The sequence below is a fragment of the Yoonia ponticola genome (assembly GCF_014199395.1).
Taxonomy (GTDB): domain Bacteria; phylum Pseudomonadota; class Alphaproteobacteria; order Rhodobacterales; family Rhodobacteraceae; genus Yoonia; species Yoonia ponticola.
Genome location: NZ_JACIJM010000008.1, coordinates 1 through 57,671, shown reverse-complemented (window position 1 = coordinate 57,671; position 57,671 = coordinate 1). Strand labels below are relative to the sequence as shown.

52 protein-coding genes and 2 tRNA genes (1 of these 54 running past the window's edge) are annotated in these 57,671 nt (G+C 54.0%); 35 read left to right on the top strand and 19 right to left on the bottom strand.

The genetic code is table 11. The features are described 5' to 3' along the window. The 8 genes from FHS72_RS13595 to FHS72_RS13560 form a co-directional block, all read left to right on the top strand. Positions 1-1,620 carry the 3' portion of a PEP/pyruvate-binding domain-containing protein gene (locus FHS72_RS13595; RefSeq protein ID WP_183530052.1) on the top strand. 801 nt of this gene lie to the left of the window's left edge, so 1,620 of the gene's 2,421 nt are visible here — the last part of the coding sequence; its start codon lies off the left edge, out of view; it ends in the stop codon at positions 1,618-1,620. Beyond that, on the top strand, positions 1,610-2,713 hold the full coding sequence (locus FHS72_RS13590) for a BtaA family protein (RefSeq protein WP_183530050.1): 1,104 nt from the start codon (positions 1,610-1,612) through the stop codon (positions 2,711-2,713). The genes FHS72_RS13595 and FHS72_RS13590 overlap by 11 nt, the downstream gene beginning before the upstream one ends. Next, entirely contained in the window at positions 2,710-4,035 is a 1,326-nt protein-coding gene (locus FHS72_RS13585) for a hypothetical protein (protein WP_183530048.1), read from the top strand. Before FHS72_RS13590 ends, FHS72_RS13585 begins: the two co-directional genes overlap by 4 nt. After that, positions 4,035-4,880 carry a hypothetical protein gene (locus tag FHS72_RS13580; protein ID WP_183530046.1) on the top strand — a complete coding sequence of 282 codons (846 nt, stop codon included), beginning with the start codon at positions 4,035-4,037 and terminating at the stop codon, positions 4,878-4,880. The genes FHS72_RS13585 and FHS72_RS13580 overlap by 1 nt, the downstream gene beginning before the upstream one ends. Then, a complete protein-coding gene (locus FHS72_RS13575) occupies positions 4,873-6,297 on the top strand; it encodes an AMP-binding protein (protein ID WP_183530044.1) in 1,425 nt (474 codons plus the stop codon). The genes FHS72_RS13580 and FHS72_RS13575 overlap by 8 nt, the downstream gene beginning before the upstream one ends. 91 nt (positions 6,298-6,388) lie before the next feature. After that, positions 6,389-7,042: a methyltransferase domain-containing protein gene (locus FHS72_RS13570; protein ID WP_183530042.1), complete on the top strand. Its 654-nt coding sequence runs from the start codon at positions 6,389-6,391 to the stop codon at positions 7,040-7,042. Between the two features lie 60 nt (positions 7,043-7,102). Then, entirely contained in the window at positions 7,103-8,464 is a 1,362-nt protein-coding gene (locus FHS72_RS13565; RefSeq protein WP_183530040.1) for a TolC family outer membrane protein, read from the top strand. A gap of 77 nt (positions 8,465-8,541) precedes the next feature. Beyond that, complete coding sequence (locus FHS72_RS13560) at positions 8,542-9,417, top strand: hypothetical protein (RefSeq protein WP_183530038.1); 876 nt, start codon at positions 8,542-8,544, stop codon at positions 9,415-9,417. On the opposite strand, the gene FHS72_RS13555 is transcribed toward FHS72_RS13560, so the two are convergent. Together FHS72_RS13555 and FHS72_RS13550 are read right to left on the bottom strand one after the other, a co-directional pair. Beyond that, positions 9,418-10,869, bottom strand: a complete 1,452-nt coding sequence (locus FHS72_RS13555) for a cobyric acid synthase (RefSeq protein ID WP_183530036.1) — start codon at positions 10,867-10,869, stop codon at positions 9,418-9,420. 201 nt (positions 10,870-11,070) lie between these two features. Further along, positions 11,071-11,394 carry a DUF6280 family protein gene (locus FHS72_RS13550; RefSeq protein ID WP_008230719.1) on the bottom strand — a complete coding sequence of 108 codons (324 nt, stop codon included), beginning with the start codon at positions 11,392-11,394 and terminating at the stop codon, positions 11,071-11,073. Between the two features lie 226 nt (positions 11,395-11,620). Between FHS72_RS13550 and efp the strand changes: the two genes are divergently transcribed. Beyond that, positions 11,621-12,184, top strand: a complete 564-nt coding sequence (efp, locus tag FHS72_RS13545; RefSeq protein WP_183530034.1) for an elongation factor P — start codon at positions 11,621-11,623, stop codon at positions 12,182-12,184. Between the two features lie 61 nt (positions 12,185-12,245). Here efp and ygfZ read toward each other — a convergent pair whose 3' ends face one another. Further along, positions 12,246-13,013 (bottom strand): CAF17-like 4Fe-4S cluster assembly/insertion protein YgfZ, encoded by a 768-nt coding sequence (gene ygfZ, locus FHS72_RS13540; RefSeq protein ID WP_183530032.1) that lies wholly within the window; start codon positions 13,011-13,013, stop codon positions 12,246-12,248. Beyond that, entirely contained in the window at positions 13,010-14,764 is a 1,755-nt protein-coding gene (locus tag FHS72_RS13535; protein WP_343042694.1) for an ABC transporter ATP-binding protein, read from the bottom strand. Before FHS72_RS13535 ends, ygfZ begins: the two co-directional genes overlap by 4 nt. 125 nt (positions 14,765-14,889) lie before the next feature. Here FHS72_RS13535 and FHS72_RS13530 point away from each other — a divergent pair, with 125 nt between their 5' ends. Beyond that, a complete protein-coding gene (locus tag FHS72_RS13530; RefSeq protein ID WP_183530030.1) occupies positions 14,890-16,080 on the top strand; it encodes a pyridoxal-phosphate-dependent aminotransferase family protein in 1,191 nt (396 codons plus the stop codon). On the opposite strand, the gene FHS72_RS13525 is transcribed toward FHS72_RS13530, so the two are convergent. After that, positions 16,061-16,243, bottom strand: coding sequence for a hypothetical protein (locus tag FHS72_RS13525; RefSeq protein ID WP_183530028.1), 183 nt, complete (start codon positions 16,241-16,243; stop codon positions 16,061-16,063). The genes FHS72_RS13530 and FHS72_RS13525 overlap by 20 nt on opposite strands. Next, positions 16,236-17,360: a pyridoxal phosphate-dependent aminotransferase gene (locus FHS72_RS13520; protein ID WP_183530026.1), complete on the bottom strand. Its 1,125-nt coding sequence runs from the start codon at positions 17,358-17,360 to the stop codon at positions 16,236-16,238. The genes FHS72_RS13525 and FHS72_RS13520 overlap by 8 nt, the downstream gene beginning before the upstream one ends. A 94-nt stretch (positions 17,361-17,454) precedes the next feature. Here FHS72_RS13520 and FHS72_RS13515 point away from each other — a divergent pair, with 94 nt between their 5' ends. Beyond that, positions 17,455-17,610, top strand: coding sequence for a Tat pathway signal protein (locus FHS72_RS13515; RefSeq protein WP_246414692.1), 156 nt, complete (start codon positions 17,455-17,457; stop codon positions 17,608-17,610). 67 nt (positions 17,611-17,677) lie between these two features. Here FHS72_RS13515 and FHS72_RS13510 read toward each other — a convergent pair whose 3' ends face one another. Then, positions 17,678-20,812, bottom strand: a complete 3,135-nt coding sequence (locus FHS72_RS13510; protein WP_183530023.1) for a valine--tRNA ligase — start codon at positions 20,810-20,812, stop codon at positions 17,678-17,680. Positions 20,813-20,952: 140 nt separating this feature from the next. Between FHS72_RS13510 and FHS72_RS13505 the strand changes: the two genes are divergently transcribed. Both FHS72_RS13505 and FHS72_RS13500 read left to right on the top strand, forming a co-directional pair. Next, positions 20,953-23,253: a xanthine dehydrogenase family protein molybdopterin-binding subunit gene (locus FHS72_RS13505; RefSeq protein ID WP_183530021.1), complete on the top strand. Its 2,301-nt coding sequence runs from the start codon at positions 20,953-20,955 to the stop codon at positions 23,251-23,253. Next, the gene (locus FHS72_RS13500) at positions 23,240-24,334 is read left to right on the top strand and encodes a DUF2235 domain-containing protein (protein ID WP_343042693.1); all 1,095 of its coding nucleotides are present in this window, start codon (positions 23,240-23,242) and stop codon (positions 24,332-24,334) included. The genes FHS72_RS13505 and FHS72_RS13500 overlap by 14 nt, the downstream gene beginning before the upstream one ends. Here the strand turns inward: FHS72_RS13500 and FHS72_RS13495 are convergent. After that, positions 24,315-24,797 (bottom strand): PaaI family thioesterase, encoded by a 483-nt coding sequence (locus FHS72_RS13495; RefSeq protein ID WP_183530017.1) that lies wholly within the window; start codon positions 24,795-24,797, stop codon positions 24,315-24,317. The two genes, FHS72_RS13500 and FHS72_RS13495, sit on opposite strands and share 20 nt — an antisense overlap. A gap of 33 nt (positions 24,798-24,830) precedes the next feature. After that, positions 24,831-25,697 (bottom strand): methylenetetrahydrofolate reductase [NAD(P)H], encoded by an 867-nt coding sequence (gene metF / locus FHS72_RS13490; RefSeq protein ID WP_183530015.1) that lies wholly within the window; start codon positions 25,695-25,697, stop codon positions 24,831-24,833. Between the two features lie 93 nt (positions 25,698-25,790). On the opposite strand from metF, the gene FHS72_RS13485 reads away from it, so the two are divergent. Beyond that, a complete protein-coding gene (locus FHS72_RS13485) occupies positions 25,791-26,696 on the top strand; it encodes a LysR family transcriptional regulator (protein WP_183530013.1) in 906 nt (301 codons plus the stop codon). On the opposite strand, the gene FHS72_RS13480 is transcribed toward FHS72_RS13485, so the two are convergent. Beyond that, entirely contained in the window at positions 26,693-28,675 is a 1,983-nt protein-coding gene (locus FHS72_RS13480) for a putative bifunctional diguanylate cyclase/phosphodiesterase (protein WP_183530011.1), read from the bottom strand. The two genes, FHS72_RS13485 and FHS72_RS13480, sit on opposite strands and share 4 nt — an antisense overlap. 143 nt (positions 28,676-28,818) lie before the next feature. Here FHS72_RS13480 and FHS72_RS13475 point away from each other — a divergent pair, with 143 nt between their 5' ends. Further along, positions 28,819-29,607, top strand: coding sequence for an inositol monophosphatase family protein (locus tag FHS72_RS13475; RefSeq protein ID WP_183530009.1), 789 nt, complete (start codon positions 28,819-28,821; stop codon positions 29,605-29,607). On the opposite strand, the gene FHS72_RS13470 is transcribed toward FHS72_RS13475, so the two are convergent. Further along, on the bottom strand, positions 29,608-30,351 hold the full coding sequence (locus FHS72_RS13470) for a rhomboid family intramembrane serine protease (protein ID WP_183530007.1): 744 nt from the start codon (positions 30,349-30,351) through the stop codon (positions 29,608-29,610). Positions 30,352-30,500: 149 nt separating this feature from the next. On the opposite strand from FHS72_RS13470, the gene FHS72_RS13465 reads away from it, so the two are divergent. Then, positions 30,501-30,586: transfer RNA gene (locus tag FHS72_RS13465), tRNA-Leu, on the top strand. A gap of 122 nt (positions 30,587-30,708) precedes the next feature. Here the strand turns inward: FHS72_RS13465 and FHS72_RS13460 are convergent. Both FHS72_RS13460 and metG read right to left on the bottom strand, forming a co-directional pair. Then, on the bottom strand, positions 30,709-31,509 hold the full coding sequence (locus FHS72_RS13460) for a lytic murein transglycosylase (protein WP_183530005.1): 801 nt from the start codon (positions 31,507-31,509) through the stop codon (positions 30,709-30,711). 85 nt (positions 31,510-31,594) lie between these two features. Beyond that, positions 31,595-33,307, bottom strand: a complete 1,713-nt coding sequence (gene metG, locus FHS72_RS13455) for a methionine--tRNA ligase (RefSeq protein ID WP_183530003.1) — start codon at positions 33,305-33,307, stop codon at positions 31,595-31,597. A gap of 141 nt (positions 33,308-33,448) precedes the next feature. On the opposite strand from metG, the gene FHS72_RS13450 reads away from it, so the two are divergent. The 6 genes from FHS72_RS13450 to FHS72_RS13425 all read left to right on the top strand — a co-directional run bounded on the left by FHS72_RS13450 (position 33,449) and on the right by FHS72_RS13425 (position 38,996). Beyond that, a complete protein-coding gene (locus FHS72_RS13450; RefSeq protein WP_183530001.1) occupies positions 33,449-33,916 on the top strand; it encodes a hypothetical protein in 468 nt (155 codons plus the stop codon). A 34-nt stretch (positions 33,917-33,950) separates the two neighbouring features. Next, positions 33,951-34,994: an aldo/keto reductase gene (locus tag FHS72_RS13445; RefSeq protein WP_183529999.1), complete on the top strand. Its 1,044-nt coding sequence runs from the start codon at positions 33,951-33,953 to the stop codon at positions 34,992-34,994. Between the two features lie 132 nt (positions 34,995-35,126). Continuing rightward, the gene (bcoG, locus tag FHS72_RS13440; protein ID WP_183529997.1) at positions 35,127-36,038 is read left to right on the top strand and encodes a 3-dehydrocarnitine:acetyl-CoA trimethylamine transferase BcoG; all 912 of its coding nucleotides are present in this window, start codon (positions 35,127-35,129) and stop codon (positions 36,036-36,038) included. After that, positions 36,035-36,592 carry a lipocalin family protein gene (locus FHS72_RS13435; RefSeq protein WP_183529995.1) on the top strand — a complete coding sequence of 186 codons (558 nt, stop codon included), beginning with the start codon at positions 36,035-36,037 and terminating at the stop codon, positions 36,590-36,592. The genes bcoG and FHS72_RS13435 overlap by 4 nt, the downstream gene beginning before the upstream one ends. Further along, complete coding sequence (locus FHS72_RS13430; RefSeq protein ID WP_183529993.1) at positions 36,589-38,052, top strand: carnitine 3-dehydrogenase; 1,464 nt, start codon at positions 36,589-36,591, stop codon at positions 38,050-38,052. The genes FHS72_RS13435 and FHS72_RS13430 overlap by 4 nt, the downstream gene beginning before the upstream one ends. A 38-nt stretch (positions 38,053-38,090) precedes the next feature. Then, positions 38,091-38,996 carry an EamA family transporter gene (locus tag FHS72_RS13425; protein ID WP_246414690.1) on the top strand — a complete coding sequence of 302 codons (906 nt, stop codon included), beginning with the start codon at positions 38,091-38,093 and terminating at the stop codon, positions 38,994-38,996. On the opposite strand, the gene FHS72_RS13420 is transcribed toward FHS72_RS13425, so the two are convergent. After that, on the bottom strand, positions 38,993-39,664 hold the full coding sequence (locus FHS72_RS13420) for an NUDIX hydrolase (protein ID WP_183529991.1): 672 nt from the start codon (positions 39,662-39,664) through the stop codon (positions 38,993-38,995). The two genes, FHS72_RS13425 and FHS72_RS13420, sit on opposite strands and share 4 nt — an antisense overlap. Beyond that, a complete protein-coding gene (locus FHS72_RS13415; RefSeq protein ID WP_183529989.1) occupies positions 39,665-40,060 on the bottom strand; it encodes a DUF983 domain-containing protein in 396 nt (131 codons plus the stop codon). Positions 40,061-40,245: 185 nt separating this feature from the next. Between FHS72_RS13415 and FHS72_RS13410 the strand changes: the two genes are divergently transcribed. The 4 genes from FHS72_RS13410 to FHS72_RS13395 are packed head-to-tail and all read left to right on the top strand — an operon-like array spanning position 40,246 to position 42,227. Beyond that, positions 40,246-40,737 (top strand): EF-hand domain-containing protein, encoded by a 492-nt coding sequence (locus FHS72_RS13410; protein WP_183529987.1) that lies wholly within the window; start codon positions 40,246-40,248, stop codon positions 40,735-40,737. Positions 40,738-40,791: 54 nt separating this feature from the next. Continuing rightward, positions 40,792-41,379, top strand: a complete 588-nt coding sequence (locus FHS72_RS13405; RefSeq protein WP_183530221.1) for an RNA polymerase sigma factor — start codon at positions 40,792-40,794, stop codon at positions 41,377-41,379. Continuing rightward, positions 41,372-41,722, top strand: coding sequence for a hypothetical protein (locus FHS72_RS13400; protein ID WP_183529985.1), 351 nt, complete (start codon positions 41,372-41,374; stop codon positions 41,720-41,722). Before FHS72_RS13405 ends, FHS72_RS13400 begins: the two co-directional genes overlap by 8 nt. Before the next feature lie 4 nt (positions 41,723-41,726). Further along, positions 41,727-42,227, top strand: a complete 501-nt coding sequence (locus tag FHS72_RS13395; protein ID WP_183529983.1) for a periplasmic heavy metal sensor — start codon at positions 41,727-41,729, stop codon at positions 42,225-42,227. On the opposite strand, the gene FHS72_RS13390 is transcribed toward FHS72_RS13395, so the two are convergent. Then, positions 42,216-43,796 (bottom strand): diguanylate cyclase, encoded by a 1,581-nt coding sequence (locus FHS72_RS13390; RefSeq protein WP_343042691.1) that lies wholly within the window; start codon positions 43,794-43,796, stop codon positions 42,216-42,218. The two genes, FHS72_RS13395 and FHS72_RS13390, sit on opposite strands and share 12 nt — an antisense overlap. Between FHS72_RS13390 and FHS72_RS13385 the strand changes: the two genes are divergently transcribed. Then, positions 43,705-43,983 (top strand): DUF3572 domain-containing protein, encoded by a 279-nt coding sequence (locus FHS72_RS13385; protein ID WP_183529979.1) that lies wholly within the window; start codon positions 43,705-43,707, stop codon positions 43,981-43,983. The genes FHS72_RS13390 and FHS72_RS13385 overlap by 92 nt on opposite strands. After that, positions 43,980-44,672, top strand: a complete 693-nt coding sequence (locus FHS72_RS13380) for an HAD-IA family hydrolase (RefSeq protein ID WP_183530219.1) — start codon at positions 43,980-43,982, stop codon at positions 44,670-44,672. The genes FHS72_RS13385 and FHS72_RS13380 overlap by 4 nt, the downstream gene beginning before the upstream one ends. A 16-nt stretch (positions 44,673-44,688) precedes the next feature. On the opposite strand, the gene FHS72_RS13375 is transcribed toward FHS72_RS13380, so the two are convergent. Together FHS72_RS13375 and FHS72_RS13370 are read right to left on the bottom strand one after the other, a co-directional pair. Further along, on the bottom strand, positions 44,689-45,738 hold the full coding sequence (locus FHS72_RS13375; RefSeq protein ID WP_183529977.1) for a quinone-dependent dihydroorotate dehydrogenase: 1,050 nt from the start codon (positions 45,736-45,738) through the stop codon (positions 44,689-44,691). After that, on the bottom strand, positions 45,735-46,067 hold the full coding sequence (locus FHS72_RS13370) for a DUF952 domain-containing protein (protein ID WP_183529975.1): 333 nt from the start codon (positions 46,065-46,067) through the stop codon (positions 45,735-45,737). Before FHS72_RS13370 ends, FHS72_RS13375 begins: the two co-directional genes overlap by 4 nt. Positions 46,068-46,217: 150 nt before the next feature. Between FHS72_RS13370 and FHS72_RS13365 the strand changes: the two genes are divergently transcribed. After that, positions 46,218-47,777 carry a bifunctional metallophosphatase/5'-nucleotidase gene (locus FHS72_RS13365; protein ID WP_183529973.1) on the top strand — a complete coding sequence of 520 codons (1,560 nt, stop codon included), beginning with the start codon at positions 46,218-46,220 and terminating at the stop codon, positions 47,775-47,777. A 111-nt stretch (positions 47,778-47,888) separates the two neighbouring features. Next, positions 47,889-48,551: an SOS response-associated peptidase gene (locus FHS72_RS13360; RefSeq protein ID WP_183529971.1), complete on the top strand. Its 663-nt coding sequence runs from the start codon at positions 47,889-47,891 to the stop codon at positions 48,549-48,551. Here the strand turns inward: FHS72_RS13360 and FHS72_RS13355 are convergent. Next, complete coding sequence (locus FHS72_RS13355; RefSeq protein ID WP_183529969.1) at positions 48,548-49,018, bottom strand: hypothetical protein; 471 nt, start codon at positions 49,016-49,018, stop codon at positions 48,548-48,550. The genes FHS72_RS13360 and FHS72_RS13355 overlap by 4 nt on opposite strands. A 23-nt stretch (positions 49,019-49,041) precedes the next feature. Here FHS72_RS13355 and FHS72_RS13350 point away from each other — a divergent pair. The 5 genes from FHS72_RS13350 to FHS72_RS13330 all read left to right on the top strand — a co-directional run bounded on the left by FHS72_RS13350 (position 49,042) and on the right by FHS72_RS13330 (position 57,292). Beyond that, positions 49,042-49,116: transfer RNA gene (locus tag FHS72_RS13350), tRNA-Gly, on the top strand. A gap of 85 nt (positions 49,117-49,201) precedes the next feature. Further along, positions 49,202-50,995 (top strand): ABC transporter transmembrane domain-containing protein, encoded by a 1,794-nt coding sequence (locus tag FHS72_RS13345; RefSeq protein WP_183529967.1) that lies wholly within the window; start codon positions 49,202-49,204, stop codon positions 50,993-50,995. A 113-nt stretch (positions 50,996-51,108) separates the two neighbouring features. Next, positions 51,109-53,043: an acyl-CoA synthetase gene (locus FHS72_RS13340; protein WP_183529965.1), complete on the top strand. Its 1,935-nt coding sequence runs from the start codon at positions 51,109-51,111 to the stop codon at positions 53,041-53,043. Between the two features lie 148 nt (positions 53,044-53,191). Then, positions 53,192-53,623, top strand: a complete 432-nt coding sequence (locus tag FHS72_RS13335) for a hypothetical protein (protein WP_183529963.1) — start codon at positions 53,192-53,194, stop codon at positions 53,621-53,623. Between the two features lie 252 nt (positions 53,624-53,875). Further along, complete coding sequence (locus FHS72_RS13330; RefSeq protein WP_183529961.1) at positions 53,876-57,292, top strand: ExeM/NucH family extracellular endonuclease; 3,417 nt, start codon at positions 53,876-53,878, stop codon at positions 57,290-57,292. Positions 57,293-57,671: the final 379 nt, after the last annotated feature.

The following is a 57,671-nucleotide window of genomic DNA, read 5'->3' as shown; positions in this document are numbered from 1 at the left end:
CCGGGCATGGTCAGTCCGTTAACCTATTCGTTCGCGGTCCATGTTTACGACCGCGTTTACCGCGCATTCGTGGACCTTTTGGGCGTACCCGAAACCACAATCCACGCCAACACAGCCGTGTTCGCCAACATGCTGGGGCGCGTCGATGGGCGCGTCTACTATAACCTTGCGAATTGGTATCGCGCGTTGGCGTTGTTACCAGGTTTTTCGTTAAATCGGGCCTACATGGAAACCATGATGGGCGTGTCAGAGCCATTGCCGACAGAGATCACAGACGCGATCGGACCGCCGCCTGCAACAGGCGTGGCGCGCGTTACCGAATATTTGAAACTCGCACGGGTCGCTGGTGGTCTTTTGTGGCAGGCAGCGCGTTTGCCCTCGACACGGCGTCGCTTTTACGACCGGTTAAATGCAACCTTGGATACTGATCTTGACGTCAACACTGCCACACCGACGGCGCTTGCTAAACAATATAGGCAGATTGAAAGTACACTTTTAGATCAATGGGATGCGCCATTAGTTAACGACTTTTTCTGCATGATCGCGTTTGGCGCGTCTCGGAATTTGATGCAGAATTGGTTGGGTGATCCGGGGTTGCTGCTGCACAACGATGTGATGATTGGGCAGGGTGACATCGTTTCGGCAGAGCCCGCGCAACGCATTGCAAAAATGGGCGCGATGGCGCGAAAACTTGGGGTGACCGATCTTGATCAACTGATGCGTCACCCTGAGATAGCTCTAGAAATCGACGCCTATCTGGCGAAATTTGGTGATAGATGCACCGAAGAGTTGAAGCTGGAAAGCATCCCGTTAACCGATGATCCGACATCGCTTTTGATCGCGATTGTGGCACAGGCAGCGCAGCCTGAAAGGCCATATGGATCTGCGAAGACACCCGACTGGGACACGTTATTTGCAGGTAGGCCGGTGAAACGTGCGGTTGCTAAATGGGTAATTGGTTGGACAAAGGCGCGGGTCCGCGATCGCGAGAACTTGCGTTTTGAGCGAACACGAATTTTCGGTTACGCGCGGCGGGTTTTTCTGGCTTTGGGGCGCGAATTTTCCACGCGCGGATTGATCGCAAACCAGCGCGATATATTCCTGCTGACAAAAGATGAAATTCTCGGCGCGGTCGAGGGTTCGGGCGTTTCTCATGATCTGAAAGCCATTATCGCCATGCGCAAAACTGAAGACGATGCCGCGGTGCTTCGTCCTGATCCGCCTGAACGTATTGCGCTGCGCGGCCCCGCGATTGCGCCTCATTGGCACATCGGAGAAGTCACTGAAACCAATGCGGAAATGTCACAAAGTGGAACGGGTTGTGCGGCTGGCACCGTCACCGCCACAGCGCGGGTGATCCGTGATCCGCGCAGCCAAAGTCTGGCGCCCGGCGAAATTCTAATTGCGCGCCACACTGATCCTGGTTGGATCGCGGTGTTCTCGCAGGCGTCTGCTATCGTCGTCGAGCGGGGATCGTTGCTATCTCATTCTGCGATTGTTGCGCGTGAGCTTGGAATTCCGTGCGTCGTTGGTCTAAAGGATGCGACCGACTGGATTGCTGATGGTCAACTGATCACGGTTAATGGCGCGACGGGTAAGGTTGAAAAGCATGACGAATAGCTCTGAAATTGCTGGCAAAGCGGCATTCGACCACATCCGATACGCGCAATTATGGGAAGATGCTGACGTGTTAACCACGGCGCTTGGCCCCTGTGCAGGCGGTACTTTGGTGTCGATCTGTTCGGCTGGAGACAACGCGTTAGCCATGTTGACGCTCGATCCTGCCAAAGTTGTCGTCGTTGATTTATCACCAGCACAAATTGCCTGTTTGCATTTGCGAATTGGGGCGTTTCGTCACCTCACGCATCCTGAGTTTCTGGAATTGATGGGCGCACGACCAAGCACACAGCGATCCGAATTGTTAACCAAAGCCATTGTCGACCTAACGCCTGAATTACAGCAGTTTTGGCGCGATTTGGACGAAGAGGTTAACCTTTATGGCGCGGGCGGCGTCGGTAAATTTGAACGCTACTTTCGCATTTTTCGCACAAAGCTGCTGCCCTTTGTTCACTCCCGCCGCACTCTAGACGATACGTTTATCTCGCGTTCCCAGCCAGAACGACAGGTGTTTCTCGACACGCGGTTCAATACTTGGCGTTGGAAAATTCTGCTTAATGTGTTTTTTTCACGTTTCGTGATGGGACGAATGGGACGGGACAAGGCGTTTTTCGACCATGTTGACGGAAGCCCGGCGCAGCATGTCGCACGTCGTATTCATCATGCCGCGGTGGCCTGTGATCCTGCTGATAACCCTTATTTACATTGGATTCTTAAAGGGACACATGGTGATGCCTTGCCTATGACATGGCGCGCCGAATACTTTGAAACGATCAAATCGCGGCTTGATCGGCTGGATATTCGGCCCGGTTCGCTAGAGGCGTTTGTCTCGACTGGCGAAAAGGCGGATGGTTTTAATCTTTCGGACATTTTTGAATACATGTCACCGGACGTGTTCGCGCAGGTCTATGAAAGCATTCTTGAAGCCTCGGCGCCAAATGCCCGTTTGGTTTATTGGAATATGATGGCGCCGCGCCGCGTGCCGCAACACCTGCAGCATCGTGTCCAAACATTAACAGATGTCGAGAACGCTCAAAAATCGAAAGATAAAGCGTTTTTCTATTCTGATTTTGTCGTGGAAGAAGTTATTTCGTGACGATTGCGCTGCAAATTTTCTTGGCCTTTGGGTCGGTAGTTGTCCTGTTAGGGTTAATGACAGTCGTGCAACGCGTTGCCCGCAAACACAGTATCAGCGCAGAACTGCAGCGCAAACTCGTCCACATAGGCACCGGATTATACGCACTGACGTTACCATGGCTTTTCCCAGATCGCTGGCCAGTCTACATGCTCGTCGGGTTAACCTTGTTGGTCATGCTGGTCTTACGCTTGCCCAAGGTGTCATCAACGGGAATTGGATCGACATTACATGGAGTCGACCGACAATCTTACGGCGACATGTTCTTGGCGATTGCAGTTGGACTTTGTCTGTTTTTGGCGGACGATCAGCTATATCTTTACGTTCTTCCGATTGCGGTTTTGACCTTGGCAGATGCGGCGGCGGCACTGGCTGGCACAACTTATGGCAGCAGGTTTTTCAAGGTTGAAGACGGGCAGAAAAGCCTCGAAGGGTGCGTCGTTTTCTTCGCGGTGACACTCGTACTGTCGATGCTTTGCTTAATGGTGATGACGACTTTCGATCCAGTAAACATAATTCTGTTGTCGTTGATGGTCGCGGGGTTTGGCACTTTGGTCGAGGCCGTCAGTTGGCGCGGCTTTGATAACTTGTTCTTACCATTGGGAATTTTGGTATTTCTTGCCAGTCACGGTGGTCGCGAGGTTCAAGACTTGGTCGCACTTGCAGCATTGTTTGCGGCTACGTTGATCGGGTTCCGGACAATTTCACCGATTATCGGGTTAACAAATCACGCGGGTCGGGTTTATGTCACCACCGTCTTTTTGCTTTTAGCGGTAACATCATTCCATAACGCGATGTTGCCCATATCCGTATTTCTCGCGCACGCTTGGAGCCGGACAATCAACCCCGGCGATAGCGCATTTCCTGACCTAGATATCGTCGCGGGCGTCGTTTTGTTAAGCTTGTTCTGGCTCACACTTGGTAATGCGACGGGTTGGAATGCAGTCTCGTTTTACGGGATAACGGCGATGGGTCTGTCGATGGGGTTTTGCGGAATTGCGCTCGGGGTCAAACCGCTGCCCGCGCGTATTTTGGGGGCTATCGGCGTCATTCTCGGCTTATGTTTACTACGATATATCAGTTTGAACTTGAATGATGGTGTGCGAAATTGGAGCGGCCCGATGTGGAGTGTCGCTTTCATTAACTTGTCCCTAATTTCGATGACGACCCTGACAGCCCCACATCTATTCAGGCGTTTTCGCGTAACAAAATTGATCGCGATGTCACTCCTTACCCCGCTAGCAAGCTATTGTATTTCAACAAACTTTGAAGGGTTGTTGTGATGACCCAGACGCATTTCAAATTGGATGACGCAAAAGTCACGGTCTATCTCGATGCGCCAAATTGGTCCCAAGACACGGCAGCAGCTCTTGGTCAGTTTTCGTGCAAAAGCTTTGACGCTGGAACCGCTGTTATAGGGCAAGCCATTGATTTTGTGAAAACTAAAGGCATCAAAGGGATCATCGGCCCAATGGATGGCGACACATGGCATGGCTACCGCTTTGTGACCGAGACCGACGGCAGCCCCGCATTCATGCTTGAGCCGAGCAACACAAACGTTGCAACCGACGTTTTTAGACATGCAGGGTTTACGCCGATCAGCCGATACTTTTCGGCGCGGGTTCCGTTGACCGAAACCGGACAATTTGTGCCGCCAGACAGCCCGAATTTAAGAATTGAGACGTGGGATGGCGCTAACCCGGAGGGGTTGTTCAAGCAGGTCTATGACCTGTCGGTCGCCGCTTTTCAAAAGAATGCGTTCTTCAAACCCATTTCTTTTAATGACTTTTTAAAGATGTATATGCCCATCGTGCCGCTATTGAAAAAGGAACTCGTCTTCTTTGCGCGAACGACTGACGGCAAATTGGCGGGTTTCTTGTTTGCGATCCCGAACTACAACGATGGCCCTACGTCCAAGACCGCGATCCTCAAGACCTACGCGAGCTTGCAAAAAGGCGCGGGCCAATTGTTAGCCTACGCATTTCACACGACCGCGCGCGAATTGGGTTACGAGACCGCGATTCACGCCTTGATCCATGATGACAACCTTTCTGCACTTCGAAGCGCGGCTGAGGGTGCCGAGATTTTCCGCAGATATGCGTTGTTTGGATTGAAATTGGATGGCTGATCTTCTCAGTCAGTTTGCGCAGACTGTTGCTCGGTTTCCTGATCAAGCAGCGATTGTGAATCCGAACGGGGAAACGATCAGCTTTGCCACACTGCAGGCGCGGGCGAATGGTCTTGCGGCGACATGGTCGCGAGCGGGGGTGGCGCGCGGTGACCGTGTGTTGCTGGCGATGGGGATCAGCAGCGATCTTTACGCCAGTCTGGCGGCGCTTTGGTCGCTTGGCGCAACCGTCGTTTTGCCGGAGCCTGCATTGGGTTTGGCTGGATTACGTCATGCGGTGAAAACCACCAACGTAAGTTCGTTTTGTGCAACTGGTGCGTTTCGGGCATTGAAGCTGGTCGTTCCCGAGTTGTGGCTAAAACCGCGTTTAAAGATGGTTGAGAGTAAGCAAATCGGTGACCTTCGCCGAACTGATCTGGATGATATCGCATTGATTTCATTCACCTCTGGCACGACAGGTGCGCCCAAAGCGATCCCGCGTAGTCACGCGTTTCTCATGGCGCAGCACAACGCGGTCGCGCCATTGCTGGACAGTGCGCAACCTGAACGTGACCTTGTCGCATTCCCCGTGTTCGCTTTGATCAATTTGGCGAGCGGGCGCACGTCAGTGCTTCCGAACTGGAAAATGTCGCGCATCGCGAAATTGCCCGCAGCACAACTTGCCAAATGGATCACCGATCAGGGTGTTACTCGCGCGTTGCTGCCGCCTGCGTTGTGTCAAACGCTCGCTCAGACAGAAGCGTTAACCAGCCTCAAACAGGTTTTCACCGGCGGCGGGCCGATTTTCCCCGATATGTTGGTCGCAATGCAAGACACGCATCCGACCTTAAATGTGACCTGTGTTTATGGATCGACCGAGGCAGAGCCTATCGCGCATCTAGACGCCGACGACATTTCACAATCGGATTTTGATGCGATGCGGGACGGGCAGGGGCTATTGGTGGGGCGGGCGACGCCAACAACCCGTGTGTGTATTGTGGACCACGAAATCCAAGTCACGGGCGATCATGTCAATCGCGGCTATCTCGACCCGACACATGATGCCGACAATAAGGTTAACCATGATGGCATTATCTGGCACCGGACCGGCGACGCTGGACGATTAGACGAGGAAAACCGCCTCTGGTTGCTGGGGCGCGTCGGGACTGAGGTAAACCTTAACGGGCAGCGTACTTATCCGTTCTCAATCGAGGTCGCCGTGCGTCAGTGGTCCGGCGTGACGTCTTGCGCATTTGTGAGCTTGAAAAATGATCCGTTACTCGTGATTGCGGGGGATATCGCGATGCAAAATCAATGGAAAACCAACGCCGCAGCGCTGGGAATCACACAGGTACGCCACGTCCCTGCTATCCCGATGGACAAACGACATGCTTCAAAGGTGGATAGAATTGCGCTCTTGCGGCAACTGGGTGGATGATTGACGCCTATGTTTGCTTGATCAGACATTGCCGCCAGTGCTGCGGTGTGGCATCACCAAAAGTGACATATTTCAAAAGAAGAGTGTTCCCGTGGTAGACTATAGCACCCGCCGCACGATGATGGTCGACACCCAAGTCCGCCCGTCAGACGTAACGAAATTCCCCATTATTGAGGCCATGCTGTCTGTGCCGCGCGAGATGTACGTGCCGGATAACATGCGCGAGGCGGCTTATATGGGCGAACATGTGACGCTTGGGGCTGACCGTGTTGTTCTTGATCCGCGCACTTTCGCCAAGATGATCGATGTTCTGGATATCCAACCGAGCCACAGTGTTTTGGATCTGGGTTGTGGTCTGGGCTATTCGACCGCCGTTCTGGCACGCTTGGCTGATTTTGTTGCTGGCGTCGAAGACGACGAAGATCTGGCGAACGAAGCCCAGACAAACCTGTCCGAAAACGGTGTTGATAACGCAGCTGTTTTGGCTGGCGCGTTGACTGAGGGCGCTGGCAAATCCGGCCCTTACGACATTATCATCACCGAAGGTGCCGTTGAAGAACTGCCTGCCGCGATCTTAGATCAGCTGCGTGAAGGCGGCCGTATCGGTTGCATTTTCGTCGACGGAACTTCGGGCGTCGTGCGTATAGGTCATAAGCTGAATGGCGAAATGAGCTGGCGTTTTGCGTTTAATGCGACCGCGCCGACGCTGGCTGGGTTTAAAAAAGAAGCTGCATTCACTCTTTGAATGTAGATGAAGTCCGCTGCAAAAGTGGACAGCGCGAACTGCGCAGAGGAGCGATCAGAGATGAAGAAATTTGCAGTGCAGCTTAAGACGATTGCCGCCGTCTGCTTTGTGACGTTTGCGCCTGCGGCGTCTGCGGAAACCCTAGCAGATGCGTTGACGTATGCTTACGATCACTCTGGTTTGATTGATCAAAACCGCGCGCTTTTGCGGGCTGCTGATGAAGATGTGGCACAATCTGTCGCGTCAACGTTGCCTGTGATCAACTGGGCTGCGACCGCTACATCGTCTGCACCGCGCACGACGGGCGCCGACTTGATATCCGCGAACGCTAGCATCTCTGCCAGCCTGACGATCTACGATTCCGGTGCAAACCAACTGGCGATTGATGCTCAAAAAGAGCTGGTTCTTGGGACGCGTCAATCACTGATCAATATCGAGCAGCAAGTGCTTTTGCGGGCGATTGAAGCCTACATGAACGTGCGCCGGAACTCGGAATTTGTGGCGCTGCGTCAAAGCAACGTGAACGTCATTAACCAAGAACTTCGGGCCGCGAATGATCGATTTGAAGTTGGTGAAGTGACGCGGACAGATGTATCGCTTGCCGAGGCTCGTTTGGCTGAAGCGCGTAGTTTGTTGGCATCTGCGCAGGGTAACTTGACGCAATCTGCCGAAGAATTCCGTGCCGCTGTTGGTCGTGCGCCGGGTCGTCTTGATCCTGTGTCGCCTGCGCCAGTCGCCCGCACAATCGACGATGCCAAGGCGTTCGCCGTGCGCAACCACCCGAGCATGCGCGAAGCTCAGCATAGCGTTTCAGCCGCAGAGCTGAACATCCGCCGTGCCGAAGCTGCAAACAATCCTTCCGTGAGCTTGGACGCAAGTCTGGGCTTTAACGACGAGTTTGATTTTGGCCGCCAAGTTGGTGTGACCGTTTCCGGCCCGATTTACCAAGGTGGACGCCTGTCGAGCGCTGTGCGTCAGTTCATGGCGCGTCGTGATGCGGCGCGAGCAGGCTTGCACATTACAAGTCACGGCATCGAGCAACAGGTTGGCAATGCTTACTCTTTCCTCGAAGTAGCGCGTGCATCGCGTCAGGCGTCCGAAGAACAAATTCGCGCATCGACCGTCGCATTCCGCGGTGTGCGTGAAGAGGCGACATTGGGCGCACGTACAACATTGGACGTTTTGAACGCCGAGCAGGAATTGCTAAGCGCGCGGGCGAACCAGATTTCGGCGCAAGCCGATGAGGTCGTCGCGTCCTACACGATGTTGTCTGCAACGGGTCTTTTGACCGCTGAACATCTGCGTTTGCCGGTGCAGCAATATGATCCGTCCGCCTACTATAATCTTGTGAAAGACGCGCCAACATCGACGTCTGATCAGGGCGCCGCATTGGATCGCGTATTGCGTGCAATCGGCGATTAAGCACAAATAGGCACAAGATGTTGTTTGATGGGACGTGAACGGCTACACTGTCCCAGAGGCGATCACAGGAATTATCAATGTCGGATCCGGTTAGTAATCATGATATTGAGGACGTTTTGTCCTCGATCCGCAGACTTGTGGCGCAGGGAAACCATGTCACAAAGCCCGAAACGCCTGAAAAAGCGCTTCGTTCGGTGCCGACATCGCCTGATCGTCTTGTCCTGACGCCAGCATTTCGGGTGCTCGATGCGCCGGCCCCAACCGAATCGCCAAAGCCAGACTTGTTAAAAATGCCACCTGATTTCGCAGGGACGACGGAAACGCCCAAGGCGTCGACAAAGGAATCGGTAGAGCAGGGGGCATTGGAAACGACCATTGCCGAACTCGAAGCCGCCGTCACACATACCTCTGATGACTGGGAGCCAGACGGCAGCGAAGGTCCGTTGGAAAGCAGTGTTACGTCTGCGTTCCTGCACAAACTTGATGCACGTCAGGCAAAAAGCCCCGAAGCCGCCGTCACCGAAGCTGTGACAGATCACATCGCCGAGACGATTGCTGATGAAATCGCACGCGGTATGCCCGCCAAAGAGGCTGATCCTGAAGTCGACGAAAGCGAGGCGGAAATCGTCGAAGACGACGCGGATAAGGTCACGTTCAGCCACACCCGGTTTGACGAAGTCTATGATCCGGTCGCTGAAGCGACTGCTGATGCCGCAGAAAAAGAGCCGGGCGATGTGTTTGGTGACGATCTTGCGCCTGACGTCGATCCACCACTTGGTGCGGTTGCGACTTACGGAAATACGCATTTGGTCGATCAAGACGCACTACGCCTGATGGTCAGCGAGATGATCCGCACAGAACTGCAAGGCGAAATGGGCGAACGCATTACGCGCAACGTCCGCAATCTTGTCCGTCGCGAAATCAACCGCGTGATCACCGAACAAGACGTCTGATCAGACCTCTGCGGCCAACGCCAAAATCGTATCAACGTCCATGTGTGTCTCTAGATGATCGGCCAGCGCGTCCAGCGTTGTGTCGACGCTATCGTCGTAGTTGTAGGTCGTCGGTGCGGCACCCAATGCAGTCAAATAGACGGACCGAAACGCATCCGCGCTAAAAAGCCCGTGCATATAACACCCTTGAATGCGACCATCCGCAGACGCGGCACCTTCGCCACGGCCATCAAGTTCAAGCCATGCGCGATGTGTATCGGGGCCAGTCGTGACGCCAATGTGGATTTCGTAGCCTCGAACCACAGCGCCAGTTTCGCGGTGGGTGGCGGTGATTTCTGTAAGGCGTTTTTCCTCAGTCATGACAGTCACAACATCCAACAGACCTAGGCCCGCAACACGGCACGGCGGCCCTTCGATCCCGGCATCATCTATAATTTGCGTGCCAAGCATCTGATACCCACCGCAAATTCCCAAAACGCGGCCGCCGCGCCGAACATGGGCTTGCAGGTCGATATCCCATCCTTGGGCGCGAAAGTGGGCAAGATCAGCGATGGTCGATTTCGAACCGGGGATCAGGATAAGGTCCGCATCTCCTGGCAGAGGCTGTCCGGGTTGGATAATCTCGACACTGACGTCTGGCGTGGCCGACAGCGGATCAAGGTCGTCGAAATTCGCAATCCGGTTCAGTTTCGGCACCGCGATCTTGATCGGACCACCTTTGCGCGACGCGATGTCCATGACGTCCTCGGCGGGCAGGCGCCACGCATCGGCGAACCAAGGAATGATGCCGCAGGGGGTCCAGTCGGTTTTTGCTGCGATGATGTCCATGCCCTCTGCGAAAAGCGTCGTGTCGCCTCGGAACTTGTTGATTGCAAAGGCTTTGATCAGAGCACAGTCCGCGTCGGGTAAGACGGCGTGGGTGCCCACCAGTTGGGCAATGACGCCGCCACGATCAATGTCACCAATCAGCGCAACAGGGACGCCAGCCGCCGAAGCAAAGCCCATGTTGGCGATGTCGCCGGCGCGAAGGTTTACTTCGGCAGGACTACCTGCTCCTTCGACGATGATCAAATCGGCTTGAGATTTCAGCCTGTTAAAACTTTCCAATACGGCAGGCATTAGCGTCGATTTCATCTTGCCGTAGTCGCGGGCTTTCATGGTCGTCATTCGTTTGCCGTGAACCACGACCTGTGCGCCGACCTCGGATTCCGGTTTCAACAAGACGGGGTTCATATCTGTATGCGGAGCCAATCCGCAGGCACGTGCTTGTAACGCTTGCGCGCGACCGATTTCGCCGCCGTCGCTGGTTACAGCGGCGTTGTTCGACATATTTTGAGGTTTAAACGGCGCGACGGACATCCCCCGACGGGTTGCCGCGCGGGCGAGCCCCGCGACCAACATCGATTTGCCGACGTTCGAGCCGGCCCCTTGGATCATGATCGCTTTGGTCATCGCGTCCCCCTGCGCCACGTGTGTAAAAGCAGTTGGCGGACTGCGAAAGGGTTTGAATGCAATTGCCTCATGAAAGGTCGTCGATGACGTCGGCAGCTTCAGTCCGAAGTGAAGATCACCCAATAAAAACGCCGCCCCGAGCAGAGGGCGGCGTTTTGAAAAGTCGGCCTGGCAGGGCCAACATAACTTTTGAGCGGTCGTTTACGCGGCGCGAGCTTCTTGCTCTGCTGCGTTACGGCGTTCGCTTTCTTCGCGGGAAAGAGCAACTGATGTACGTACACCTTTGCCAACAAATTCCATCAAGCCACCGACCACACGTTCGTTCGGGTCGATGCCTGCGCAAGATAATACTTCGCGGCCATCGCGGGACCGTGCCCAACGTGCGATTTGCTCGGGGCCGTTGCCGTATTTCTTATCATCCGCGATCGCATCATCCAAAGCGGCTAGGACGACTGCAGCGAATAACTTGCGGGCGCGGTTGCCCTGTTCATTGTTAAAAGCTGTTCCGTCGACAAAATCACGCATCGTGCATCCTTTTGGTTTTTGGTCTTGTAGTTCTCGCGTCTGACCGCTTATGCCCGAATGTATCCGATTCGGGTGGTCTCTTTTGGAATGGCAGTTATGCACTTACTGCATAGCGGAAACAGTCCAAATGGCTTATTTAGTCTTCTTGCAAGGGTCTGTTCACCAATATATAGAGTTGAGCAGGGGTTCCTCAACCTTTTGCCGCAATTCTGACACAAAGTGACTCATGCCAAAAATTAACGGAAATGAAATTCGTCCAAGCAACGTTTTGGAACATGACGGTGGGCTTTGGGCCGCCGTTAAGGTTGATCACGTTAAACCGGGCAAAGGCGGCGCGTTTGCGCAGGTTGAACTCAAGAACCTACGCGACGGGCGCAAACTGAACGAACGCTTTCGGTCTGCCGACAAAGTAGAACGGGTGCGGCTGGAACAAAAAGACCAGCAATTCCTGTTCGAAGCAGACGATATGCTGACGTTCATGGATAGCGAAACCTACGACCAAATTGCATTACCTGCGGATATTCTGGGCGATCTGCGCCCGTTTTTGCAGGACGGCATGGTTGTGAAGATTGAATACCACGAGGAAGAAGCGTTGAATGTAACGCTGCCTAATCGCGTGATTTGCAAGGTTGCTGAAACCGAACCTGTGGTAAAAGGCCAGACTGCGGCGAACAGCTTTAAGCCCGCGACGCTGGATAATGGTGTGCGTGTTATGATCCCACCATTCGTGGGGCAGGACGAAGATATCGTCGTGAGCACCGAAACGCTGGAATACGTCGAGCGCGCTTAATTAATTGAGAATAGGTGAAAAGCCGGTCCATTTGGGGCCGGCTTTTTTGTGTCTGCTCGGGTTATGAGTTGTTTTGGCGAAATGAAGCTGGAGCGGTGGTGATCAAAGTTAACGCGGCATTTGCGGTTTGCATGTCTGTCGCGCGGTCAAAACGCAGATAAGCCAGACCAGTTTCACCCGCAACGCTGTGTAAGGTTCCCGCCGGTTTTCCGTTAGTCGTGATCTCGTCGCCAGACTGCGCAGTGCCAACGATCTTGACCTGCGCGAGACCTTTTTTGAGTTCGGTTTTATGTTTCATCCGCGCGGCGATTTCCTGACCGACGTAGCAGCCTTTGCGAAAATCAATGCCGTTTAAGCGCTCGAAACCAAGCTCAAGGATGTAACTGTCAGGTGTTAATTCTACACCAGTTTCCGGGACCATCAAATCAACATGCATCGCCACCCAATCGGTGTTATCGTTGATATCGGTGTCGCCATATGCCCGCCAGCCAAGGTCGTGGTGACGTGAATCGGGCAGGGCATCTTTTGGTGCTGCGCCGGTTCCTTTTGACGCGATCAAATCCGTCTCGGTTATCTGCACGTCTGCACGTAAACGATACATATTCAGACGTTGTGCAAGCTGCGCGGCATGGCTGGTGGCGACATCAATAAGCAAGTCATCGGCGCGGCCAATAATAAAGAAGTCCGCGATGAATTTACCTTGTGGGGTCAGCAGTGCCGCGTAGACGATACCGTCTTTTGCTTTTTCAACGTCGTTGGTCACGAGCCCTTGTAGGAACGAGACACGGTCGTTGCCTGTGATTGATAATACGGTGCGTGTCTTAGTCATATTTTGGCCTGCGATTGTGCGAACTGAAGGTTATAAAGATCGGCATAGATCCCGCCGCGTTCAAGGAGTGCGTCGTGTGTTCCGTGATCGACGACCTTGCCGTGGTCCATCACAATAATGCTGTCTGCGTTCCGGACGGTCGAGAGCCGGTGTGCGATCACAAGTGTTGTCCGGCCAACAGACAGCCGTTCCAAAGCCGCTTGGACCACGGCTTCAGATTTTGTGTCGAGCGCACTGGTTGCTTCGTCAAGCAACAAGATCGGCGTATCGCGCAGCAATGCACGCGCAATTGCAACACGTTGGCGTTGTCCGCCAGATAGGTTCGAGCCACGCGGGCCAGCGGGGCTATCAAGACCATCGGGCATTTTTGCTAAGAAATCGCTAACGTGTGCTGCATCCAGTACCTCTTGCAATGTGTCGTCCGCGATATCGTGTCGGCCGAGCAGGATATTATCCCGCACGCTTTCGTCGAAGAGTGCCGCGTCCTGCGCGACTACCGAAAATAGCCCGCGCAGATCGCCGAGCGCAAGTTCTGACGTTGCCGTGCCGCCGATCGTGACGATGCCTTCTCTGGGGTCGATCAGGCGCGTTAGCACGTTGAATATCGTGCTTTTTCCCGCGCCAGAAGCGCCCACAAGTGCAGTTGTCTTGCCTGCTTCGGCCGTGAACGTCGTGCCGCGCAAGACAGGTAAGTCACCGTAATCCAAGGAAACATCTGTGAATGTGATCGCAGGGGCGCCAGTTGGGCGCGGTTTGGGCGTCGCAGGGGAAGTTAAAGTCGGACGTGCGTTCAAAATCTCTTTGATCCGGTCGATTGAGGCGGCAGCGGTCTGCCATTGGCCGCTCATCGCACCGAGGCGCCGCAAGGGTTCGAACGTCAGCGACATCGCCGTGAAGAACGACATGAACTGACCAACCGACTTTTCGCCAGCGATAATTTCGGACCCGCCAAAGACCAATACGCCCAAGAAACCAATGCCCGTCATCACGTCAATCAGGCCCGGAACAGCGGCTTTGCCCGTTGCGGATTTGACCTCTGCCTTGACCCGCTGGGTCTGGAGGGCAGCGTATTGGTTGGACTGATAGCTTTCGAGTGCGTTGAGCTTGATCGGATTGATACCGTGGAAAACCTCGTCGAGGCGAGTGGACATGCGACCAGCCAATTCGCGGGCGACACCTGACCTTTTGCGTACGTAGGCTTGTGCCGCAAAGGTGGGGAGAACAAGAAACGGTAGGCCGACCAATGCGATCAACGTCCATTTCCAATCGACGGAAATAGCAACTGAAAACAAGGTGATAAGCGCAATTAGGTCGCGCCCGAACGCCGTCGCAAGTGAGGACCAGATTTGGTTCACAGCTGTGACATCACCTTGCACACGTTCGATCAATTGACCCGGTGGATTTGCTTGATGATAGCTGCTGTCCAGTTCCATAATGTGCCGCAAAAGATGGTTGCGCATGGCGGCCGCGGACAATTGTGTCAGCTTGGCCATCAAGATCTTCTGGCCAGTACCACTGACCGCACGCACGCAAAAGATCGTCATGATCCCGATGCCGACCCACCATAACGCACTGACTTCGCCTTGTACGAAAACGTCATCGAACATTGGCTGAATCATCCAACTGAGGAACCCCAGCATCGATCCTTCGATCGCCATCAAAAATAACGCACCAAAGAACAAAGCTTTGTAAGGGCGCAGATAATCGCGCCAAAGCCATGCAAAAAGTCGGGTAGCTGAGGTCTCTGACACGTCTAAATTCCTGTAGTTACTTATCTGATCTAAGCTGGATCAGGACATGGGGCAAGGCAACTGCTTGACCTCATTGGTTGGGGGCGTAGGGTTCTATGCAACACCAAACTTTTGAAAGATTTTCAATGTCACTAGCAAATGGTCGTGCCTATTTGGCGATCCCTGGTCCTTCTGTCATGCCTGACGCCGTTTTGCAGGCGATGAACCGCGCATCTCCGAACATTTACGAAGGCGAATTGCACGACCTGACCCGTTCGTTAATCCCTGATTTGAAGACGATCGCACGGACAGAACATAATGTGGCGATCTATATCGGCAATGGCCATGCCGCATGGGAAGCCGCGTTATCCAACGTTTTGTCGCGTGATGATACGGTTCTGGTGCTTGCAACGGGCCTGTTTTGCGTCGGCTGGGGCGAGGTCGCTAAGGGGCTCGGCGTGAATGTCCAGACCATCGACTATGGCAATACAGAGCCTGTTGATCTGGACCAATTGGCCGCTGTTCTAAAGGCCGACACCGACCACAAAATCAAAGCGATCTTGGCTGTGCATGTGGATACATCGACTAGCGTTAAGAACGACGTGCCAGGGATGCGCCGCGTTTTGGACGAGGTGAAACACCCTGCTTTGTTGATGGTTGATTGCATTGCGTCTTTCGGCTGCGACCGCTTCGAGATGGACGCGTGGGGCGTGGATGTCATGGTGACAGCCTGTCAAAAGGGGCTCATGACGCCCGCAGGGATTAGTTTTGTCTACTTCAACGACAAAGCAAATGCAGCCCAAGGTGACTGCGTGACAGCGTATTGGGATTGGCGCAAGCGGATCAATCCTGAAGTCTATTTCATGTATTTTTATGGGACCGCTCCGACGCATCATCTGTATGGATTGCGCGTTGCGTTGGATTTGATCCTCGCGGAAGGGGTGGAATCCGTTTGGGATCGCCATGCGATTTTGGCAAATGCCGTTTGGGCGGCGTTTGATAAATGGTCGGTTCCGGGGGGGATTGCGCTGAATATTGCGAAGCCGGAAAATCGGTCACACGCGGTGACGTCTTGTGTCGCTACATCGCCAGATGGGGACAGATTGCGCCAGTGGTGCGAGCATCAAGCGGGGCTGACGCTGGGCATCGGGTTAGGGCGGTCGCCGTCCGATGCGTATTTCCGGATCGGGCACATGGGACACGTGAACGCGCATATGATTATGGGCGTGCTTGGGACGATGGAAGCGGGCTTGAAGGCGCTCGATATTCCCCACGGTGACGGCGGACTTGCTGCTGCGGTGATGGTGATCGCGAACGCTACTCGCGGCGCGGCGTAAAACGGGAAAGGCCTATGTTACAGGCATAGGCCGACCCAATCGCCCACAAGAACCCGAACACGATGTTGATTGTCCAAAGCAAGATAAAAACCAACACACCAAAGCTCACGAGAAACGCGTTCGTGAAGTTTTCGACACGTCCGGTGGGGCGTTGGCTATTCATGCGTGAACGCGGCTTCCGCCTCTAGCAACGCGTCGGGTAGGGCGGCTGCAAAGGCACGCATATCGGCGATGGGGCCGCAGCTGACACGAATGCACCGGTTTTGTGGCGCAATGGATGGCATCCGAACGAAAATACCGCGATCAACCAAAGCATCGAGCAGTGCTTTCGCGAAAACCCCATCCCGACCGCAATCAATTGTCACGAAATTCGTGGCGGACTGAAGTGGGATCAATCCGTTATCTAAGGCGATTGCACTGATCTCGGCGCGCGAATCCGCGATCTTTTCGCGGATGGTGGCGATCCAATCCGTGTCCGCAAGCGCGGCAAGCGCACCGGCTTGGCCAATGCGCGACATGCCAAAATGATTGCGCACTTTGTTAAAGGCAGAGATCACATCAGGGTGGCCGATGGCATAACCGACGCGAGCACCAGCCATGCCGTAAGCTTTTGAAAACGTGCGCATACGCACCACGCGCGGGTCATTCGGGTCAATGTCCGCGACCGCAGTTTCCGGCGCCAGTTCGATATAAGCTTCGTCCAAAATAAGTAACGCACCCTCTGGCACGGCTCGCACCATGCGTTTGATGGTTTTGCCGTCATGGCAACTGCCCATTGGGTTGTCGGGGTTCGAGATATAGATCAGCTTAGCGCCTACTTCTGTTGCTTTCGCGATCAAACGGTCGGGGTCTTCAAAGTCGCCTGTATAGGGAATGGTGTGCAAAGCGCCGCCGAAACCGGCGACGTGATAGTTAAATGTCGGGTAAGCCCCCGCAGAGGTGACGACGGGATCGTCCTGCCCGACAAACAGGCGGACGACGAGGCCGAGCAGCGTGTCGATACCTTCACCAACCATAATGTGTTGGGGATCAATGCCATGATGATCGGCAATCGCCTCTCGCAGATCGTGGCTTTCCGGATCGGCATACATCCACGCCTCCGACGCGGCGTTTGCCATGGCATCAATCGCCGTGGGCGAGGGGCCAAAGCCATTTTCGTTCGCCCCAAGACGGGCCGTGAATGCAGCACCACGTGCGCGTTCCTGCGCCTCTGGTCCCACGAAGGGTACAGTTGCGGGAAGGCTGGCGGCGAGGGCGGTGAGGCGCGTGTCATTTTTCATGCCGTGATTTAAGCGAGCAAAGCCAGTCCTTGCAATCGCCTTTTGCACCACTACCTCGGATTGGTTCGCAGCAAGTTAACAGATGGACGTAATTATGCTTAATCGACGCAGTTTTATCATCAGCGCGGGTGCCACGGCGGCGACACGGATTGTTCCTGTGGTCAGTCGCACGTCGGGACGGCGGGTGCTGACGCTCGTTTATGATAAAGCGCTGGGGATGATGCGTGCTGTGGAACGTATTGTCCCATAACGACTCTGTTTCGCCGGAGGCATGTTTTGGTATGCCTCCGGCGGGAGTTGTTGTTGGCGAAATGAAGTTAACCCAGCTCTTGAAGGCGCGCGATGGCAGCTTTGATTTGGGCTTCTTCGTCTTCGCGTAGACGCAAGTTTTCACGAGTCTCGGCGATCACCTCTTCAGGGGCAGATTCGACGAATTTCGGGTTCTTCAAGCGACCGCGCAATCCACCGAGTTCCTTGGCCAATTTACCAAGCGACTTTTCAAGACGTGCGATTTCTTCGGGCACGTCGATCAGACCTTCAAGCGGGATACCGAAGGTGCCGCCGTCCATAGGAATTGTCACGCAACCCTTTGGAAAGTCGGTGACATTTTCCAAGGATTCGATCCGCGCGAGGCGTTGGATCAAGACGTGGTTATTATCCCACGCAGATTGCCCTTTTGCGTCAAGGCTTTGCACCAACAGTGGCACTTTCGCCCCAGCAGGCACGTGGGTTTGAGCGCGGTTCGAGCGCACGGATTCGATGAGGTTAATCACCCAATTCATCTCGCGATCAGCCTCTGCATCGACAAGACCAGCCGCCGTGTAGGTTGGCCAGTCAGCGTGGACGAGCATTTTTGCGCGACTGTCCGCAAGGCCCCACAACTCTTCGGTGATGAAGGGTTTGATCGGGTGCAGCAGGATCAGACATTGGTCCAATACCCAGCGCAGTGTCTTTTGCGTCTCGTCCTTTGCTGCCGCATCATCGCCTTGCAAAATCGGTTTGGAAAACTCTAGATACCAGTCGCAGACCTTGCCCCACGTGAAAGCGTAAAGCGCGTTGGCCGCATCGTTAAAGCGGTAGTCAGTGAGTGCGTGGTCAACCGTTTCGCGCACTTTTGCAGTCTCGCCGATGATCCATTTATTCAGCGTCTGAGAGACCACAGGCATTGACGTATCACCCGGATTAGGGATTTCGTAATGTTCGGCAAAACTAAAGGCATTCCAAAGCTTTGTCCCAAAATTACGGTAGCCTTTGATCCGGTCCTCGGACAGCTTTAACACGCCGCCCAGCGCTGCCATTTGCGCCATGGTAAAGCGCAGCGCGTCAGCACCAAATTCGTCCACTACCACAAGCGGGTCCACGACGTTGCCTTTGGTTTTCGACATCTTCTCGCCCTTCTCATCGCGGACGAGTTGGTGCAGGTAGACAGTGTGGAACGGGTTTTCGCCCTCAACCGCTTGGGACATCATCATCATGCGGGCGACCCAGAAAAACAGGATGTCTTGGCCGGTGATCAACACATCGCCGGGGAAGTATTTGTCGAGTTCCGGCGTCTGTTCCGGCCAGCCGAGCGTGCCGAAAGGCCAGAGGCCAGACGAGAACCATGTGTCGAGGACGTCAGCATCGCGCCAAACGGGGTAGACTAACTTGGTTGGGTCCTGATCCATCGCATATTGCGCGAGGCACTCGGCGAGCGTGTGCGCAGCGGTGGCTTTGTCTGCGACCTCAACCACGCGGGCGTTGCTGAGCGGGATGGGCAGCTTTGCCATGACGTTCGAGAATTGATCTTTGACGTCATCGAAAGTCGATGCTGCATGGTGCTGTTCGTTACCGTCCAGCAAGGTTTGGCGCGACAAAAGTCCCATCATTTCAACGATATCAAGCGCGCCGTCGCCTTCGTCATCAGTAAACCCGTGAGATGCTAGATCGAGGCCATACCAAACCGGAATCTGATGCCCCCACCACAATTGCCGCGAGATGCACCATGGCTCGATGTTCTCAAGCCAGTGGTAAAACACCTTTTCGCCGCTCTCTGGCATGATCGTGACGTCGCCGTTCTTCACAGCGTCCAGCGCAGGCCCGACGATTTTATCGGTGTCCACGAACCATTGGTCGGTCAGCGCAGGTTCGATCACAACCTTGGACCGGTCGCCAAACGGTTGCATGATTTTCTTGGCCTCGACATAAGGCACGGTCTCGGTCACTTCGACCTTTTCGCCGTCGTCGTTTTTCTCAACCCGCGTGACGTCATGCATCACGGCAAGGCCCTCGTCGGTGATGTCGGCGATCACCCTTGTGCGGGCGTCGAAACGATCAAGGCCACGGTATTCTTCGGGCACAAGGTTCATCGCGGCGATCTTGGCTTCGTCAAAGGTTTCTTCACCGTTTACAATGGCTTGCGCGGTTGCGGCCTCTTCCGCATAGGGCCGCCCGTCAGCGCGCATCGCACCTTTGGTATCCATCAGCGCATACATCGGAATGCCGCCACGTTTCGCGACTTGGTAGTCGTTGAAATCATGCGCGCCCGTGATTTTCACGGCACCAGAGCCGAAATCCTTGTCGGGGTATTCGTCGGTGATAATCGGGATCAAGCGGCGCTGCGCCTTTGGCCCAACCGGAATTTCGCATAGCTTTCCGACGATTGACGCATAACGCTCATCCGACGGATGCACGGCGACGGCACCATCCCCCAGCATGGTTTCAGGGCGCGTGGTCGCGATGGAAATATAATCGCGCTCTTCTTCCAGAATAGTAACTCCGTCTTCATCTTTTTCGATGTAGGTATAAGTCGCCCCGTTCGCGAGGGGGTATTTGAAATGCCACATATGGCCGTCGACTTCGATGTTTTCTACTTCGAGATCGGAAATGGCTGTCTCAAAATGGGGGTCCCAGTTCACCAGACGTTTACCGCGATAAATCAGGCCGTCTTCATACATCTTGACGAAGACTTTGATCACGGCATCATGGAAATTACCTTCTTCACCTTCGGGCGCATTTGGCGCACCGGACATGGTAAAGGCGTTGCGTGACCAATCGCAGGACGCGCCAAGACGCTTGAGCTGCTCAATAATCGTGCCGCCGCTTTCGGCTTTCCATTCCCAAACTTTTTCCAGGAACGCATCGCGGCCCATTTCAGCACGTTTCGGCAAACCATCCGCGGCGAGCTTTTTCTCAACCATCAATTGGGTCGCAATACCGGCGTGATCCTGCCCCGGTTGCCATAGCGTGTCGTAGCCTTGCATCCGTTTCCAGCGCACAAGGATGTCTTGCAAAGTGTTGTTAAAGGCGTGACCGACGTGCAGCACGCCAGTGACGTTCGGCGGCGGGATCATGATGGTAAAGGTTTCATCGCGAGACTTGTTTGCCCCGGCTTTGAATGCGTCTGATGCTTCCCATGCGTCGTAGATGCGTTTTTCAGCTGCGCTTGCGTCGAATGTCTTGTCCATCGCCATGATTGTGCCGTCCTTTTCAGTTGGGTCCGTCTTACCCAATGGGGCGTGGCGCGAAAAGGGAAAAGGGGCAGCTGCGAAACGGGCATTGTGAGATTTGGCGCAGTAGGCCATCATTCTTGCGAGCCAAAGGGGACCGCGACATGGAAAAATTTGGGCGCAGCCAATCTGTGACGCGGACCGAGGATCTTCGGTTCCTATCGGGCGGCGGGCAATATGTTGACGATATCGCGCCAGAGGGGGCGCTGTTTGCATACTTTCTGCGGTCCAATATGGCTCACGCGCAGATCGTTGAACTGGATGTCACCGCTGCGCGAGACATGCCCGGCGTGGCACTGGTGTTGACTGCGCAGGATTTGAAGGCTGGCGGTGTGCAACTTAGAATGAAGGCGTCGATTATCAAAAACATCGACGGCTCAACTGCGGCTGACCCGTTGCGCCCGTTATTAGCGCAGGATCGGGTGCGCTATGTTGGCGAAGCGATTGCGCTAATCGTGGCCGATAGTTTGAACGCTGCCAAAGATGCGGCAGAAGCGGTCACTTTTGAGCTGGAAGAGTTGCCAGTGCATCTGGATCTTTCCGTCGGCGGCGAGGCGATCCATGCGGAGGCAGCGGAAAACCTTGCGCTGACTTATGGCTGCGGCAACGCGGCAGACACCAAAGCCGCACTGGCTGAGGCTGCGCATTTGGTAACGGTCCAAGTGCCCGATAATCGCGTCATCGCCGCATCAATGGAGCCGCGCGGTTGCTTTGCCGAAATGACCGACGGACGGCTGCATGTCGCGGTGAATGGGCAGGGTGTTTGGGGGCCAAAGGCTGATCTGGCCTATCATTTGGGCATGGAGAAATCCGATATTCGCGTCACAAACCCCGACACTGGCGGCGGCTTTGGGATGAAGGCGATGGGCTATCCCGAAACAATCGCTGTTGCACATGCCACGCGTGTTTTGGGTCGCCCTGTGCGCTGGATGTCGGAGCGAACTGAGGCAATGTTGACTGACAATGCGGGCCGCGATTTGGTGACCACAGCGACACTGGCGTTTGATGCCGACTTTAAGATCACGGGCTATTCCATTGATTCCGTGTGTAATTTGGGTGCGTATAACTCGGGTTATGCCCAATTCATCCAAACTGACTTATTTTCCAAGGTGCTGATGGGCACGTATGATGTGCAAGCTGCGTTCATGAAAACCGTGGGCGTTTACACGAACACAACGCCCGTGGATGCGTACCGTGGGGCCGGACGACCAGAGGCGATCTTTGTCTTGGAACGAGCAATGGACGAGGCCGCGCGGCAACTTGGGGTCGATGCGTGGGACTTGCGTCGCAAGAACTTTATCGCGCCGGATCAGTTTCCCTACACCACCGCGACGGGCGTCACCTATGATGTTGGCGAGTTCTCAAACCTGCTCACGCGGGCGGGCACCGAGGCGGATGTTGACGGCTTCGCGCGGCGTAAATCAGCATCAGCCGAGCAGGGAAAGCTGCGCGGTCACGGGCTATGTTATTATATCGAAAGCATTCTTGGCGCTCCGACAGAAACATCGCGGGTGGATTTTGTTGAAGATGGTGCGCTGATATATGTCGGTACGCAATCTGGCGGGCAGGGGCACGAAACAGTTTATGCCCAGTTTCTCGCGGATCAAACGGGCATCCCCGCCGATAAAGTGCATGTCGTTCAGGGTGACAGCGACCTGATCCCAACGGGCGGTGGCACGGGCGGATCGCGTTCTGTGACTGTGCAAAATACAGCGACATTGGCAACGGTCGCGAAAATCACTGACGTTTTCACGGCGTTCTTAGCAGAGGTCGCAGGGGTGTCCGCCGCTGACATTTCCTTTGACGACGAGCGGTTTCGCATCCCTGACTCCAATTTATCGCCCACGATGTTGGACGTGGCAGAACTGGCGCGTGACGCTGGGCGTGACGATTTGTTAACGCACACTGCGACGATCACACTGGAAAATCGCAGCTTTCCGAATGGTGCACATGTGGCCGAAGTCGAAGTCGATCCCGAAACTGGTGTCGTAGAGGTGAAAAAATACAGCGTCGTTGATGACTTTGGTAACCTTATTAATCCTATGTTGGTTGCAGGGCAGGTGCATGGCGGCGTTGCGCAGGGTATCGGTCAGGCCATTACGGAGCGGGTTGTTTTTGATGAATACGGTCAGCTGCTCACGGCAAGTTTTATGGATTATGGCGTGCCACGCGCCGATGATGTTCCAATGGTTAATTTTGCAACCCAAGGGACGCCGTCACACTATAATCCCATGGGCATGAAAGGCTGTGGTGAGGCGGGAACCGTTGGCGCGTTAGCGGCTGTGACAAATGCGGTTGTGGATGCGTTGTGGGACCATGGCGTAAGAGATGCCGCGATGCCGTTTACGCCTCATCGGGTGTGGTCGATGTTGCAAAAGGCAAAGGTTAATCGTGCAGTTACGTGATTGGATATTTGGGCTTTTTGGGGCCAAAGCTAGAACCGCCGAAGGGCAACCGCGTGCACGCGGGCAAGCAACGCATGTGATAATTCTGGACGGGACTGCATCGTCGCTCGTATCCGGGCGCGAAACACATGCCGGTATGACCTATAAACTGCTGAACGAGGTCGGTCATTCGGCTAACCTGACGGTTCATTACGAGGCAGGCATCCAATGGCGCGATTGGCGTGGCACGTGGGATGTGATCACTGGTAAGGGAATTAACAAGCAAATCGAGCGGGCATATGGTGTGCTCGCATCGCGTTATAGGCCTGGCGACAAGATTGTTTTAATTGGATATTCTCGTGGTGCCTACGCGGTTCGGTCTTTGGCTGGCGTGATCGAAATCGTCGGTCTGGTCAAACATGATTGTGCCACCGTGCGCACGATCCGGACAGCATACCGTCATTACCGGACGGGCGGTCGCAGCAAATTTGCCAAACAGTTTCGGGCGCAACACTGTCATTCTAGGGCCGACACAGCGATTGAAGCGGTGGCCGTTTGGGACACTGTGAAGGCGCTGGGGCTGCGCGTGCCGATTCTCTGGCGTTGGCTAGATCCAGCGCAACCGTTTCATAACCACACGCTCGGGCCACAGGTTCGCAACGGCTTCCACGCGCTTGCCTTGGATGAAACGCGCGAAGCTTATGCGCCGGTGCTGTGGACGTCACCAACTGGCTGGACTGGAAATATGGAACAGGTCTGGTTTCGCGGATCGCATAGCGACGTCGGTGGGCAAATCACAAGCTTGCCTGCGGCACGGCCCTTGGCGAATATCTCGCTTGTCTGGATGTTAGAGCGATTGGAAATGTGCGGTGTTCCGTTACCCGATCACTGGGAGAGCCGGTTCGAGACGGACGTCAATGCGCCATCCTGCGGATCATGGCGCAGATGGGGAAAAGTGTTTTGGGGTCGCAGGCGTCGGTTGGTCGGAATGGATGCATCCGAAAGACTGCATATTACAGTTGATCCGGCGCGGTATCGCAAAGCTTTTGTTCGCGACTTTCAGCAGGCCCGTTCAGATCAGGTCACTCCGCAATCTTCATAATCAGACAGGTCGTTGATCCTGTCGCATAGAGTTTGCCATCGATTACTCCGCGGATTTCACCGCTGGCGACACCAGTTGTCCGACCTGCGTGATCAATCCAGCCTGTTGCCGTAATTTCGGTGCCCAGCGGGATGTTGCGCGTCAAATTTATTTTGTATTCCAAGGTGGTGTAGATTGATCCCTTGGGAACTTTCGTCATGACCGCGCATGCCATGCAGCTATCCAATAACGTCCCGTACCAACCGCCGTGCACTGTCCCCATCGGATTAGTGTGGTCAAATTCGGGGGTGCCACGAAAGATGACTTTGCCATCTTCGACGTGATCCAGCGTGTAATTCAAGATCGCCGAGATCGGAGGTCTGGCAACAGTGCCTGCGACGACGCCTTGCATAAATTGAAGCCCCGACATGGACAACGTTTGCGCCCGTGTCGGGAGGTCATCTGGTGTTTTAGCTGTGAACATGCGGGCTCCGATTGTTTCCCGCATTTTGTCCGGTCAGGCGACGTTTTGCAATTGCGTCTTTGGCGTAATGCCAAGCGCATGGCAAACATCGCGGGTCAATTCAGGGCGGTTCAATGTGTAAAAATGCAGGTCGTTGACGCCGCCAGTCAACAATTCGTCGCAAAGTTCCGTCGCCAAGGCGGTTGCGAGAAGGTCCGTTGTGCCGTCGCGGGTAGCATTCGTGAATGCGTCGCGCACCACCTGCGGGATCGATGTGCCACAGCGGTTTGCGAATTTTTCTGCGCCAGTCCAGTTTTCGATCGGTAAAATGCCTGGAATGATCGGCGCGTCGATACCGGCTTTGACGCAAGCGTCGCGGAAGCGGAAAAATGTGTCGGCTTCAAAGAAAAACTGTGTGATGGCAGATGATGCACCGGCGTCTATTTTGCGTTTTAGGAATGCGATATCAGCGGCTTGATCACGTGCTTCGGGGTGTTTTTCTGGGTATGCACCGACGCGAATGTTGAACTGTCCCGTTTCTGCAAGACCTGCGATCAGATCAACAGAAGAGGCAAAGCCGTCGGGATGTGCTGAGAACGTTGTCTCACCTTGGGGTGCATCGCCGCGCAATGCGACGATTTCAGTGACGCCGTTGTCCGCATAAGATTGAGCGATCTCAAGAGTTTCAGCTTTGGTCGCATTCACACAGGTCAGATGCGCCGCTACGTTTAGCCCACTTGTGCGGTGGATCGTTGTCACAGCATCATGGGTCAACTGCCGCGTCGTCCCGCCTGCGCCATAGGTTACCGAAACAAATGTTGGATCAAGCGGCGCGAGCGTGTTCACGCAATCCCAAAGGCGGAATGAACCAGCAAGCGATTTAGGCGGGAAAAACTCGAACGATACATTGGGCAAAGACATTTGACGTTTCCTATCAGGGTTATCCGCTTGTCTCATTTCACGGGACATGAGACAATTTCATAACTTTCACCAAGATGATGAGTTGTACTCACAATGCACATTGAGTTTCGGCACCTGCGGACGATCAAGGCGATTCACGATTCCGGAGGGCTTGCGCGCGCGGCAGATCAGTTGAACATAACGCAATCGGCGTTGTCACATCAGATCAAAGGCATCGAAGATCAAGCCGGCGTCGAATTGTTTGTCCGTCGGTCCAAACCGTTAAAGTTATCTGCGGCGGGGATGCGACTATTGGTGGCGGCTGAAAATATTCTGCCGCAAGTCGCAGCACTTGAGTTGGAATTTGAAGGATTAATCGCAGGAAAGTCGGGGCGCCTTCACATCGCAATCGAGTGTCACGCCTGTTTCGAATGGCTTTTTCCTGTCCTCGAAGGGTTCCGCAAGGCATGGCCAGATGTGGACGTGGATATCAGACCGGGTCTCGCGTTCGACGCCTTGCCTGCATTGCGCAAAGAAGAAGTCGATCTAGTTGTCTCGTCCGATCCAGAAGATTTACCGGGGACTGATTTCACGCCTTTGTTTGACTATGAGCCAGTTTTTGTCGCTTCGGCGAACCATCCGTTAGCGCAAAAAAAATATATCGATGCGGAAGATTTCATCGGGGAAACTCTGATTACTTACCCAGTTGACCGCGAAAGGTTGGACGTCTTTAGTCAACTTTTGATACCAAGTCATATTGAGCCAAAGTCTATCCGGCAGGTTGAACTGACTGCGATGATCCTGCTTTTGGTGGCATCCAATCGCGGGGTCGCCGTTTTACCCGATTGGGTCGTGCGGCAAGTCCGTTACAATTCGGACTACGTCACGCTGCCGTTAACCAAAAACGGGATAACCCGCCGATTGTACGCTGCGACGAGAGATGATGAGACCAACCTTCCGTTTATGGCGCATCTTATTCGCCTTGCCCGTCAAGAAGCTGTTAAATTGCAACGCACTTAAGCGGCATCTTCGGCTTCTGTTGTTTCGGTCGCGCGGGTTTTTGTGAATGGAACGCCGAGATGATGTTGCCGCCAAAGTGCATCACGTGCTTCATTGTGCGGCATCGCGGGGCTGTAATAAAAACCCTGACAAATTGTGCAGCCCATTTTACGAAGAAGGGTACGTTGGGTTTCGGTTTCGACGCCCTCTGCAATCACTTTGACACCCAATCCCTTGCCTATTCCCAAAAATCCTTCGACCAAAACTTCTGCGGCTTTGTCATGACCGAGGCCACGCACAAACCCCGTGTCGAGTTTGAGTTCATCAAATTCCAACTCTCGTAGATGCTTGAAAGACGCAAAGCCGGTGCCAAAATCATCGAGAGAAATGCGAATGCCCGCTTTGCGAAATGCAGCGATAGATTCTTGGATCAGATTGCCAGAGCGCGCAATGAAGACGTCTTCTGTAACTTCAAATGTAAGCTTCGATCGAGCCTGCGGGAATTTTTCAATCAATTCCATCACGGATGCGCGACCCGATAAGGTCGCCAGAGTGACCTCTGGTAAGTTGACGGACACCTCACCGGGATCGAACCCTTCTTTTTGCCAGTCTTCAATTTGCTGGAGGACAAGACCTGTCGTTCTCATCAAGAATTCCGATTGGAGCCCCAGTTCATCAATGTATGGCAGAAATTTTCCGGGGAGTAGTAAGCCACGTGTAGGATGTCGCCAGCGTGAAAGTGCCTCGAATCCCTCAATAAACCCTGTTTCGAGATTGATTTTCGGTTGGTAATAGGGCGCGATGTTCTGTTTCTGCATCGCCCGAAGAATTGTGACACGGTCGTCCAGCGAGGCGCGGATCGGGAAGTTGTTGCGATCATAGACAAACGCACTTTGGCCAGGATCATTTTTGGCTTTGTACATGGCCTGATCCGCGCCCGACGCAATGCCTGCGAGTGTATCCTGAGAAGAGCTAGTGAGCGCGACACCAACGCTTGCACCAACTTCAAGTTGCTTATGATCGACGATAATCGGTTGTTTGATGACATTCGCGATCTCTGTCGCCAACCGCAGTGCTTGAGCAGAGTTTTGAACGCCAGAGATTGCCGTCGCAAATTCATCGCCCCCTAATCGTGCAACCACACCACTACTGCCCACAAATTTCGACAGGCGTTCGGCCACGGCGACGAGAACGGCATCGCCCGCTTTGTGGCTGTAACTGTCGTTAATCGGTTTAAACCCGTCCAAATCAATCAAAAAGTATCCAAGTTGACTGCGATCACGGTTGCTGCGTCGTGGTAAGAGCAATGTTGCTGCTTCCTCGAATGCACGGCGATTCATGAGACCTGTCAGATGGTCGTGACGGGTTAGAAATTCGAGTTCGGTCAGGCGCTTGTCGGCGTCTTTTCGAGCCTCTGCCAGTTTTGTTAATGTGTCTTTTTGCGCCGACATCGTTTGCAAAGCGTTGACTGCGTAGGCCACGAGCATGGCGACGGCCGCGCACCATTCGAGCAATGTTGATTGAAGCGTTGGCGCCATAAATCCTTGCCAGAACATGAGCGTTGTCATGGCGAAGAGGGAGGCGATCAAGCTCCAGTAAAAGAAAGGGAGTGCGGCGTAAGAATTCGAGATGTGGACGTGAACACCAAAGAGCCAAAGTAATCCCACGACGAGCAGCGCATCCGAGCCATGAGCAGCAAGAATGATCGCGGGGGCGAGCATGGGCCAAATCCCCAGCCAGTTGACGGTCCAAAGTGCAAAACATGCCCCAAACGAGAGTTGCGGACCGGTTAGGGAAATCCGTCGGTTAATCATCCGCGCTATGACTTCGGATGTAACGATGATTGCCGACCAGAAAATAGCGACGTTGCGATACCCGAACTGCCAACAAATGAGCATGATCATCAACGCTGCGATGAGCCGTTTTAGCGCATCCCGATTGGTTACATGAACTGCGACTCGCGTTTGGTATTTGAAGTGGTCGACAAGTGATAATGACATGAGCATTCCGACAGATTTTCCGTCAACACACCACAAAGCTCTCAATAATGAGTTAAGGCTCGACCAACAAAATCAATCGTAGCCCTTGTTCCGCAATCCGTTGCGGCCTATAGCGCCGTCTTATCCTGCAATCGGAGGCCCCTATGTCAGGCAGTGCGAATCTCAACGTGATGATGAAAACCGCTCGCAAAGTGGGGCGTACTTTGTTGAAAGACTTCACAGAAGTTGAACAACTTCAGGTGAGCACGAAAGGCCCCGGCGACTTTGTGACCCGCGCTGATCGTCAAGCCGAAGAAACGATTCGCGAAGATTTGATGGAAGCTCGTCCAACTTACGGGTTTCTGGGCGAAGAAGGGTCCAACATCGAAGGCGAAGATCCGACGCGTCGTTGGATTGTGGACCCGCTGGATGGCACCACGAACTTCTTGCATGGACTGCCGCATTGGGCTGTTTCAATCGCCTTGGAACATAAGGGCACTATCGTCGCGGGCGTGATCTACGATCCGGTGAAAGATGAGATGTTTTATGCCGAAAAAGGCCAAGGTGCCTTTGTGAACGAAAGCCGGATGCGTGTGTCTGGTCGTCACCGGATGACCGATTGCGTATTTGCGACGGGTCTTCCGTGGGCTGGCCGCAGTGATTTGCCGGAAACGTTGCAAGATTTGGCACGTGTTTTGCCCGCCACGTCCGGCGTGCGCCGTTTTGGGGCTGCATCGCTCGACCTCGCCTATGTTGCCGCTGGTCGCTACGATGGCTTCTGGGAACGCCGCCTCAAGGTGTGGGACATCGCTGCGGGCATCATCATCGTGAAAGAAGCGGGTGGACTGCTTGAGCCGATGAACCCAGAGGGCGATCCGTTGGTCGACGGCGCGTTGATCTGTGCAAACGAAGCTATTTTTGCGACGTTCGCCAAGGTAATTCGCAATAAATAATCAGCGCCTTTTGACCGCCGGTATTGATGATTTCTGGAACTTATACTTAGCATCTGGGTGCGGGGGATGGCCGTCTGTGACGGTCCAATAATCCGCCGCCCCACGCTTGATCCACAGCGGTAACGTGATGATTAAGCCAATGATAAAACCGCCCGCGTGCGCCCAATACGCAACGCCACCGCCGTTCGGATCAGCGCCGACGCCACCGAATAGTTGGATTACAAACCAAAGCCCCAGCGTGATCCATGATGGTACTGGGAATACTTTGAAAAATATGATGAAAATTACTAGGATGTCGACTTTGGCTTTGGGGAACATCAGTAAATATCCCCCCATGACGCCTGCGATTGCACCTGATGCGCCAACCGTTGCGACTTGGGAATTTGGTCCAGACCAGAACTGCGCAAGGTCAGCTCCAACACCGGAAATAAGGTAGAAGGCTAAAAACGGGATCGCGCCCATTTCTTCCTCCATGTTGTCGCCGAAAATCCATAAGAACAGCATGTTAGCCGCCAGATGCATGAAACCTGCGTGGATAAACAGCGACGTGACCAGAGACGGGTAGTTTTCGCCTGCCGAAAGGCGGGCTGGGATCATCGCGTAGTCATAATAGTAGCGACTGATTGCGGTTTCATTCCCTAAGGCAATTAAGCCATAGATATAGACGGCGATGTTGATCGCTATCAACATATTGGTCACGTACGGCGTGGATTGAGACGGGTTGTGATCGCGAATTGGAAACATATTCAGACGTTCTGCGAAGCTGTGGGCGAGGTCAAGCGCGTGATGCTCGCCAGTTGTGTTCCCGTCCAATTCTACATGGTGCGAAAATCTAAATTGTGACCCTTGCCCCTGCGCTGATGACCGCATAGACAAATACTACCTCAACACGTGCCCGCGTGGTGGAATGGTAGACATCAGAGACTTAAAATCTCTTGGCCGCAAGGCCGTGCCGGTTCGAGTCCGGCCGCGGGTACCACGTTTTCCAAAATTTTGAATGTGTGGATAATGTAACGTCTAAATTTGCGACGTTGTTCGAAATGTGAAATCCAGAGCGACAGTTTAATCGTTTTGCGCCGCTCCAGATTGGAAATTTGAAAGTTATCCGTCAATCCGAACGGCGGATAATGCGATGGCTTTTTGATAAACCGTAGCTGCGTTCCATTCATTCAACACGCGGAAATTCTGCGTGCCTTCTTGATAGGGTTGGCCCGGCTGCCAGCCCTTTTGGCGAAGAAAATTCGCAGTCGACGCCAGTGAATCAGATACAGAATATAGATCGACGCGTCCGTTTCTGTCGGCATCGACACCATATGTTAACGCATTGCCGGGTAAAAACTGGGTGTGACCCATTTCGCCGTGTGCTGCGCCGCGTTGACCTGCAGCGAGGCCGCCCTGATCAACAAGTTTAAGCGCCGCAATTGCGTGTGGTGTGAAGAACGCAGCGCGTCTGCAATCATAGGCTACTGTTGTGATAGAATCGATCACGGGCGTGCTGCCCAGGTTCCGGCCGAATCCGGTTTCCATGCCGTGAATCGCAAGCAGGATGCCGGCAGGGACGCCGTAAACCTGCTCTAGCGACGCGTAAAACGAAGGGTTCTGGTTTTTGACATTGCGAGCCTGTCCCGCGAAGCTGTCCAGCGATCCAAGGCGGATGCGGATAAACTCGTCGAGTTCATAGCGCACGCCGCGTTGGTTGCGGTCGGCTGAGATTGTGGACGTGGAATATGATGCATTTGCAAGGGCTTGTAGGCCGTTCTGACCAACCCCGTTTGCAGCAGCTTCGGCAGCAAAGGCTTGTTTCCAAGCCGCAAAGCCGCTCGCGTCATTGCCACATGTTGCAGCTACCGTCGTTGTCGCCAGCAGCGATACGCCGATGGCTGTGGTGAGTGTCTTTAACATAAGTATCGTTCCCCAACTCTGTAAAGTTGGGGAAGTCTATCATGTTCGGGCAGGGTGCCAATCAGGCTTTCCCACGCAATAGCGGTTAATCGCGCGTTCCCGCAAAGCGTTCAGCCCATTCTGCGCGTTCGTCGTCGGTGATTTTGCGGAACAGGTTTTCTGGGACTTCGAAAGCATGGCCCGAGGGCAGCGCGTTCAGCGCGGTTTTCATGTCGGTCGGCCATGCTGTGTCTTCGGTCTTCATCGCGGCGAGCATTGTGGCGCTGGCGTCTGGGATGAACGGTGCCGACAGGATCGCATAGATGCGGATCAGATTTAGACCTGCGCGGACTTGCATTGCCGCAGTATCGGGATCGGTTTTGAACGTTGTCCATGGTGCGTTTGCTTGCAAATATTCGTTGCCCAACACCCAAATGCTGCGCAGTTCTGCCGCGGCTTTGCGGACCTCGATCGCGTCCATGTAGCCTTCAAACGCTGCGACGCGCGTCGTAAGATCAGCGATAAGTTGCTCTTCGGATGCACCAAATGGCACGCCTTCCGGGACGGCTTCAGAGAACTTCGACCGGCAGAATTTGGTGATCCGGCTGACAAAGTTGCCAAGCACGTCGGCGAGGTCTTTGTTCGTGTCGGTCTGGAATTGTTCCCACGTGAATTCGGCGTCTGAGGTTTCCGGTGCGTGGGACAAAAGCCACCAGCGCCAGTAGTCGGAAGGCAGCAATTCAAGCGCTTGATCCATGAAAACGCCGCGCCCTCGGGACGTCGAAAATTGGCCGCCGTCGTAGTTCAAGTAGTTGAACGATTTAATGTAGTCGACCAACTTCCAGGGCTCTTGGGTTCCCATGATTGTGGCTGGGAACGACAATGTGTGGAAGGGGACATTATCCTTGCCCATGAATTGGGTGTAGGTCACGTCGTCGGCGCCTTTGTCGGTGCGCCACCAGCTTTCCCAATCGGTGCCTTTGCCTTCGTCGACCCATTCTTGGGCGCTCGCGATGTATTCAATCGGGGCGTCGAACCAGACGTAAAACACTTTGCCTTCCATGCCGGGCCAGTCTTCGGTGCCATTTTTGACCGGGATACCCCAATCAAGATCGCGGGTGATGCCGCGGTCTTGCAACCCGTCGCCGTCGTTCAGCCATTTTTTCGCAATCGATGTTGTCAGGATTGGCCAGTCGTTTTTGCTTTCGATCCAATCAGCAAGCGCGCCTTTGAGTTCGGATTGACGCAAATACAAGTGCTTAGTCGTGCGGACTTCGAGATCGGTAGAGCCTGAAATCGTAGAGTGTGCGTTGATTAAATCAGTCGGATCAAGCTGCTTTGTGCAGTTGTCACATTGGTCCCCGCGTGCAGAATCAAAGCCGCAGTTCGGGCAGGTGCCCTCGATATAGCGGTCGGGTAAGAAGCGTCCGTCAGCGACGGAAAACACCTGTTCTTCAATGACTTCGCGGATCAGTCCCATTTCGGCGAGACGTCCAGCAAAGGCTTGGGTCAGGGCATGGTTCTGCGGCGAAGACGAGCGTCCAAAGTGATCAAACGACAGGCGGAACCCGTCAGCGATATTGGCCTGAACGTCGTGCATTTCTGTGCAATATTCGGCAACAGGCTTGCCTGCTTTTGCCGCAGCAAGTTCGGCTGGTGTGCCGTGCTCATCCGTTGCGCACAGAAACAGCACCTCGTGGCCACGGCTGCGCAGGTAGCGGGCAAACAGGTCGGCGGGCAGTTGGCTGCCAACTAGGTTCCCGAGATGCTTGATCCCGTTGATGTAGGGAATTGCAGAAGTGATCAGATGACGGGCCATAATACGTGTCCTTTAAGGTCTTAAGGGTCTTCTAGCCGGACCTGCCGTTAGATGCCAGATACACATGTGCGTTCCATGGCGCTTTCCATTTGCAAGCGGGCGGGATTATAAGGCGCTAAACCACTTTGCAGGAGACACCTGATGAAATTGACCGCTACATTGACCGCCCTCGCCATGACGTTCGCCGCACCTGTTGTTGCACAGGATTTGTACATTGGGGGTGGGCTTGATTATGGTTATCCGCACTCTGGCGATAGCGAGACTTTCGGGTCATTTATTGCTGGTGTGATTTTTGATGTAGGCCCGATTGGCGTTGGTATTGAAGGCGATATCGGTGTGCAGTTAAGCGAAGGTGACGACCGCGAAACATCCCGTGTGCGTGGGCTCGTGACCTATGATTTCGGGCAAATTACGGGGATCGCGAGCGTCGGCGGCGTTCAGTACAAGCGTGGCAGCACAGTGTATGATGGCGAAACCTACGGTCTTGGCGCACAGATGCCAGTGACGAGCATGCTTGACGGTCGCCTTGAATTCATGCGCGATTTTGTTGGTGGTGACTTTGAAACGAACGTGACGACGACGCGCCTGTCGGTGCTGTATAAATTCTAAAACCAGCCCCATTTCAGACAGGAATATTGTGACAATGAAGATGCTTTCGCTCGGCCGGACCGACATTCAAGTGACCGATTGGTGCCTTGGTACGATGACCTACGGCAATCAAACACCGCAAACTGACGCGCATCGTCAGCTCGATATGGCGATTGATGCGGGAATTAACTTTATTGATACGGCTGAGGCCTATCCTGTAAACCCGATCAGCGCCGAAACCGTTGGTCGGTCTGAAGAAATTGTGGGGAATTGGCTAAAATCCCGTGGTCGCCGTGATGACGTTGTCGTGGCGACCAAAGTGTCCGGAAATAACCCCGGATGGATACGCGATGGACGCGGATACGACGGTGATATTATTCGCGAGGCCGTGGATGGCTCTCTCAAGCGGCTGCAGACTGATGTGATTGACCTGTACCAGATGCACTGGCCGGATCGTGGATCATATATGTTCCGGCAAAATTGGACGTTCGATCCCTCTGGGCAGAACCGTGCGCAGACGATGGATCACATGATGGACGTGCTCACGGCATTAGATGACATGGTGAAAGCCGGAAAAGTCCGCGCTATCGGCATGTCGAACGAATCCGCATGGGGCATGACGCAGTGGATGCGCTTGGCAGATGAAAACGGATTGCCGCGCATGGCGTCGGTGCAGAATGAATACTCTTTAATGTGCAGGCTTTACGACACGGACATGGCCGAAATGGCGGTGAACGAAGACGTGACACTGCTGTCGTTCTCGCCTTTGGCCTGTGGATTACTGACGGGCAAATACCAAGGCGGCGCTGTTCCGGATGCCAGCCGCATGTCGCTGAACCCCGAAATGGGCGGACGCATGACAGAGCGGACATTGCCCGTTGCGCAAGTTTACCTTGATCTGGCCGCGAAGCACGGGCTTGATCCGGTGCATATGGCGATGGCATGGCAGCGCACCCGCCCATTCCCCGTTTCAGCGATTTTTGGGGCGACGACCACCGCGCAGTTAGAACATCTGTTGGCAGGCAAAGATGTGACGCTGTCCGACAAGATCTGCGAACAGATCAATCTCGCGAACAAAGCCAACCCCATGCCCTATTAAACTGCTCTGATCCAAATGAGCCTGCCTCGGGCAGGCACGAGATCTTTGGATTGGCTGAACGCTGTCGGTTTCGCGCTTGTCACGCCGTGGGGAATCGAACACGGTTCGGAAAAGCGATAAAGGAGTGAGAACATGCCGTTAGAGATGAACCGAGAGGTGTTTATCACCTGTGCCGTAACCGGATCTGGATCGACACAGGACCGCAGTCCGCATGTTCCACGGTCGCCGCAACAGATTGCGGAAAGCGCGATTGACGCCGCCAAGGCTGGTGCTGCCGTTGTGCATTGCCATGTCCGCGATCCTGAAACCGGGGCACCATCGCGCAAGTTAGAGTTGTATCGCGAGTTGACCGATCGCATTCGCGACGCCGATGTTGATGTAGTTTTGAACCTGACGGCGGGCATGGGCGGTGACATGGTCTTTGGCGGTGTGGATTCACCGCTTCCGACTGTGGATGGGACCGATATGGTTGGTGCTGCCGAACGTGTGGCGCATGTCGCGGAATGTCTGCCAGAGATTTGCACGCTTGATTGCGGCACAATGAATTTCGCCGAAGCCGATTACGTCATGACCAACACGCCCGGAATGCTGACGGCGATGGGGCGCATGATGACCGAATTGCGCGTGAAACCCGAGGTCGAAGCCTTTGACACGGGGCATTTGTGGTATGCAAAACAATTGGTTAAAGACGGTGTTCTTGAACCTGGCGCACTTGTGCAGCTTTGCATGGGCGTGCCGTGGGGCGCCCCTGACGATCTGAATACGTTTATGGCGATGGTCAATAACGTGCCAGACAGCTGGACGTTTTCCGCGTTTGGTTTGGGCCGTTCGCAGATGCCATACGTGGCGGCATCGGTGTTGGCAGGTGGCAATGTGCGCGTTGGGCTCGAAGACAACCTGATGCTGGATCGCGGTGTATTAGCGACGAATGCGCAGCTCGTCGAACGTGCCGCTGGGATCGTCGAAAACCTGGGTGCAAAGGTGATTGGACCTGCCGAGGTGCGTGCAAAGTTGGGACTTGTAAAGCAGGCCCCACGCGGATGAAGCGGTTTGTTCTCGCGTTACTTTTAGCTGGTTGTGCGGCACCTTTGCCGGACGAACCAGTGGGTTCACTGTTCGACGTTTACCGCGATACGGATGTTCAGATTGCATCCAAGGCATTGTTCGAGCCGGAAAAATATTTGGGCACATGGTACGAAATCGCACGGTTTCCGGTGCCATTTGAACGCGGATGCGCAGGGGTAATGGCAGAGTATGGGCAAGGTGACGCAGGACAAATCACTGTCCTGAACACCTGCCGAAATCTGGATGGCACGGTTAGGTCGACCATCAACGGATTTGCCGAAGTCGTGGGGCCGGGCAGACTTGCTGTGACGTTTCCGACGCTACCATTCGGTGCGTCGGACTACTGGGTTTTGTGGACTGATGATGCGTATCGCACAGCGGTCGTTGGGGCGCCCGATGGGCGATCTGGTTGGATTTTGAATCGCGACCCTACGATCCCGCAGGATCGGTTGAAGGCGGCACGAGAAGTCCTTGATTTTAATGGATATGATCTAACGCGGCTCGTCAATGTGCCGCAAGGAGGTGCGCAATGACGCAAATCGCAGCAATTATCGGTGGTGGTGTTATCGGCGGCGGTTGGGTCGCTCGTTTCCTATTGATGGGATGGGACGTGCGCGTGTTCGATCCTGATCCAGAGGCTGAACGTAAAGTAAGTGAAGTCCTTGATAACGCAAGGCGATCTTTGCCAGGCTTGTCCGACGTGGCCTTGCCGGATGAGGGAACGCTGACCTATCACGAGACAATCGCGGAAACCGTCGCGGGTGCTGACTGGATTCAGGAAAGTGTTCCAGAGCGGTTGGAATTGAAGCACAAGGTCTACAAAACGCTTCAAGAGCATTGCGAAAAAGGTGCGATCATCGGGTCCTCTACGAGCGGATTTAAACCGTCAGAGCTACAGCAAGGTGCGCTGAGTCCTGCGCAAATCGTGGTTACGCACCCCTTTAATCCCGTGTACCTTCTGCCTCTAATCGAACTCGTGCCTTCTGCTGAAAACACCGCAGATGTCATTGAAAAGGCCAAGAATATCCTGACCTCCGTCGGCATGTACCCGTTGCATGTACGCGCCGAAATTGATGCGCATATCGCAGATCGGTTTCTCGAAGCGGTGTGGCGCGAGGCGCTGTGGATGATCAAAGACGGCATTGCGACGACTGAAGAGATTGATGACGCCATTCGTTACGGCTTTGGTCTGCGCTGGGCGCAAATGGGGTTGTTCGAAACCTACAGAATTGCCGGCGGAGAGGCCGGTATGCGTCACTTTATTGAGCAATTCGGACCTTGTTTGTCTTGGCCTTGGACCAAACTGATGGATGTTCCTGAGTTGACGGAAGAGTTGATTGACCTGATCGCTGATCAGTCCGATGCGCAATCCGGACATCATTCGATCCGTGATCTTGAGCGGATCAGAGACAACAATCTTGTCACGATTTTGCGCGGATTAAAGGCGCAGGATTATGGCGCAGGCAAGTTGCTGGTGTCACAAGACAAGCAGATGAACTTACTTCCGCAAGCCCTTGATGATATTGCTGATTTCGGGACTGAGGTTGTGACGGTTCACCGCGCAGTTCCGCTGGATTGGACCGACTATAACGGTCACATGAACGAGGCCCGCTATTTGCAGGCTTTTGGCGACGGAACGGATCACCTGATGAAGATCATCGGCTGTGATGCCGATTACATTGCATCGGGCGTCAGCTATTTCACCGCCGAGACGCACATCCGCCACATCGACGAAGTTCTCGCAGGAGCAAAGATTAAGGTCGTGACGCAAGTCATTGCTGGCGAAGGCAAAAAGCTACATCTGTTCCATAGAATGCTGGAAGGTGATCGGTTAATCGCGACGGGCGAACATATGCTGATCCATGTTAGTCTGGAAACGCGCAAAGCATGCGTGCCAGACGAGCGTGTCGCCATCCCGCTTCAAAAGTTGGCAAAGGCACATGCCGCTTTGCCGCGTCCTGATGGGGTAGGGGCTGCAGTCGGGGTGCGTTAAATCATGGTTAAGCTGTTTCGATTGACCGGTGTGTCACCTTGATCGCACCTTGGGTTTTAATCACATGCCTCGCCGCGTTTGCCCAAGCATTGCGGTTTATGTTTCAAAAGCAACTCACCGCATCCGGACTTTCGACGGCTGGGGCGACGTTTGCGCGATTTTTCTTTGCCGCACCTTTTGTGGTCGTGATTGCTATCAGATATGGCATGTCGTCGGGGTACGGCCTTCCGTCGTTACCGAATGTGTTTTGGGGCTACGTTGTAGTTGGCGGTATGTCTCAAATCTTGGCCACAATGTGCGTTGTCGCGTTGTTTTCTATGCGAAACTTTGCAGCCGGGATCACCTTTAAAAAGACAGAAGTCTTACTGAGCGTGTTTATCGGCTTCATCATACTGGGTGACGTGATCACAATGCCGGCGTTGATTGCGATGCTTGTCGGGTTAGGCGGTGTGTTGCTGTTGGCCGATCCACCGCAAGCGACCGGACCTTGGCACAAACGTATTCTGAACAAAGCGGTGCTATTGGGATTATCCTCTGGTCTGTTTTTCGGGCTGTCCGGCGTTAACTATCGGGGCGCGTCCTTGTCGATAGAAGAGGGCGACACGTTCTATCGCGCCATTGTTGCTATGGCTTTTGTTGTGGTTTTTCAATTTGCTACGATGTGTGTCTGGCTAAAATGGCGAGAAGTCGGACAAATTACAGCGGTGTTGCGTGCGTGGCGCGGTGTCAGTCTGGTCGGCCTGACGAGTATGATTGGCACGATCTGTTGGTTCTCGGCCTTTACATTGCAATCAGCAGGCTACGTGAACGCCGTTGGCCAGATCGAACTGCTATTTTCGATCGGGATTGGGATGCTGGTATTTGGTGAGAAAATCTCTGTGCGCGAATGGCAGGGGCTAACGATGCTCACTGCGAGCATCGTGATGCTGGTTCTCGTCGCCTAAAGCGCGTCAGTACCACCAAGACGCGAAATCAAATGCGCTTCGTCATTATTGCGAAAAAATGGAACAGAGCTGATTGGCGTATCGCGCGCGATATGCGCGATTAACTCAGACAAAACGACCTTGGTAATAAACGGCAGGTCAAAGCGCCGCGTGTCTTTTAACGGCACCCATTGCAGGTGGGATAATTCGTCCTCAGCGTTCGAAAAATCATCCAAATCAGTGGCGAGGTTACTCGCATCGACTAAAAAGAACCGCGCATCAAATCTACGCGGTCTCCCGATAGGCGTCACCGCACGGAAAAAGAACGAAAGCGCAGAAGGGTCGGGATAAAATCCAGACGCTGCAAACTCTTCCCAACCGGGTGCTGGCTGGTCCCACTGGCCGGGAGTTCCCAAAATCTGCCCAGTTTCTTCCCACAGTTCGCGAATGGCCGCCGCAGTCAGGGCCGCGTTGGGTATGCGAGATTCGGACCGTAATCTGTTGGCACAACGTGGGTTCATCGGCGGCATGGTCACGGCGGCGTCTTGTGGATCAACCGCGCCCCCGGGGAATACAAATTTCCCCGGCATGAACGCCGCTGATTTGCCGCGTTGGCCCATCAAGACGGACGAACGATCTCGTAAAACGATCACGGTCGCAGCATCTCGAAGGGCGGCTTTGTTGATCATTTAGTTGGAATTTCCGAATCCGTGCATCCGTTTCGCCCATTGGATTGCAACGATCATCCCTTTGAGACGGGGCAACAAAAACAATGATAACGCGACGCTACCGACGGTAAAGATTGTCGCCATAACCATAGGTTCCGGACGGAACCATGACCAAGCAAAGTGAATGCCAAAGCCCAAAATGTGCGCCACAATTAGAATAGTGAGATACGCGGGGCCATCGTCGGCACGATGATGCGACAGGTTTTCGTTACAAACAGGACAGCTATCGGCGACCTTCAAATACCCGTCGAACATATGTCCTTCGCCGCAATTAGGGCACTTGCGACGCAAACCGCGCCACATGGCTGGTTTGATTGGCCGTTCCTCAGAAACAAAGATTTGGGCGGTGTCAGTCATATGAATATCCTTCTCGTAACCTACATGCGGGTTTTCCGCAAAAATGAAAAGGTTTCGCATAAGAGATGCGGCAGCATGTCTCGGGTAGATGAAAATAATGTAAAAAATTGCGACGGAAGTTTTCCAGTCATCCGTTTGATAAGCAGTTCCGGTGATAATCCGGCAATGACTGAAAAGGAAAGACTATGAAAACTCAAGTATTGATGGCAGCAATCGTCGCAGGTTTTGGGTTGGTCGCGACCGGCGCTGTGGCGCAAGAGCGCCCAGATTTCGCAACCTTGGATACTAACGGCGATGGCGCAATCTCAATCACCGAGTTGCAAGCACAAGGCGAACAGCGCTTTGCGACCGCCGACACGGATGGCAACGGCGCGTTGTCTGAAGCAGAGCTTTTGGCCCAAGCGTCAGAGCGCGCTGAGGACCGTGCTGCGAAAATGGTCGAACGCATGATGGAAAAACTCGACGAAAACGGCGATGGCGAGATCCAACAAAGCGAAATGCCAGAACGCGACAGCGACCGTGGCGAACGGATGTTCGAGCGGGCTGATGCCAACGACGACGGTGTTCTGAGCGCCGAAGAGTTCGAGGCCGCTGCAGATCACGAACGCGGTGGACGTCGCGGTGAACACGGCGACAAGCGCGGCGAAGGTCGTGAAGCACGTGGCGATCGCGGCTGAATAGATGCGAAGAGGGGTTGTTTGTGCTTAGAAAATGATGTGGCTTCACAGCAGATGACAGATGCGATTGACCCCTCGACGTCCGACGCGGCTTTGCTTGCGGCTTATGCCGCAGGCGATTCCGGCGCGGCGCAAACCTTAGCTGCACGGTTGTTACCGGGCGTGTTAGGGCAGGCGACGCGTATGTTAACGGATCGCATCGAAGCCGAAGATGTCGCGCAGGATGCGATGATGCGGCTTTGGAAGATTGCGCCAGATTGGCGAGACGGGGAAGCCCAAATTTCGACGTGGCTTTACCGTGTGGTCGCAAATTTATGCACGGATAGGTTGCGAAAGCGACAACGTGCAGGGTCTGTTGGCATGGATCAGATTGCTGAGCCTGCTGATCCAACGCCGGGCGTCGCCGAACAGATGCAGACGAACGCGCGGATGACGGCATTGTCCGATGCGTTGGGCCAATTGCCAGAACGGCAGGCGCAGGCTGTGTCATTGCGCCACCTCGAAGGGCTCGCGAACCCTGAAATAGCAGAGATCATGGACATTAGCGTGCGGTCCGTGGAAAGTTTAACGGCACGTGGAAAGCGGGCGCTGGCCAATCTTTTAGCCGGACGCCGCGCAACACTGGGATATGACGATGACTGATCGAGATCAAATTGAACTTGATAATCTACTCGCGCAAACCGCGCTGATGAAACCGGTCGTGCCGCAGGATTTGATGGCGCGGGTAATGATTGACGCTGAACAAGTGCAGCCGCATTTAAACGACGTGACGAAACGCAGCATTTGGTCGTCAGTTTTGGATATTATCGGCGGCTGGCCAGGTGTTGGCGGGCTTGCTTTGGCAGGCGTGGCCGGGCTTTGGATTGGTGTCGCACCTCCTGTTGGGCTCGAATCTATGGCGACTACAGTATTAGGCTCAACCCAAACGGTAGACTTGTTCGGCGGCGATATGCTGGGAAATTTTGCAGATGGATTGGATGGTTGAAGTGATGCAACAGACTAAACCACGTAGAATTTGGCGTATTGTTTTGGTGACATCGCTCGCGGTTAACCTTCTGATGATTGGCGTTGCTGGCGGCGCATATTTGCGAGACGGCGGCGGGCCACCCCGTGGGTTTGATGTGCAACTGGGCGCGTTGACGTCTGCGCTGTCTACCAAGGACCGTCGCGCTATTGGTGAACAGTTGCGGCAAGGCATGGAACAGCGGGGGCAAACCCACCGTGATCGCCGCGCAGCTTTCGAAAGCTTGGTGGAAACGGTGAAGATGCAACCTTTTGATCCCGAAGCGCTTGCGCTGGTCATCCGTGAGCAACAAAATCAGCAGACAGTGTTGCAGGAACGCGCACTGGGGGTCTTCGTTTCCCATGTGACGGAAATGTCCGCGGAAGAAAGGTCTGCGTTTGCCAAGCGCTTGCGTGACGGCGTTGCGCGGCGGGACGAACGAAACGATCGCCGTCCGCCGCCGGACGAGGTCAATTCAGGCGGCTGAATGGGCGAATGAAACACGGTCACGTCCTGCCGATTTTGCAACGTAAAGTGCGTCGTCTGCTTGGTGGCACATATCGTCAGCACAAATCATTTCCGTGCTTTCCGCACAGCCCACGGCGACACCAACAGAGATCGTGACATGCAGCGGTCGTGATTTGTTGCCGATATCAAAGTGTTTTTGATTTACAAGGCGGCACAAACGGTTGGCCGCAGCCTGCGCCTGTTCTGCTGTGCTATGTGGGAGGGCGACAAGAAATTCCTCGCCGCCGACACGGGCGATCAGGTCAATTGCACGTAAATTGCCGCGTAGACGATGTGCAAGCTCAATCAAGACAGCGTCGCCGGCTGCATGCCCGTGTGTATCGTTGATGCGCTTGAAATGGTCGATGTCGATCATCATGACCGCGAACTCTTGTCCGGTCTTTTTAGATTGCTTTGCAATTTCCATAAGATAGGGCGTCGCGTATCTCCGGTTATAAAGGCCGGTTAGTGGGTCTGTTACCGCCGCTTGCAGGCCATCTCGTACGGTTGTGCGCAGTCGTTCTTGTTGACGTTTGCGTCGTGTGAGGGCGGTGCATCGAATGCAAAGCTCATCTGAGGCGATTTGTGATGTGACGACATCGTCCGCGCCAAGATCCAATGCCATTGCCGCAGTTTCAACCGCATCGGCCGGTAGGCTAACAAGTTGCGAAATATGTTTAGTCTGCGCCCGTGAACGCAAATCTGCAACGAGTCGAAAGAGGTCTTCTCTTGGATTGAGCATCGTGTTGCTGTCGATCACAAAAATGTCCGGCTGTTCCATGTCAGACCGTTCCTTGAGCACCGCATCGAACCCAACAACGGCTACTCCCAGCGGGTTGATCCGGTTTAAGCGCGCGATCAAACCTGTGCTCAGGACCGAATTTGCGGTGAGCAACGTAATGCGTGAGGGGCGTTCAAAGCCAGTGGGCGATTCTTCGAAGCCAAGCGCCCTTTGCGTGCCTTCACGCATCCATAGTTCAGATGGCGTATGACGCGTCCGCAGTAGGCTTCGGATGCGTGCATGCAGCAGCACATCGTTGACTGGATTTGTTAGGACGTCATCCGCCCCAGCATCTAATGCTGCAAAACGCGCCCGTGATGTGTCTGCGATACCGGTCCCAACAATTGAAATGCTGGCTGTTGCGGGATCGTCTTTTAAATTACGACAAAACGCATGATGATCTTCGGTTTGATCGCTCAAATTCACCACGATGAGATCAGGTCGCTGTTCGGAAAACGTTGCAAGTGCTTCGCTTTGCGTTGCGCATGCAACGGCATCATATTGAGCCGAAAGGAGTTTCACCTTCATGACGATACGATTTGTCGCGACCGCATCGATAATCAGTATTCTACCTGACATCGTATTTCCTTCTAAGAGGGCTTGTTCCACCCGGCCCCTGTGTTCAACTTGACGTGGAAACGTTAAGATATTGTTTCTAACGAACGAGGTGACACGAATGAGTCCAGAACATGCTGAAACGATTGCACTACAGGCCCTTGGTTGGCTGGTGGGAAATGACGATTTGTGCCCGACATTTTTAGGTGCCACGGGCAGTTCAGTCGATGATCTGCGTGCACGTGCGACTGACCCCGCGTTTCAGGCGTCGGTTTTGGAATTCATCACGATGGATGATGCGTGGGTCATGGCATTTTGTGACACAGTTAATATCCCATATGATCAACCGCTTATGGCGCGGTATGCGTTGCCTGGTGCGGAGGCCGTGCATTGGACGTGAAGGTTGCGGGGCTGATTTTTGACAAGGACGGCACTCTTTTTGATTTCGACAAAACATGGGGCGTGATCACAAAAACGCTGATTGAAACAGAAAGTGCACATGATCCAGCGCTTCGCGATAAATTAGCGCAAGTCCTTGGTTTCGATATGAAAAAATCGGTGTTCTTCCCTGAGAGTATTGTGATTGCGTCAACCTCCCATCAGGTGGCCGAAGCCATTTTACCTTATACCATTGATCGCGATCTGTCGGCGCTCATGGATAGGATGACTGCCGCGACCGCTAGTACTCCACAAGTGCAAGTTACTGACTTGAAAACGTTTTTCGACGAATTGAAGGCGTCAGGGTTCGCCTTAGGGATCGCGACTAATGATGCCGAAGGTCCGGCGCGTGCAAATTTGACTGCGGCAGGCGTCACTGAGGTGTTTGATTTTATTGCCGGCTTCGATAGCGGCTTTGGCGCGAAACCTGCCGCTGGTCAGCTGCTTGGATTTTGTGAACAACTTAAACTAAAACCTCAGCAATGCGTCATGATCGGCGACAGTTTGCATGATTTACATGCTGGTAGGGCCGCTGGAATGCGTTGTGTTGGTGTGCTGACGGGCCCAGCTTCGCGTAGAGTTCTTTCACCGCATGCGGATGTCATTCTTAAATCGATTGCAGAGCTTCCCGCTTGGCTTGATACACTTTAGGCGTGCATTTTGCGGTTTAAGTCCAATCAGACCGTCCCGCACCGACCGCGTCAATGACGTTGGCAAAGCCATCACGCAGCAGCAACTGGTCAAGCCCGCGTGTGATGTCGTCAACGAGCGAAATTCCACCATACACAAGCGCGGTGTATAGTTGTACCGCGCAGGCACCAGCGCGAATTTTCTGGTAGGCTTGTTCAGCGGTTCCAACGCCCCCAACGCCAATGATCGGCAGGGGTGTCAGGCCGCTAAGTTGGGCTAGCGCACGTGTGGACTTTTCGAACAGCGGTTGCCCAGAAAGCCCACCTTTCTCGTTCGCATTTGCACTTTTCAAACCTTCGCGGTCCAACGTGGTGTTCGTTGCGATAATCGCGGAGAGCTGTGCTTGCGTCGCGACTTCAGCGACGTCTTCGATATCAGCGGGCGTCAAATCTGGTGCGATTTTCAGGAAAATCGGTATGGATCTGTCGAGCTTATCGTTCGCCTCCATGACGCCAGATAACAGTGCTGCCAGCGCCTCTTTGCCTTGCAGGTCGCGCAGCTTTTCGGTGTTGGGCGACGACACGTTAACCGTTGCGAAATCAAGACGCGGGCCGCAATGCGTTAGCACGCGGGCAAAATCTTCGGCGCGGTCATCGCTGTCTTTGTTCGCGCCTAGGTTGAGGCCGATGATGCCTGCAGGACGCTGCGCCAAGCGTGGCTCAATCGCGTACATGCCTTCGTTGTTAAAGCCAAAGCGGTTGATCGCGGCTTGATCTTCGGTCAACCGAAAGAGCCGTTTTTTGGGATTACCGGATTGCGCGCGAGGCGTCGCTGCGCCGACTTCAAGAAATCCAAAACCCGTAAGGGACAGAGCATGTAGTGCAGTGGCGTTCTTGTCAAAACCAGCGGCAAGTCCGACGGGATTGGGCATGTCGAGGCCCGCTACCGAGGTGCGCAACCGATCTGATGAAAATGGGCCGCCACGTGGCCCGAGCCCAGCGTTTAACGCAGTAATGGCAAGTCCATGAGCCACCTCTGGATCTAACTTGTGAAGCGCCTTGAGGCCGTATTCTTCTAATAAATTCATAGGTCTGCCGGAAATTGATGAATGCCGTCCACGAAGAGAAGCGGCCGATGCCAAGAAACGTCTGACATGGTTAATTTGCGGAATAGATGCGGGAATAATGCACCGCCCCGCGATTCTTCCCAAACCAAATCTGACAAGCCATCCGATTCAACTGCAACCAGAATGAGGTTTTCAGCATCAGCAAAGTACAACGCGGCGGTTTTAGCGACCGTGTCCGCGCCCGAAAAGTGGATGTAGCCATCAGTCAAGTCGATGGGCGCACCAGCGGTTTCGCCGTTTTTCTGTAACTCTGCCCACTCTGGAGCGCGAAAAATTTTGTATATCAACATGCTAATCGTTTGGCGGTTTGCACGCGATTGGTCAAGGCGATCAAATGTTATGCATACGTCACAAATTGCCCCTAGCAGAGGTGCAAGCGGTATTTGACTCTGCGCATTGGCGAGGTCACGATACCTTTAATTCAACTTGGGGGACCCAAAATGCTTTCACGGATTCTGACAACGACATGCGCGTTTGCGCTGACAGCCGGCGCAGCCGCAGCTGACTATAGCCTGACGATTCTGCACACCAACGACTATCATGATCGCCATGAGCCGATCAGCAAATACGACGGTCCATGTGGCGCTGAAGATAACACGGCTGGCGAATGTTTTGGTGGTACGGCGCGCCTTGTAAATGCTGTGACCGATGCGCGTGCGCGGTCGAACAACGCAATTTTGGTTGATGGTGGTGACCAGTTTAACGGTACGTTATTCTATACGTATTATAAAGGGACCATGACGGCAGAATTCATGAACCTGCTTGGGTATGATGCGATGACCGTGGGCAACCACGAATTCGATGACGGTCCAGAGGTTCTTGCCGGGTTTATGGACGCCGTTGAGTTTCCTGTGCTGATGTCAAATGCTGACGTCTCGTCAGAGCCTTTGCTTGCTGACAAGCTGGCGAAATCCACTGTGATCGAACGTGGTGGTGAAAAGATCGGCCTGATCGGCCTGACACCAGAAGATACTGCCGAATTGGCGTCGCCTGGCGACCACGTGACTTTCTCTGACCCAATCGCTGCTGTGCAGGGTGAAGTTGATAAACTCACAGCCGAAGGTGTGAACAAGATTATCGTTCTGTCCCACTCTGGCTACGCGACGGACATCAACGTTGCTGAAAACACAACTGGTGTTGATGTGATCGTTGGCGGCCACACCAATACGCTGCTCTCGAATACAAATGACAGTGCCGAAGGTCCGTATCCCACAATGGTTGGCGATACGGCTGTGGTTCAGGCCTATGCCTACGGGAAATTCTTGGGCGAGCTGAATGTAACCTTTGACGACGAGGGGGTCATTACCGAGGCCGCAGGCGAGCCGATTCTGATCGATAGTCAAGTTGCTGAAAACGAAGACGTACTGGCCCGTATCGCTGAACTGGCCGTTCCACTTGAAGAAATTCGCACCAAGGTTGTTGCTGAAACTGCGGAAGAGATCGTTGGTTCACGTGATCTTTGCCGTGCGGCCGAATGTCCGATGGGTACGTTGATTGCTGATGCGATGTTAGACCGCGTCCAAGACCAAGGTATTCAGATCGCTATTCAAAACGGTGGTGGTGTGCGAGCCTCTATTGATGCGGGGCCGGTGACAATGGGTGAAGTTTACACCGTTTTGCCTTTCCAAAACACGCTGTCCACGTTCCAAGTGACTGGTGACGTGATTGTTGCGGCGCTTGAAAATGGCGTCGGCCAAGTTGAGGACGGCGCTGGTCGTTTCCCACAAGTTGCAGGCATGTCCTTTGCGTTCGATGCGGCGGCCGAAGCTGGATCGCGCGTCTCTGATGTGATGGTTGGCGGCGAGCCGATTGATCCGACTGCGACCTACGGCGTTGTATCGAACAACTATGTTCGGAACGGCGGCGACGGTTATGAAATGTTCAAAGACGCCGCGAACGCCTACGATTTCGGTCCAGATGTTGCGGAAGTTATGGCTGAATACATGGCAGAAGGCGGCGCATATACGCCTTACACGGATGGCCGTATCACAGCAAAATAAGCTGAGTTTAGGAAATCACAGCGCGTCGCGGGCAACTGCGGCGCGTTTTCTTTTGGTGGACCCTCCGAGGGGAGTTGTTGTGAGCGAAATGAATGAGGAGGACGCATAAATATGTGTGGACGAATAGCGATGACGTTGCCACATGATGCGATGGTGCAGATGTTCGAGGCTGTGCCTGCGAATGATTTGCCGCCTGTGCCTGATTACAACGTCTGTCCCACAGTTCAAATTTCGGTGGTGACTGCAGGCGGCGGAGGGCGTCGATTACGGCCGATGCGATGGGGCTTTATTCCTGATTGGTACAAAAAGCCGAACGGCGGGCCGCTTTTGATAAGTGCTAGGGCGGAAACGCTTGCTGAAAAACCAGCGTTTCGCGCCGCTTGTCGGGCGCGGCGGTGCTTGATTCCCGTCACGGGGTTTTATGAATGGTTTCGGGATGGTGACGCCAAACCGCTGCCTTGGTTTATTCAACGCGCGGATCGCGCGCCGCTCGTCATGGCTGGCATTTGGCAAGATTGGGAGCGTGATGGCGAACGGCTGACAACCTGTGCAATTGTGACAACGGGCGCAAATCTCGCTATGGCGCGTATTCACCACCGGATACCCGTTATTTTGACCGCGCCGGATTGGCCGCTTTGGCTAGGTGAACCTGGAAAGGGCGCAGCTGTATTAATGAAAAGCGCGCCCGAAGACGCGCTTTCGTTTCATCGTGTCGGTACAGCGGTCAACAGTAACAAAGCCAGTGGGGCAGGGTTGCTGGATCCGATCGTTTAGGAATCAGGTGCGACGCCTGCTACAAAGTCCAACTCGCGAGCATTGTAACGACCTACGTTATAAAGATATGGCGTTGCGAGCGTGCGTCCTGCAATCTTCGAAAGTTCTACATAGGCGGAATTACCAGAGTAGATGCGGTTTTCGATAATTTGACGCGACTGTTCTGTGTCCAAGCCTACGCTATATCTTGTTTTGTTGACGAATCTGATGCGAGTGATCCCGTCAGTGTAGATAACGTTCGGAAAATACCCTTTTTCGTAGACATAAACAGTGTAATCCTGCGCATGCGCTGAGGTCGCCGCAAATGCGGTAACGCTAGCAAGCGCCGCGGACTTTAGAAGTGTTGATAGACTTGGCATAGCGCGAATCCCTTTGAGCATTTCAATCCCCCGATCCCCAGTAGGTATGTCGTCCAATTTGGGCGCAAATGAGGCAAAACTGTGAGCGCTTGACGCTATTCGTTTCATGGCCTATTCCACCACTATAGCGCGCGGGCGTTGTGTAATGGTTAAGACCTCAGTTTTCCAAACTGAAGATGCGGGTTCGATTCCCGCCGCCCGCTCCAATATCCTCTTTTCAGTGATTTTCCCGTGACTTGTGGTTCAGGCTGCTGACGATTATGTCGAGGCAAACAATGCTGGGACAGAGCAATGGCTGACGCACCACCACCAAAAGACGAAGAACGAAAGTCATCGAAAAAGATTGGCGTGCTCGGGCAACTCTGGCCGTTCATGGCACCTTACCGCGCCATGATGTTCGCGGCACTTGGGGCATTGACGTTAACGGCGATGGTCTCGTTAATCCTACCTTTGGCAGTGCGGCGCGTCGTCGATAATTTCGAAGGGGCGGCAACGTCGATCCTAGATCAGTATTTTGGTGCGGCGCTATTAATCGCGGCTTTATTGGCGGTCGGCACGGCGATGCGATACTACCTTGTCACGCGGCTGGGTGAGCGTGTCGTGGCCGATATCCGGATGGCCGTGTTCGATCGCATGATAGGGATGTCGCCCGCGTTTTTCGAAAAAGTCATGACGGGTGAGGTATTGAGCCGGATCACCACAGACACGACGCTGATCTTGTCTGTCATCGGGTCGTCGGTGTCTGTTGCCTTGCGCAACGTATTGATTTTGCTGGGCGGATTGGTGTTGCTGATGTTCACCTCAGCAAAATTGACGGGGCTTGTGCTGCTTATCGTGCCTGCGATCGTGATCCCAATCGTGGTGCTTGGGCGTCGCTTGCGTAAGTTGAGCCGCGAAAATCAAGACTGGATTGCGGCGAGTTCGGGCAATGCGTCCGAGGCTTTACTGTCAGTGCAGGCTGTCCAAGCGTTCACCCACGAAGAGATCAGTCGCGGGCGTTTTGATGGGATGACGGAAAAGAGCTTTGTCTCGGCTAAGAACCGGATCGGCACCCGTGCTTTGATGACGATGATCGTTATTTTCCTGATCTTTTCGGGCGTTGTTGGCGTGCTCTGGATCGGTGCGCATGACGTGCGCGAAGGCATGATGACGGTCGGCGAACTGGTCCAATTCGTGATTTATGCCGTCATGGTCGCAGGTGCTGTTGGGGCGTTAACCGAGGTTTGGGGCGAATTGCAGCGCGCCGCAGGGGCCACCGAACGTCTGGTCGAATTGCTCACTGCGGAAGATGCAGTTGCCGATCCCGCAGACGTTGTTGCCGTTCCTGATCTTCACAAGGGTGAAATTGCGTTTCAGAACGTGGTTTTCCGCTATCCAGGGCGTCCGACTGTGTCTGCATTGGACGGCATTAACCTGGTTGTGAAGCCAGGTGAAACGGTTGCGTTGGTCGGTCCTTCGGGGGCCGGAAAAACGACAATTATCCAACTGATTCAACGGTTTTACGACCCTTCCGAAGGGGCGATCACAGTTGGTGGCGTTGATCTGCGCGACATGCAACGTGCTGAATTTCGGCATCACATGGCGCTTGTTCCGCAGGATCCGGTCATTTTTGCAGATACAGCACGCGAGAACATTCGTTTTGGGCGACCGACGGCTACTGATGCTGATGTTGAAAGTGCTGCAAAAGCCGCTGCTGCTCATGATTTCTTAACGGCTTTGCCGGATGGTTATGACAGCTACGTTGGTGAACGTGGTGTTATGTTGTCAGGAGGTCAAAAACAGCGGATCGCAATTGCACGCGCCATTTTGCGGGATGCGCCGATTCTGTTGCTGGACGAAGCGACATCGGCGTTGGATGCGGAAAGCGAAAGTGCAGTGCAGGCGGCGGTCGAAGATTTGGCGCGCACGCGAACCACATTGATTGTGGCGCACCGTTTGGCGACTGTGAAAAAAGCTGACCGTATCATCGTATTTGATGCGGGTAAAATCGTTGCCGAAGGGACGCATGATAGTCTTGTTGCGCAAGACGGTTTGTATGCGCGTCTTGCACGTCTGCAATTTACAGCAGGTGCCGCTGCGGAATAATCCCTTCAAAACGCGGCGTTAGACTTGCGCGAAATGCGCAAAACACACATCCTGTCGCGAGGGAGGCCCAAAGCACGACAAGCTGCGGGTAATTTAACGGGAGGAGACCGGAAATGTCTTATGTAAACATGGCAGATCGCAACGCGATTGAAAACGAGATGTCGTGGGACGACCGGGGTTTGCCCGTCACCACGTTTGGACAAATTACCAAAACTGCCGCGGCCTTTCCGAATCGCCCTGCGGTGACATTCCAGATGTTTTCTGATGATGGTGCACCGGCAGATACGCTGTCGTGGGCAGAATTACGTGCGCAAGTTGCGCAAGCCGCGAACATGTTTCGTGCGCTTGGCGTTGGGGAAACAGATGTGGTCGCGTTCTTATTGCCGAACACATCCGAAACCATTCTGACGTATTTGGGCGGGCAGGTTGCGGGTATCGTGAACCCGATTAACCCACTACTTGATGCCGAACAAATCGCTGCGATTCTACGTGAAACGGGTGCAAAAGTGCTCGTTACGCTCAAGGCATTCCCGAAAACGGACGTTGCCCAAAAAGCAGCCGACGCGGTGGCGCTTGCCCCAAACGTTAAGTCTGTCGTTGAAGTCGATTTGCTGCGCTATCTGACCGGTATAAAGAAATTTATTGTGCCTTGGATTCGTCCTAAGGTCGAGGTGAAGCATTCTGCGAAAATCGTTGATTTCCGTAAAGAGATGGCAAATCACGGCCGCGAACTAGCCTTTGCGGATAGCACCGAAGACCGGGTCGCAGCGTATTTCCATACTGGTGGCACGACGGGGATGCCAAAGGTTGCCCAACACCGCTATTCAGGCATTATTTACAATGCTTGGCTCGGCGATCGTCTGCTGTTTACCGAAGAAGACGTACAGATTTGTCCGCTTCCGCTGTTCCATGTTTTCGCCGCCATCGTATCGCTAGGTGCATCGCTTGGTTCCGGGGCGCATGTCGTTTTCCCGACGCCACAAGGTTATCGTGGCGACGGTGTTTTCGACAATTTCTGGAAGTTGATCGAACGTCACAAGGTTACATTTATGATTACGGTCCCGACGGCCTTGTCTGCATTGATGCAGCGTCCCGTTGGCAATTGTGACATTTCCACCCTGCGCATTGCGTTCTGCGGGTCAGCGCCGTTGCCTCTTGAACTCTATAAACGGTTCGAAAAAGTGGTGAATGACGCGACCACGGACAAACCGGGCAAGTTGTCGATCTGCGAAGGCTACGGGCTGACCGAAGCGACTTGCTTAGTGTCGATCAACCCTCCTGACGGCGAAAAGCGTGTTGGTTCTATCGGCTTGCCGTTCCCCTACACCAAGGTACGTATCGTCTCTGTGTCGACCCAAACTGATTGCGGCGTAGATGAGATCGGCGAGATTTGCGTGGCATCGCCAGGCGTCTATGACGGTAAAACCTACACAGAAACTGCTAAAAACAACGACTTGTTCTACCCCGGTGCCGAAAATCCTGCGGGTGAAGAGGTGCAATACCTGCGGACTGGCGATTTGGGCCGTATTGATCCGGACGGTTATCTTTGGATTACGGGGCGGGCAAAAGATTTGATCATTCGCGGTGGTCACAACATCGATCCTGCCGAGATTGAAGAGGCGTTGGCCGGTCACGATGCGGTCGCGTTTGCGGGCGCGATTGGCCAACCCGATGCTCATGCGGGCGAGGTGCCTTGCGCCTTTGTTGAACTCGTTGACGGTGCGTCGATCACAACGGAAGAGTTGCTGGAATATGCGAAAAAGCACATTCACGAACGCGCAGCATATCCCAAGCATTTGGAAATTTTGGACGAACTGCCTAAAACAGCAGTGGGTAAAATTTTCAAACCTGATCTGCGAAAGCGTGCGATCACTCGTATTTTGAATGCGGCGCTTACAGACGCTGGTGTCGGGACGACAATCGAAAGCGTCGTCGAGGACAAAAAACGAGGCTTGGTTGCGAAGATTACCAAGACCGGATCGGTCACCGAGGCAGATGTCACCAAGGCGTTGGGGGCGTTCACGACACCTTGGGATTTGGTCGGTTAAATCGTTTGTAACTTGCTAACAAGCGCGGTGCCTTCGGGCGCCGTGTTTTGCGTTTCACGGCGTAACGCTGCCGAAGCGGCAAATTCCCACTGACATTGCGCTTTGGGTTTTGCATGATTTGGCGGAAGAACCTTCTGTAGGTAGAATAATGCTAAAATGCTTTGCTCTTGCGTCCGTCTTGCTGCTGGTTGGCTGCAATGATCGCAGACCTCTGCCGACGACTGGCACCTATATAATTCGCAACGATGGTGGTGGTCAGTTGATCAGTGCCGAGACCGATCGCGCCGTTCTACGACTATGGGGTGGACCTGTGCGGATTGAAGGCTACTGCAACTCCGCCTGCTTGATGTTCACAACGCTTTCAAATGCTTGCCTTGCTCCGGGGCTGAAGCTTGGGTTTCATGGCGCGAATGTGAATGTGGGTTTTGTCGGCAATCCGCAGATCACGAAATACCTACGGAACGGTGTGAAACGCGAATTTGTCGACAAGTGGCAGCACATCCCGTTTACCGAGATTCACCGGATTACAGCCGAGGAATATGTCCAGCTCGACCCCGAGGCCAATATCTGCACGGATTGATCCAAAACCAGCATCTCGCGCTCGTTTCAGCCGAAATTGCCAAACAAGCCATGATATTTGTTGCTTTTGAAGTCCACTTCCAGTTGCATGGTGGTGTTGTGGGGGGCACAGCGACACTGCGGGATCTGGGGATTGGATTCCGCGTTTAGTTTAATTTGATATAAACTTGTCATGTAGCTGTCATGAAATCCTCTCACTTTAAAATTTGAATGTGGTCACTTTTGCGGCTGCTGCATCTTTGGGGAGAACGATATGTCGATGGTAATTACAGGTGTTTTTGACGGCCCGTTAGTTGGCGGTATTCCCAAAGGGGTCGAAGTTTATGTGACGGCTGACATCGCGGACATGTCGATCTACGGTCTGGGGTTTGCAAACAACGGCGGCGGCACGGACGGCGAAGAATTCACCTTCCCTGCCGTGGCGGCATTGGCTGGCACCTATCTTTATATTGCGAGCGAGACTGACGGATTTACCGCGTTTTTTGGTTTCGCGCCGGACTATGTGACTGGCAACGCCGGGATCAACGGCGACGATGCGATTGAATTGTTCGAGAATGGCAGCGTGATCGACACCTTTGGTGATCTGAACGTAGACGGAACCGGTCAAGCTTGGGAATATATGGACGGGTGGGCGACCCGTGTACCGGGAACAACAGCGAATCCCGTTTTTGATATTAACAATTGGTCTTTCTCGGGGCCGAATGCCTTTGATTCGCAAGCAAGCAATGCGACTGCGGCGACGCCATATCCGCTTGCGGCGTATGATAGCGTAACGCCACCCGCCCCGACCCCGACATTTGTGATTAACGAAATTGATGCCGATCAGGACGGCACCGACAGCGCTGAGTTCATCGAGATTTACGACGGCGGTGTTGGCAATGCGTCTTTGGATGGTTTGTCGCTTGTGCTGTTCAATGGAAGCAGTGACACCGAATATCGTACTGTGTCCCTTGATGGGATGACGACGAATGCGGACGGTTATTTTGTTGTTGGGTCAGCGGATGTACCGAACGTTGATCATGTCGCGTGGACGACAAATGGTCTGCAAAATGGCGCGGATGCGGTGGCACTATATACTGGCACACCGCCAACGGCGCCGACGACCGTCAATCTCGTGGATGCGATCGGTTATGGGACGAGCGATGCGGATGATACCGACCTTTTGGCCGCGTTAGGGTTAACGACGCAATTCGACGAAAGCGCTAATGGCACCCCCGCGACCGACGCATTAGCCCGCCAGCCAGACGGCAGCGGCGCGTTTGTGGCCCAAGCGCCGACACCGGGGGCGAGCAACTTTATCGCGCCGCCAACTGTCATCACGTTGATCTCTGAAATTCAGGGTAGCGCTGGCACCGAAGACATGGCGGTGATCGGCGTTGATGATAGAAGCACGATGGTTGGTCAAATCGTTACTGTACAAGCGATTGTCACAGCTGATTTCCAGGCGGGTCTGCTTGGCACGCAAGGGGATATGAGCGGGTTCTATATCCAAGAAGAAGAGATTGATTACGACTTCAACGATTTGACCTCGGAGGGCATCTTTATCTTCGACGGCACCAACCCGCTGGTGGATGTGCAAATCGGTGATTTGGTCGAGGTAACAGGTACGGTCAGCGAATATTTTGGCCAGACCCAGATTTCGGCGACGAATATCTCTGTTGTCGCAACAGAGCAGGTCGTGCCGGATGCTGTTGAGGTCATTTTCCCGACTGCTGGCGTTATGGATGATGGCACGGGCAATCTGGTTGCGAACCTAGAGGCTTACGAAGGCATGTTGGTGAATATCCAACAAAGTATGACAGTGTCCGAGATGTTTAATCTGGATCGTTTCGGTCAGTATAATGTTACGTCTGATGGTCGCCTTGTGCAATATGCGCAGACCAATGATCCCGATGCTGCTGGTTACGCGCAACATCTTAAGGATAGTGCGGCGCGGACGTTGGTGCTGGACGATGGTTTGCCGCAGCAGAATCCGGCTGAATTGAATGTAATCGACGGGAACGATGGTATCCTGACGGCTAGCGACAGTTTCCGTATGGGTGACAGCATCTCGTCAATCACTGGCGTCGTGAATTATTCGTTTAGTGAATTCCGTATTAACGCGGCGCAAGGTGTTTACGAGCAAGCGAACCCGCGGCCTAGCGCACCAGAAGATACTGGCGGCAACTTTACCGTCGCCAGCCTGAACGTGCTGAACTACTTTACTACCATCGACGAAAGCGGTGTGGTCACGGACAATGGCTCTGATCCGCGTGGTGCCGATACGGTCGAAGAATTCGAACGTCAGGCTGAAAAGCTGGTGAATGCGATTGTCGCCATGGACGCGGATGTCTTGGGGCTGGTCGAGATCGAAAACGATTTTGCCGGTGACAACTTTGCGATCAAAGATATTGTGTCGCGTGTGAATGCTGAACTGGGCGCAGAGATCTACGGCTTTGTTGACCCCGGCCAAGAGTTTGTAGGTGGCGACGCGATTGCGAATGGTCTGATCTACAAGATCGATGGTGTGGGCTTAATGGGCGACATGGCGATCCTTGAGAACTTTGAGGGCCGCGATTTCATCGACCCGCTGGGCGCCGGTCGCGGGTTGAACCGTCCAGCAATTGCGCAGACGTTCCAAGACTTGGATACTGGCGAGACAATCACCGTCTCAGTCAATCACCTGAAATCCAAAGGGTCGCTGACCGGATTGGCTGCTGACGAAGATCAAGGCGACGGTCAGGGCAACAACAACGCCACCCGCGCCGAAGCAGCATCTATCCTTGCGGCTTGGTTGGCTAGCGATCCGACAGGGCAGGGGTCCGAGAATACCCTGCTGTTGGGTGACTTCAACGCCTACGCCAAAGAAGATCCAATTACCGTTTTGGCTGACGCGGGGTATACGGACCTTGCAACTGCCGCGCTGGGCGAAAATGCGTATTCATATGTGTTTGATGGCCAGATCGGTACGTTGGACTATGTGCTGGCGAATGGTGCGTTAACCAGCAAGGTTACTGGCGTGACTGAATGGCATATCAACGCGGACGAGGCGGACGCCTTTGACTACAATCTCGACTTCGGTCGCGACCCAAGCTGGTTCGATGGCGATAGCGCGGCGCGGAACTCTGACCATGATCCTGTGATCGTCAGCTTCGACTTCACACCTGATCTACCGACGTTGAACCTGATTGCGGGCACGAACCGTCGCGACTTCCTATGGGGAACGTCCGAGGCGGATCAGATCGAAGGCCTGAAAGGCAACGACTACATCTTTGCTGGTAACGGCGACGACGTGATCCTTGGCGGGACTGGGAATGACAAAATCTACGGTGGCAACGGGGCAGACGACATCGACGGGGGGCAAGGCAACGATATTGTCTTTGCTGGCTCCGGTGATGACGTAGTGCGCGCAGGCGACGGTAGCTACGACATGGTGTTCGGCGGCAAGGGCGCGGATACGTTTGTATTCTCGGAAAGCTTGGCGACCGATAGATCGCACGACCGGACCACAATCTTTGACTTCGATACAGATGAAGATGCGATTGATCTCGGTGGTGCCGAAATCGGACGTATCCGAGAAACGTTCTTCTCGGTTGAGATCACTTTGGAGGGTGGTCACGACAAAATTACGCTTTGGGGCGTGCGGGATGCGGACGATATCGACTTCGTCAACGAACTCGCAGTCGCTTAATCACGCGATAGACAACAATTCAGGCGCGCTGTCCGAAAGGATGGCGCGTTTTGCGTCGGGGCGGGGGAATCGATAACGACCCAGTAGGGCCGTTCGTGGAAATGTGGCGTGATTCCGAGTCGGGTTGGGTGGAAATCTGGCGATATTGGCCTGCAGACCGTCAGATTAGCCGAGAATTCTTGAAGTAGGCCTACAGATGGATGTGCAATCCGGTAGCAAAAACCCTGTGTTTGGCTTGTTTTAAAGGCAAAATGCAGAGACTTACGTTTTCTGCAATTTAGGGGTTGCGGCCTCAGTGTACTATCCTTAGAAGCCCCTTTACCGGAGACGCAGACAAGCAGACACGGTGCAGCGGACGGAACGAAGCGGAGACGCGGAG

Bases quoted from the DNA above. Each gene is read 5' to 3' on its own strand.
- FHS72_RS13590 (WP_183530050.1), top strand. From the start codon at position 1,610: ATGACGAATAGCTCTGAAATTGCTGGCAAAGCGGCATTCGACCACATC.
- FHS72_RS13580 (WP_183530046.1), top strand. From the start codon at position 4,035: ATGACCCAGACGCATTTCAAATTGGATGACGCAAAAGTCACGGTCTAT.
- FHS72_RS13575 (WP_183530044.1), top strand. From the start codon at position 4,873: ATGGCTGATCTTCTCAGTCAGTTTGCGCAGACTGTTGCTCGGTTTCCT.
- FHS72_RS13565 (WP_183530040.1), top strand. From the start codon at position 7,103: ATGAAGAAATTTGCAGTGCAGCTTAAGACGATTGCCGCCGTCTGCTTT.
- FHS72_RS13560 (WP_183530038.1), top strand. From the start codon at position 8,542: ATGTCGGATCCGGTTAGTAATCATGATATTGAGGACGTTTTGTCCTCG.
- FHS72_RS13555 (WP_183530036.1), bottom strand. From the start codon at position 10,869: ATGACCAAAGCGATCATGATCCAAGGGGCCGGCTCGAACGTCGGCAAA.
- FHS72_RS13550 (WP_008230719.1), bottom strand. From the start codon at position 11,394: ATGCGTGATTTTGTCGACGGAACAGCTTTTAACAATGAACAGGGCAAC.
- efp (WP_183530034.1), top strand. From the start codon at position 11,621: ATGCCAAAAATTAACGGAAATGAAATTCGTCCAAGCAACGTTTTGGAA.
- ygfZ (WP_183530032.1), bottom strand. From the start codon at position 13,013: ATGACTAAGACACGCACCGTATTATCAATCACAGGCAACGACCGTGTC.
- FHS72_RS13530 (WP_183530030.1), top strand. From the start codon at position 14,890: ATGTCACTAGCAAATGGTCGTGCCTATTTGGCGATCCCTGGTCCTTCT.
- FHS72_RS13525 (WP_183530028.1), bottom strand. From the start codon at position 16,243: ATGAATAGCCAACGCCCCACCGGACGTGTCGAAAACTTCACGAACGCG.
- FHS72_RS13520 (WP_183530026.1), bottom strand. From the start codon at position 17,360: ATGAAAAATGACACGCGCCTCACCGCCCTCGCCGCCAGCCTTCCCGCA.
- FHS72_RS13515 (WP_246414692.1), top strand. From the start codon at position 17,455: ATGCTTAATCGACGCAGTTTTATCATCAGCGCGGGTGCCACGGCGGCG.
- FHS72_RS13510 (WP_183530023.1), bottom strand. From the start codon at position 20,812: ATGGCGATGGACAAGACATTCGACGCAAGCGCAGCTGAAAAACGCATC.
- FHS72_RS13505 (WP_183530021.1), top strand. From the start codon at position 20,953: ATGGAAAAATTTGGGCGCAGCCAATCTGTGACGCGGACCGAGGATCTT.
- FHS72_RS13495 (WP_183530017.1), bottom strand. From the start codon at position 24,797: ATGTTCACAGCTAAAACACCAGATGACCTCCCGACACGGGCGCAAACG.
- metF (WP_183530015.1), bottom strand. From the start codon at position 25,697: ATGTCTTTGCCCAATGTATCGTTCGAGTTTTTCCCGCCTAAATCGCTT.
- FHS72_RS13485 (WP_183530013.1), top strand. From the start codon at position 25,791: ATGCACATTGAGTTTCGGCACCTGCGGACGATCAAGGCGATTCACGAT.
- FHS72_RS13480 (WP_183530011.1), bottom strand. From the start codon at position 28,675: ATGTCATTATCACTTGTCGACCACTTCAAATACCAAACGCGAGTCGCA.
- FHS72_RS13475 (WP_183530009.1), top strand. From the start codon at position 28,819: ATGTCAGGCAGTGCGAATCTCAACGTGATGATGAAAACCGCTCGCAAA.
- FHS72_RS13470 (WP_183530007.1), bottom strand. From the start codon at position 30,351: ATGTTTCCAATTCGCGATCACAACCCGTCTCAATCCACGCCGTACGTG.
- FHS72_RS13460 (WP_183530005.1), bottom strand. From the start codon at position 31,509: ATGTTAAAGACACTCACCACAGCCATCGGCGTATCGCTGCTGGCGACA.
- metG (WP_183530003.1), bottom strand. From the start codon at position 33,307: ATGGCCCGTCATCTGATCACTTCTGCAATTCCCTACATCAACGGGATC.
- FHS72_RS13450 (WP_183530001.1), top strand. From the start codon at position 33,449: ATGAAATTGACCGCTACATTGACCGCCCTCGCCATGACGTTCGCCGCA.
- FHS72_RS13445 (WP_183529999.1), top strand. From the start codon at position 33,951: ATGAAGATGCTTTCGCTCGGCCGGACCGACATTCAAGTGACCGATTGG.
- bcoG (WP_183529997.1), top strand. From the start codon at position 35,127: ATGCCGTTAGAGATGAACCGAGAGGTGTTTATCACCTGTGCCGTAACC.
- FHS72_RS13435 (WP_183529995.1), top strand. From the start codon at position 36,035: ATGAAGCGGTTTGTTCTCGCGTTACTTTTAGCTGGTTGTGCGGCACCT.
- FHS72_RS13430 (WP_183529993.1), top strand. From the start codon at position 36,589: ATGACGCAAATCGCAGCAATTATCGGTGGTGGTGTTATCGGCGGCGGT.
- FHS72_RS13420 (WP_183529991.1), bottom strand. From the start codon at position 39,664: ATGATCAACAAAGCCGCCCTTCGAGATGCTGCGACCGTGATCGTTTTA.
- FHS72_RS13415 (WP_183529989.1), bottom strand. From the start codon at position 40,060: ATGACTGACACCGCCCAAATCTTTGTTTCTGAGGAACGGCCAATCAAA.
- FHS72_RS13410 (WP_183529987.1), top strand. From the start codon at position 40,246: ATGAAAACTCAAGTATTGATGGCAGCAATCGTCGCAGGTTTTGGGTTG.
- FHS72_RS13405 (WP_183530221.1), top strand. From the start codon at position 40,792: ATGACAGATGCGATTGACCCCTCGACGTCCGACGCGGCTTTGCTTGCG.
- FHS72_RS13400 (WP_183529985.1), top strand. From the start codon at position 41,372: ATGACTGATCGAGATCAAATTGAACTTGATAATCTACTCGCGCAAACC.
- FHS72_RS13395 (WP_183529983.1), top strand. From the start codon at position 41,727: ATGCAACAGACTAAACCACGTAGAATTTGGCGTATTGTTTTGGTGACA.
- FHS72_RS13385 (WP_183529979.1), top strand. From the start codon at position 43,705: ATGAGTCCAGAACATGCTGAAACGATTGCACTACAGGCCCTTGGTTGG.
- FHS72_RS13375 (WP_183529977.1), bottom strand. From the start codon at position 45,738: ATGAATTTATTAGAAGAATACGGCCTCAAGGCGCTTCACAAGTTAGAT.
- FHS72_RS13370 (WP_183529975.1), bottom strand. From the start codon at position 46,067: ATGTTGATATACAAAATTTTTCGCGCTCCAGAGTGGGCAGAGTTACAG.
- FHS72_RS13365 (WP_183529973.1), top strand. From the start codon at position 46,218: ATGCTTTCACGGATTCTGACAACGACATGCGCGTTTGCGCTGACAGCC.
- FHS72_RS13360 (WP_183529971.1), top strand. From the start codon at position 47,889: ATGTGTGGACGAATAGCGATGACGTTGCCACATGATGCGATGGTGCAG.
- FHS72_RS13355 (WP_183529969.1), bottom strand. From the start codon at position 49,018: ATGAAACGAATAGCGTCAAGCGCTCACAGTTTTGCCTCATTTGCGCCC.
- FHS72_RS13345 (WP_183529967.1), top strand. From the start codon at position 49,202: ATGGCTGACGCACCACCACCAAAAGACGAAGAACGAAAGTCATCGAAA.
- FHS72_RS13340 (WP_183529965.1), top strand. From the start codon at position 51,109: ATGTCTTATGTAAACATGGCAGATCGCAACGCGATTGAAAACGAGATG.
- FHS72_RS13335 (WP_183529963.1), top strand. From the start codon at position 53,192: ATGCTAAAATGCTTTGCTCTTGCGTCCGTCTTGCTGCTGGTTGGCTGC.
- FHS72_RS13330 (WP_183529961.1), top strand. From the start codon at position 53,876: ATGTCGATGGTAATTACAGGTGTTTTTGACGGCCCGTTAGTTGGCGGT.